The following is a 48,541-nucleotide window of genomic DNA, read 5'->3' on the forward strand; positions in this document are numbered from 1 at the left end:
TACACATTTCACAAAAGAATTTACTATGATAAACAATACAGTAAAGATAGTTAATCGTATTAAAAATACTTCACACAAATCTAAATTAAATTTTGTTATACAACAAGCCCTCAAAGATCTACAACAATCAATGAGAACAGCTTTTGGTAATGGTACACATCCTTTAGATACTATTAAACAAAACTTTCAAAATGTTAATTTTCACAAATTTGAAGAAATAAAAACTAAAGTACTCCAAATTTACAGAGAGGAAAATTTACAGATTAAAAAATAGACAACTTCTTAGGCAAAAGTAAATTTAAATAAAAAACAATCATTTATTTACAAACTTATAAATAAATGACTTTTATTTAAAAATAATAATAATATTGTTATATATTCGTAATTGTGATATATCATAAACCATATTAAAAAAATTAACGATATTTATAATGGAGAATATTTATGCAAAAAACATTAAAAATATTTATGGCTTTATGCTTTTTAATAAGCTGTAAAACGCAAACAAGTCCAAAAATTACTAGTACCGAGATTAAGAAACATTTAATGTCAACTCTAACAGAATTCGAAGAAACTCCACAAGAGAGAAGAACGATTATAAAACCTAGTGCTATTATAAACACTAATACCAGAGGACCTCAAGACATTGAGGAGGCATTAAATTTTATAAAAGAAGCTTTAAATCAAGCTACAAGTCAAGATCGCAAAATTGATGCAGATGCAAAAATTAATGGATTGACCAAAGACTTAAACCAACAACAAATTAGCACAATGCTTAAAAATATAATAACAATATTAAAAATCAAAAAAAACATAGACAATCTACTTACTCAAAATAAAAAGATAAAAGAGAATTGTTATCAAATAAAGTATTGGACAGAGGAAATAACAAAAAATCTCGAAACACAATTAACAATCACAATAAATAATTACCATAAAGAAATTGCAAAAGCTATTGTTGAAAATTCATCTAATGATGCCATAAGACATGATATTAAAAAAATATCAAATAATAGTATCAAAGAAATACAAGACCAATTATACCTTCTTACAACTATTGTAAAAGACATAATACAACATCTAACTCTCCAGGAAAAAAAGGCACTCTCATTATTACAATCCCTTTTAAAAGCGATGGCTTATTATACACATGAGGATTTTATGAAATTTATAATAAATATAAAGCTACAGGGAACTAGAGAAATGATAAAAAATCTTGCACAAGCAATGCAACTTAAAGAAGAGATAGATATACTCATAACACAAATCCAAGATAAGAAAAAAGTAAAACAAATACAAGCTCAAGTACAAACTGCTTATATTAAAAATTATTTAGCTACATTTGACAAACCTATTATTACTCTGCACGATTTTGATGAGACACAAAAATACATTACAAACACCAACCCTAATAACGAATTGCAAAAAATTAAAGCTCAAGCAAAAAAGATTAAAGATGAACAATCTGCAACACAAAATCCACAGGATAAAAAAGATGATACAACTAATCCATAAGTTTAAATATAAAACAAAACTACTAACAATTTGCTCTTAGCAACTTTTATAAGCTTCAATAAATAATACAAAAATAAAATCTCCATTTAGTTATATAAGATGGAGATTCTCATTTAATTTTAAATAAAATAGAATAAATAAAATAAGAACCTACCTAATATTCAAATCTCAGGCAAGTCCTTATTTATATTACAGGGTAAATTTTTATTATATGCTTATCAATTATAATGATATACAATTTTAAATATTAATTCACAATTTGTGTCCTAGACTCAATTACAGACTTTAATTCTCTAACATTTTTTCCTTTAGGAGAACTATCAGAAAATGCATCTTTTAAATCTTCAAATATCTGTAATTCAGATTTATAATTATCCCTAACACTATCATAAAGAGTATCGGCTAGTGCCTGAAACAACAAACTCACAATAGTTCCTCTATATTTATCAGATCTAAGAGTATTGCTTATTAAAACGTCAATCTCATCGTTATTTAACTGATCTTCAATATTAATATCAAAAATAATATTTCTAGCTCTCATATCCCAAATAATATTTTCAGCCCAATTTCGAAGCTCAAAAGAATAAGAACTTCTCTCTCTAATAAACTGATATATTCCCTCAATAGCTCGTACCAATTCTTTTCGCTTTACAAAATCAGAATCATTTTTCTTTAACCAATCAAATAACTTTTTATGACCAGCTTCCAATTTACTCTGATCCTCTGCTCTTCCATTAACTTTAATAGCACTCTTTAAATATCCCTCTAAACGAGCAAATGCCTGTGATTCACTAGAAGTCAAACCTAAATACATGCCGTTTCCTGAATTTGAAACATAAGAAGTAGGATCAATGCCAACAAGTATACTAGAACCCATATTTTGCAGAGTATCTATAACAAAAGTTCCAGCATCGTGAATAACACCAATAGCAGCTTCTGCACCTTGTACAGCAGCTGTCACTAAAGTATCTGCTTTATTAATAACAGCTTCAACTCCATCGCCAATTCCATGAACAATTCCATCAACAACATTATCAACAATTTTATTTCCTGATACTGAAACAGATTTACCCAAAGATTTATCTGCAGACTTAAAGTTACTATTGGATTTGACATTACTTTGTGTTTTTACATTTTGTGTTTTTACATTTTGTGTTTTTACATTTTGTGTTTGAGAAGTTGATGATTTAGAAGTTGATGATTTAGAAGTTGAAACTTGTCCTCCTTTAACTTCTATATCTTGCACCTTAGAAGCTGATGTTTCTTTCAATGACACAACAGGCTTATTTTCCTTAGCAACAGGAATATTAGAAGTAGGATTAGAAGTAGGAACATTAATCTTTCTCTCTTCTTCAACCACATTACTATCAAGCATATTAGACTGAGAAACCAAATTAGGATATAAACTCTCACCAGATACAATACCTTCTGTCACTCTATTATCTAGCAAAGAAGAATCCAAGTTAACACCTTTTACATCTCTATGCTCATCCTTATCAATAGATTCAGTAGATATAGAATTATCTTTAAGACCTAAATTAGATGTAACTTCAGGCATACTTACAGATAATACTTTTCTAGACTCATCTTCTACACCACTTAAACTTAATTTCTCTAAAGAATTAGTTCCCAAATTAGTAGTTCCCAAATCAACAGTTAAATCATTCTGACTTTGAGTCTGAGGTTGAATTTGTTCTTGCACCTGATTTTGCTGCTGTTCACTAGAAACAACATCTAAACCTTGCACATCAACACTTCCCTCAGCAGCACTTCCCAACAAAGTACCAGAACCAACATCACCACCAGATCCACCATTAGAACTGCCACTACCCGAACTATCAACAGAACTATCATTACTATTATTAGGTTGTAATTCTTCTTTACTATTTTCTACTTGCTTACCATCTTTTACTCGTTCAGCACCATCTAAATTTTGACCTTCACTACTTAAACTTTCACTACTTAATGCTTCTTTACCTTCCTCTCCAGCTTCTACACCTTGACTATCATCTTGTATTTTCTCAACATTCACTTTTTGCTGTTCACCAACTGATGCTACTTGCTCCTTATCACCCTTTTGTTCATCTCTTTTTTGATCATCTTTTTGTTGACCATTAGCTACTGGTGATGCATCTTGCTTACCAGCCTCTCTTCCTGCTGCATCTCCATCTACCTTTTCCTTCTTATCATCCCCTTTACTTTTTCCAACAACTCCATTAAGAGAATCTTGCAACTTGCCTATATCACCTTTATTTGCCCTCTTATTATCAAATTTCATACCAACAATATCACTACTCATTTTGCCAACATCAGAAGAAAAGAAATCCTTAACATCTTGAGCACGCCCAGTATTATCATTCCATAATGATTTTTGATCTCCAACATCATAAAACTTACAACAAAGTATAGAGATACTTAAACATAAAACAATAATACCAAAATACCTCATATCTAACCTCCTTAAAAGATTTATAGACATTGAAATAAAAATATACAGCAATAAATGAAATTTACAAATCAATTCTCTCCAAAATCATTAGATACCTTAAAACAAGGAAAATAAATAATAAAAGGGTTATCTTTAAAATCTCTATAATCTTAAAGATAACCCTTTAAATGACAAATATCAATTTTTGAAATCATAAATTAACACTATATAATCAACCTAAGTATCAAAAGCAGTATTTAAAATATAACCACATCAATAATCTCATTTTTTAAAAGAATCTTTTAATGCACTCTCTAAAATACTTCCTTCAAAAAAAGTTTTCAAATGTTCATAAATCTTATCATAATTATTACCAAATGCAGTTAATGCAAATAAAAATTCTCTTGCAAAAAATCTAATGCAAGCCCAACTCCAATCACTAGAATTTTCTTCAGAATAATCATCTAAAAAGATTTTAATATTATCGCCTTTCATATCTACAACATAAGTATCACAAAGATGTACTGTACCTTTATTTTGATCTACAAAAAAAGGCTCTCTTAAATGCCAACCTGCCATTTTTTTTCTAATCTCTTGTCTTTTTTTATTATAAAATTTTTGCATCAATGTTATCAGCTCTTTCCACTTAACAGAATCATCTCTCATCCAACCCAAAAATTTATCAACTCTACTACTAAATTTAACAATATTATCAGATATATTCCCAAAACTCTCATCAGTATCATTTGCATCATCACCTAAATTCTTATTATTCTGCTTTTCCTTAACAAGTTTAGGCTTAATAATATTAGAATTTTGTATTACATCAGAATTACTCTTCTCACTAGTAACTTCATCAATATCTATTCCATAATCTTTAAAATTAAAAGCACCATTTTCATCTTGCATACCTACAACACCAGAACCAACAACTTCTCCAACAACTTCTCTATTTGTATTAACATCAATATCTGAAATTACTTCTGCAACATCATCACTACCCAAATAATAAATTGCCCCTTTAATTTTAAAGCCAAAATTCACAACAGAAGACATTACCATCCTATCTGCACCAGTAATTGTTGCACTTTTAAAAACAGAACCAATTAAATTACAGATTTTATTATTAGGGGAAAAATCACCCAATACCATAGCACCACAAAACTGATAACTAAATGGTAAAACACTCAAAAATATAAAAAAAATATTTAAAACACCAATTTTATTAATAAATCCCATTTTTACCTCCAAATAAATTTGTAATTTCACATTTTTCTATAATCCAAAGTTAAAAATTAGCTTATAAATAAAAAAAGTGTATAACAATAAAATAAAAATAAAATAAAAAACTTATAAAAACTAAAGTAAATAATATATCAACAGCTATTTTGTGATTTGACCAAAATTAAAAGTTAAACATATTTTAAATATAAATTATAAAATAACATAAATTAAAATAAATCTAAAACGCATCTATACCTATATCTTCAACTTTATCTTCATCTTTATTGAATACACTAAAATCATCAGAAGATAAAAAGTTAGTAACTGAAATGTTATATTTTGCATCATCAGCAGATATCAAAGTAATTGTTAATGTTTTTTGCTTAAGTAACAATTTAAATAAAGCCTCATTAATTGAAATAGAAAAATAATTAATTACATTAACAGGATATTCTCCCACAATTTTACTATCTAAGTCATTACTTTTATTAAACTTAAAATACGGAACATCAGATGATTTAAAATCTACATCTAATTTGTTGTCATACATAAAAACTCTATCACCATCAAGCCAACTAAAAAAAACATCTTTAAAATCCATCAAATATCCATTATCAGCTACAGCAAAATGAAACTCAAAATATGGATAGGGAGCTAGTATTTTTTCTCTCTCTTCGTTTTGCAAAGACTTAAATTCATCAGAATCTTCATTAATATAATAAGCAGCAAACGAAAACTTCTGTACTCTATTTAAATTAAGATTTTCATAATAAGTAATCTTTCTCACCATATCCCTATCAGAACCACTATGATAATAACGTCCGCTCTTTTTTTTCAAAACTTCATTTAACATTTTACTTCTAATAAAAATTCCAAAAAAAAACAAAAATGCTATAAAAAAACATATAACTATAACAACATATACTTTAAATATAATTACCTTAACCTTACTCATTATATTTCCTCACTAAATATTTACCTAAAAATATAAAACAAAATTTCTAATTGACTAAAAACTTATCAAAAAGATCAAAAAATTGCTTAGAACTATCAACACTAAAATTAAAACTAAAGTCAACCTTATTCTTTCCATGACTACCACGTTCAACACACTCAACATTAAATTTAAGACCTTGAGTTCTTGACATGTCCCCAAGTTGTAAATGCTCTCCCAATGCAGGATCAAAATAAATATAAAATCCTGTAAGCTCTATTGAATCATCAAAAGGCAACAAATACTCTTTACCGGTTAATTCTAATGGAGCATCATAAAATCTCCACAAATTTTTGGTAGCAACTTCAATGCCATTAAAAGAAACCCTTAAAAGATCAAGAGCTTTTTTAGTCTTAATGTCAAAATTAAAAAGAATATAATTACCCTTATATTTATCACTTACATAAGGATATACAACATGAACACCACCTAAATCATTCCCTAAAACCATCTCTACCTTAACAGTGCTATCATCAACATTATGATGAATAGTAATTTTCTCTGAAGCGGATAAACGTGAACAACTAAAAACAAATGTTGTTAACATCAAAATAATATTTAATATCATAAATTATCTGCCCTCCATTATAAAATAGCGATTAAACTTTTACAATATTTTTAAATCCCAAAAAATAAATAGATAATATATAAAATAGATAGGATTATTATACGTATTAACTTATTATACTATGACTAATAGTACGTCATAATTAACATTATAACAATCAAGATGATAAAATTTTAAACTTATGCGATAATAAACACTTATGAAAAACAAATCAATTTAATAAAGGAAATACTTTATGCATACAAAAACATTATTACCAATAATTACCACTATGTTCTTCATTCAATGCAATAACGCAACAGATGAACAAATACAATATAAAATAAAAATACCAAAAGAGTCTAATACTATACATGATGAACTTTTAAGCAACATTAACAATCTCACTTCAAACACAAGCAATAAACAAATAAACTCTAAATCAATATTAACACAACTTATTCAAGAACCATATGAAACATTGGAAGGAAATAAATTAATTACAATTTCTCTTCTCTTCTTAAGTACAAAAAAACTCACAGTAACATGGATTAAAAATAAAGCCATAAGTATTAAAGGAGAAGATGGGCAACCTTTAAATGAACTTATCAATAAAATAAAATATTCCTATTCAATATCACCTATTCAAGAAGATGGAAAATTAAGTAGTAATATTATGCCTATTGTTCTATTTGAAACAACACAAAATGGTCAGGATCTAGAAGTTACAAGTTTTACTTTAACAGATGAACCAAATTTAGACTTTAATAAAAGACAATATTCAGCACTAACTTCTCTTTTCTACACGCCACCAAAAACTGAAACATCACAAGAGAGTGGATATGTTAATGCACATCCATTCTGGATAGCAAATAAAAATAACGAAGTAATAAAAGCACTAACAAAAAATCAATCAATCAAAGCTAAAATAAAAGTTTACAATAAAAATAGTAAAGTCACTACAGAATACAATATAATGCTAGAAAGCCATTATCTGTCTCAATTAATAAAAGATACACTTCAAAAATATCCAGAAATAAATACTATTGCTCCGAAATTTAAACTTTTATAAAGTTTTAAAAAATTTTCAAAAAACAAATATTATATAAAATGATTACATAAATAATATTGAACGTATAAATAATAATATTATTTATACGTATTAATTTTTATCTACTATTACATAATTACCAATATCATAATAAATTACAACATTAATAATTACTAAGGTGATAAAATTTTAAACTTATGCGATAATGAAAACTCATGAAAAATCAATTCGTTTGATGGATGACATGAAGTAATTTATAAATAAAAACTAAGGAGAAAAACCTTATGAACACAAAAATTTTATTATCAATACCTACAGTTGTAATTTGCACTCAATGCAATAATACAACAAATGAAAAATTACAATATGAGGAGAATTTATCAAGAGAAATTATTAGTAGACGTAAAGAATACATTGAAAAATTTGAAGACCTTCAAAGTAGAACAACAAATCCCACAGAAGAATTAAATAAAACTCTCAAAGAACCATATGAAACAATTGAGGGAAATAAATCAATTACAATTCCTATCCTTTTCATGCATAAAACAATAAATATAACGTGGATTAAAAACAAAGCATTAACTATTAACGGACTAGACAGCAAACCCATAAGCGAACTTCAAAATAAAATAAGATATTCTTATTCAATATCACCTATTTACGAAAATGGAGCATTAAGTAATAAAATTATGCCTATTGTTCTATTTGAAACAACACAAAATGGGCAAGATTTTGAGGTTACAAGCTTCACTTTAATAGATGCACCAAATTTAGACTTTAATACAAGAAAATATTCAGCAGTATCTTCTCTTTTCTACACGCCACCAAAAACTGAAAAATCACAAGAGAGTGGATATGTTAATGCATATCCATTCTGGATAGCAAATAAAAATAATGAAGTAATAAAAGCACTAACACAAAATAGATTAATTAGAGCTAAAATAAAAGTTAAAAATCCTAAAACTAGATTTGCTGAGGAATACGATATAGAACTAGACACACAGTATCTGATATTACTAATAACAGACGTACTACAAAAGAATCCAGGGTTAAGCAAAGTAGCGCCTAGTTTTAACCTTAAGTGAATTAAAAAGTCAATCATTAAATTAATTATTTAAAAACAAGATTCTACACTACAGCTTAAGCAAACAATAGTGTAGGATCTTGTATCATAATAACGTTATAGCATTAACTTAATCATAAAACAAAGTTACCTTTCGCTTAAATCATTATAATTTAAGAACAAAGCAAAATCTTTTAAACCCTTCAAACATCCTTAATTAATTTATAAGTCTACAACAAACACAACAAACAAAAATCTTAAATAAGATATATGCATCTACCTCAACACAAGTCAAGAAGTTAATTCTCAAAATGTCCAAGATTAACATCATAGTCCCTACTCCCTTAAGTACTTAGGTTTTTTCACATAATGTGAAAAGGAAATAAAAGATTAGATTATACCTGCACATTTCTTAACCCATGCATTATCTTATTTTCTCTAAAGAAGCATATAGCAATATTCAAATAAAACAAGTATTACTGAAAATAAAAACAATAAAAATTAAACAAATATACCTAACCAACTATATCAAATATCAATGGCTTGTACTTTTTAGTCAAAAATGATAACATGAATTATAAAATAACATTACCGTCAAAATCGGTAAAAGGAGAATGTTTAATGAAAAAAATTATTTTAAGCGCCTTCGTGGCATTATTCACTTTTATAAGTTGTGGTGACAAAAAAGTAGACCCATCAAAATACGGCACAGGAACAGGTACTAATTATGTTAAGTTTATACAAGATCCAGACAAAGTAGTAGCTCTTGCTAAAAACTTTAATGATATTAAAGATGCATTGCCTAAAGAAACAACAGGTAAACCTTACAAAGAAGCAAACTTAACTGCAGCATTTACTGCTATTTCTACACATGAAACTAAATTCTTAAAAGCATTAGCTCTAGAAAAAGCAAGGAAAAGTGCAAAAGAAAATGAAAATGCAAACTCAACAGAAATAGACAAAGAATTTGAAACATACTTGACAGAGAATTTAAAGTTTGCGAAAGGTGGTGAGACTGTAGATGGAAGTTACGCAAGTATCATGAAAAAATTTACAGATGAATTAGTAAAATAAAATTCTAAGCAAAGTTTTTGCTTTACAAATAAATTAATAATTTATTTGTAACAAAATATAATCTATAACACTTCAGATAGATTAATAACAGATGTACTACCAGTAGTACATCTGATTTATTTTAAACTCTATTGACACACTTAAATATATTAATAATATTCATAAAACTTAAACAATTATTAACAATTAAAAATATAATAAAAATATAGAAATCTTAAAAAGACTGAACTATAATGTTATAGGTTGTGTTCACAATGGTTATTCCATTAAATTACTTTAAATAATAAAAGCTAAAGTCATTGTACTCTAGCTTTTATTTTAATGTTTTTACATTGCTTCACATAATACTTAATTGTATATAACATATAATACAAATATTAAATATATCTGCTCATACTAAAATGCTTAATTTTATCATGATATTTAAGACTTAAGAGCAAATAACAAGCACTAAGTGCATCAAGAGCATCATCTCTGCATCTAGAGAGGCCATTATAACTATAAATATCATTTATTACATTTTTATCTGTTATTTTTAAAAACTCGATACTACGGGCATTAAATAAGGGTATGAGAGTACATATTCTTACAAATTTATTACTTAAAGGTTTAACGGCTGATATTTTAAAATAATGATTCATATTTCGTCTTAAAGACGTCATAATTTTTGTTAAAAATCCATACCCATCAGTATTATCCCTATCTTCAATATAAAGGGTATTGATATTAAAATCCTCTGCAAACACACTAATTGCATGAAGAATTGATTCATCACTTATTGGCTTTTTATCTTGATAAATATAAGCATAATATTTATCACCCATCTTCTCAAACACACAAATAGCAGTATTATCCATACCAACAGAAAATGCAGGATCAATATACATAATTGGACTTTTAAATGTATATTCACAATTTAAAATTACTTCATTAAAACATGAATCAATACTGGCAGTCCATTCCCCAAGAAGCACACGAGCCTTATATGCGGACAAATTTTTATAAATTGCCTCTTGTGTTTTAATAAAATCTTTTGAATTTAAAGGATTATCATAAATATTAAAATTATATGTCCTATACACATCTCTATTATCAATATAATCAACCTTAAAGTAATGCGCAGGATGATCTGGATTTGTATCAAAAATAATTATACCTGGTTTTTGTCTTAGTCTTTTCATAATCTCAAGCAAAGTTTCTTTATGCATTAAAGTTGCTTCATTAACATAAACCAAAGCAGAATTACTACCCCTAATTTTTGTAAAAGAATCAATATTTTTACCACCATAAATATTAAGTGTAAGACCTGCAATAGTACATGTAACTTGTCTTGAATCTTTTAAAAGATATTCTATATTTAAAAGACTACATATTTTTTCTATCTGTTTTAATGTATTTGCAAGTAAAGTACCAATTGAACTTCCAACAATAAAATTATTAGTATCTTTGTGATAATGATCTCTATTAATAATTAAAAGTTTAATAAGCAAATATGATGCCAAGAATGTCTTACCACTAGATATTCCTCCATTAAAGATTATTTTGGAACAAAAATTATTATCAATATCTCTAAGCACTTCTTTTTGTTTTAAGGTTAAATATTTATTTTCAAACAACTTAAAATCAATTTTATTATCTTTATTTTGTAAAAAAGAACTAATATCAATATTAAATTTTTGCTTAAATTTTTTTTGTAATTTAATAAAAACAGGCAAATTATTTAATTGCACAACTACTCCAACTTTAATCCCTTGGAATTAAAGATTTTCTTTAATTTAAGTAAACATCCATAATCTTCTTTCATTTCATTTAAGATAATCTTTTTAGATAGTCGATTTTTTTTATAAATTTTATATCTTAAATCTAACTTCACTTTTTTACATAAGTCTTTATCATTATTATTGATATCTTTAGTTAATTTTAAAATCTCTTCATCAAGATTAATAAGCCTTTTTAAATCAGAATTAATAATAATTTGCTTATATTTAAAATGAGAATTTATATAAGAATTTGCAACTTTATAAAATGATTTATAAAAACTATCACGTTCCTTCTCAAGCATATAAGCTTGACATGTTGCATCACGAGCAAGAGCATCTAAATCAAAATTCAAGCAAGCATTAGTATCAAAATTATTTAAATCACTTGCAACTTCACCCAAAATATTAATCTTAGCTTTTAAAACAGTAGATTCTCTAACCCCTAAAACCTTTGCTATATCAGATATACTTAAATTTGATTTAAACAAAATACTATATTTTAATTCTTTATTTTTAAATACCATTTAAATAAATTGTAAACAAATTTTTACAAAAAAACAAGAGTAATTTAATTCTACTATATCAAAACACTAACTTTATCAAAAAAAATAAAACCACAAAATAGATATTGGACTAATCCAATATCTTAAGAAAAGGAGAAAAGCATAGTTAAAAATCATTCTAATGCCAAGCTTCATCATTAACAAACAACTCAACTTTAAATACAGTCTAACATAAAAAACAATTTAAATAAACAAAATTTAATATTTTTTGATATATTAATATAATAATGTATTAAATTATAAAGTCAAAAAACATACAAAAACATTAATCACAATCCTCTCACGTCAAGAATTTTTGTCTTGACGTGAGAGAACTCACAAAAATATTCCTAACAACTCTTAAATATTAAAGGGTTTATTGGAAACTCTGGCCTCAAAGTACCCCAATAAACCCTTTAAGGTAACAGGTCCTTATATTAAGAGTGACACATTGCATGTCAATCTGTACTAACTATAATATATAACAATTTAAAACATTTTGCAAACATTTTTTTAAAATTTTTTCATTTTTTTTAAAAAACATCAAAAAAAAGCAAAATAATCTAATTTATTGATAAATAATACAAAAAAATCTAATTTATTACAAAAAATATAAATTCCATCTTAATAATTTTCATAATTTATTAGATTTATTTCTAAAATCTCTGCTCTATCCATATAATAAATATGTAATAAATTTATTTATATAAAATTCAAAGACTTTTAAAAATAAATCTAAATATAATCCCATCAAAATACAATCAATTAATTTTTCACTCTTTTTGAAGATTCAAACTGAGTCACTATTTTTGCTAAAAATTCTTTTTCATCTGAGAAAACTCTCTCTAAAAGAAAACTCGTAAGTTTGGCATTTTTTTTATAAAATGCATAAGCATCAGGACATTTAAGCTGAAATCTTAAAGGTCGCAATGGATTCTGCTTAGATCGTTTTATATTAACGCCCTCTTTATTTCTTAGCAAAAACATAGTCCCATTAATACCATTGTTAATAACATACTTCTCTTCAACAATTCCTTCTTCAATAGCAGTGGCTATTTTTAAATATTTATATGTCTGAGTTCTAGCAAGTCTATAATCTTTTGCAAAATCATCAAAACTGGCATAATTATCAAGTTTATAATATTCATTATCTTTAATTTCTTTTAATACTTTCATCGCTTCAATTTTACAAAAAATTTCTTTTTGAAAGTTAATTTTCAATCTCTCTTTAAGCTTATTATAGTGAATAGATACTTGTTCTTCTGGCGAAATATTTTGAGTTAAATTCCTCTTATTAACCTCTATTCCCATTTCCAACCCTCCTTTGCTTTTACGTACACTAAGTGTACGTAAGTTATAATGTAAGCTTAAACAACAAAATTCTTAATCTTGTCCATCAAAACTGAGAGTGTGTTTTGATACTCTCTTATATAATCTTTATTTAAATCAAAAACATCATTCCTAGCTATTTTTCTATTTAAATCTTCCCTCTCTGATATTGTACCCAAAAAATTGTCATTTTCCTTTAAAATATTTAATAACTCTTTATGCGTATTATTTCTTTTGAATTTAGTATTAATCAAATAAATAGGAGCTTTGATGGATAACTTGTCTATAAAAAAATTAAACAAATCCAAACTTTCAACTGCCCACTTTTCTGCTGTAATTGGCACTATAATGTAACTGCTACATACTAAAGCATTAGTTAGCGTAAAATCTAAACTAGGATTAGTATCAAGTATTATATAATCGTATTCAAATTCTAATAATTTTAATTGTTCTTTTAATCTAAATTCTTTATACGGAATAGATTCAGAATTAAATTTATGCAAAGTTAAATAACTTGGTATCAAATCCAAATTGCTATTAACATTTACAACAGCATTATCAATATGCAAATTAGATATTAAAACCTCATATATATTTCGATTAAATAAATCTACTCCTCTTTCCTTTATTATCTTAAAATAATAACTAGTGGTCGATGCTTGGGTATCTATATCAATAATTAATACCTTAAAAGATTGAGATAGGAGAGTAGCAAATATTAAACTAGTTGTGCTCTTGCCTACTCCACCCTTAATTGATGCCACTGTAATTACTTTTGTCTCTTTTCTATCCATCTCGGAACAATACCCCCTTCCGGTAATTTTTTTCCATAAAACGCATAAAGTTCCCTCTCTAATTCTAGGAGTATACTCAGTAAAGTCTGATAATAGGAACTTCCAATCTTACCCTTTTTTAATAAATTATGTAGCCCACTTAGATAACAAAAAACACCACCTTTCTTAAATCTGAATTCAATATATTCACACTTTCTTAAAGTATAAGTTTCTCTTTTATTGAAGTTTTTTACCAAAAATGCTTTGTCTAATTTTTTAATCCCATAGTAAATACCCAAAAAATTATCATCATCTCGTATGGAAAATAAATGAAACATACTGATATCTTCTATGTTAAAAATTCCCCTAAGGGATATAAAAAATTTAGTAGGTTCGTTCTTGCTTATTCCAAACGCATAAAAATCATTAAATATTTTAGTATGATATATCTTACGATTATTAATCTCTTCTACTTTAGAAAAGATATTTTTACCCTTTTTTTGATTCTTGGGATCTATTTCCTTTTTCTTCTGCTTCAATAACTCTAGTAAAGCCACCATCCTTCCTTTTCCTTGGTATAATAAATTTTACTTTATTGTATCAAGCAGTTCGTAATAATACGTATTATCAACTACTTTACTATATTTCAATTCGTCTTGAGCATTAATAAATTTCTTTAAAGTTGGTACCAATATGCCAATATCAAATTTATGCCTCAACTGTTCTAATAATATACTAAAAATATTGTTTTTTATATCATCTCTTTCTTTTGTTTTTGATTTGCATTTTTCAGTGTTCTTTTTTATTTTTTGAATTAACAAATCTAGATCCCTATATTTGTCTTGTTCTATAATAAAATGGGGCTTGTTTTTGTATCTTTCATATATTTTGTTTATTTCTTGATTTAGGACATCTTCTTTATAATTTTGACTTTCCAGCTCCTTTCGTTTTAAGTCCAATATTTCTTTAAGTTCCTTCTGCTTAATCTCCTGTTTTTGAATTTTGCTTTCAGTATTTTTCAAATATCCCATCCCTTCTAAAAAGCCCTTAACACAGTTGGGAGTACCCTCTATTAACTTTCCTTTGAGTAAATTTATTTCGTCTAAAGATAGGACTTCTATGGCTCTTTCATGCTTTTTGATTTCCTTTATAAGTTCTATCTTTAAATCTTTTTCTATTTTTGAATTTAATAAAACAAGAGGAAGATCAATTTTAAAGTGGCATTTACTTATATACTTTTTTATTATTCTCTCTTCTATCTTTTTATTATTATTTATATTATTAATACACTCCCATTTTGGACTCCCATTTTCTTGAATATAAGTTTCTATCCTCTTTGTGAATTTGTCTATCTTTTCTTTTTTTATGTTTCGGAAATATTGATTTATCTTGGTATGACATGTTTTTTTTGGATATTTTAGCTTATAATAAATTTCGCTGCCGCATTGCTTACCTAGATGTTTGCAATAGTTGAGTGTGATTTTGTATTTTTTCTCAAGTTCATATAGATAATTTTGTAGTGTTTTTATCTTGACTTTCTGTTGTTTGTTTCTAGTTAAGTTTCCATTAAAAAAATATAAAATGTTTGTTTGTGTATATTGCTTTAATTTTAAATTCATAAAATTAAGTGTTGATATAAGTACAATCAAGTTGTATTGGTATCTGTTGGTTTTGCCTTTTATTTTTTTGATTTCCATTGTTTACTCCTAATATAAGTATTTATAAGTCTTAAGTTAATTAATAATACAATTTATCTTAAAAGTAAATACTTGTTTTAGCAAATATGAAAATAAATTAATATTTATTTTTTTATAAGATTAAATATTGTTTATATTTTTTTAATTGTGCTTTATTTCTTTAAAAAATGCTTTACAAACTTGTGTTTTTGCTATATTATAGAATTAAACACTTGTATTAAGAGCAAATAAGTACTAATAATTTTTTATTTAAAATTAATGAGAAATGGACGAGCCTTGTTAAGGCAAGTCATGTAAAAAAATTTCATGGATGAAATTATCAATTTTGTGTTTGAGTGAACTGTTATTTCTAAATCAAAGATTATAGAAATAGCTTCTTGTTTCATCCCATGATAGCTTTTTAGGTTCTATAAGAACGGTCATCCACTAGAGCATGGTCCACAAGCTTTACTTCAGGCAGTTCCTGCCTTAGTTTTTATTTCCTTATAATAATAAGCTTTAAGATTTAGAGCTGCATTTATATCTCTATCGTGCAAAGTGTTACAACTCCTACAACTCCACCTAATATCACTTAATTTTAGAGTTGTATTTTTAATACCGCAATTGTTGCATAGCTTGCTTGATGGAAAATATCTATCAACTTTATGCAAATAAGATTTAGACCACTCTGATTTATATGATAATTGTCTTACAAACTCATGCCATCCCAAATCATTAACACTTTTGCCAAACATTCCTTTTTGCATACTTTTAATTGATAGGCTTTCTATTACTATATTTTTATAATTAACTACAAAATAATAAGATAATTTATGTAAAAAATCTTTTCTTTGATTTGAAATTTTCCTATGCAATTTGGCAACTCTTAATCTAGATTTAGCTCTATTTCTAGAGCCCTTTTGTTTTTTTGATAGTTTTATTTGGCATTTCTTGAGTTTACATTCATTTTTTAGTAAACATTTGGGATGATTGATTTTCTCACCCCCACTACTTACTAAAAAATGCCTCATACTCATATCAATACCAACTATCTCTTTTTTATTGCATTTAGTTTTATCGTTATTTTTAACATCTAAGCACTCAACCGCTACTGAAATGTAATATTTATCATCAGTATCTTTTTCTACTACTACATTTTTAATAAGTTCATTGCTTTTAATTTTCCTATGTAGAGCTAATTTTACAAATCCTATTTTAGGTAGCTTTATATAATCATTTTCTATTCTTATTGAGTTTTTTTGATTATTAGTTCTAAAGGTTTGTCTATTTTTCTTACTTTTATATTTAGGAAATCCTTGTGTTCTATTTCCTTTTTTAATTTCTCTAAAAAAATTACTATACGCAGAATTTAAGTCAAGTTGGGCATTGCAAAGAGCCAAACTATCAACTTCCTTTAAGAATAGAAATTCTTCTTTATATTTGCTTGGATAAGTAATAAGACTTTGTTTATTTTTTTCATAATAATCTTTCTTATCACTTAACATTTTGTTATACAAAAATCTTACGCACCCAAATACTTTTGAAAAATATTTCTTTTGATTAGCGTCAGGATATATTCTGTACTTATAAGCTTTATTAGCACTCATATGTTTTATTATTTTATAATATTTTATACTTAAGTGTATATGTCACACAAGCTAACTTTTAATAATCACTGCGTATATTCTATTAATTATCACCTAGTATTAGTTACTAAATATAGGCATAAATGCATAAATGCCGAGCTTTCATCTTCTCTTTACCAAATAATACTTAATATATGTTCTTTATGGAAAATAACCCTTAATGAATTCAACCATGATAAGGATCATATTCATTTATTACTAGAATTTACCCCCAATATTCAACTTTCTACATTTATCAATAATCTAAAAACAGTATCTTCAAGGCTTATAAGGAAAAAATATTCTACTCATTTAGATAAATATTATTGGAAACCTTATTTTTGGTCTAGAAGTTATTGTCTTATTTCTACTGGAGGAGCCTCTATTGATATCATCAAAAAATATATTCAAAATCAAAATAAATCCATTTATTAACAAAGAATTCTCCACCTATAATTTCTATGAAGTTTAGGTGGAGAATTCTTTGTTATTATTTGTTAAATTTTGAATTAACCTTTATCCTTCAGTATTTAAATTAATTATATTATTTGCAATAAAGCTTAGAAATATAATTAATTTAATTTAAAGTCCCACATTGGGACTTTAAAAAAAGAGTAAGAAGGATATTAGTGTATTTTTAAATTTACTTTTTTAACTTGCTACATTTTTTATATACATCAATAGCTATGGGTTTTGTTGTGTTGATATAATGCTTTAAATGTTTGATATTTTCTTTTATTGTTTGCAATGTATGTTCTTCTTTTAAATTTTTCGGATCAAATAGTGTAAATGGTGGGAAATTATAATTTGGAAATTTTTGTCTAGCTCTAATTAAAAAAGTTTCAAGATATAATACATAACTTGTTAGTTGTGTTTCATATATGCTTAAGTTTTTAAGTGTAGGTTCAATAGGTGGCTCAGGTTCATTTGTAAGCGATGCTATTGATTTGCAACTAAATGTAATAAATTGTAATAAAATGATTAGGCTTACTATTGATTTCTTATTCATTTTTGCCCTCCTTTTTTATTTTTACTGTTTATTTTGTCCAATTCTTCTTGTAGCAATTTTGTTTTAATTTCAATAAGATTATTGCGTTCAAATCGCAAGTCTTCAATCAAAGTTGTATCAGCATTGGTGTTAATTGCATCTATGAGTTTTGCTATTTTGCTTAATATAGTTTCAAGCTCTAGTACAATTTGTTTACTTTCTTTCATTTCCATTTTTTGTAGCGATCTCGTGTAAATATTATTCATATATTTGTAAATATCGATTACTTTTTTGATACCAGTTTGAAAAAGTTCGTCATCTTGTGTATCACTGTATACAAAAAATTCTATTAGGTTTTTTAAGACAATTAGTCCAAGTTCGGTATTAGTTTTATTTAACATAAATATTCCTTAAATCTCCTTATTTAAATAAATTTTTTACTTTTTATTTTTACTTTGTTTATCAATTAAATACTTGAGTAAATGCTTAATAATTTTAACTATTTCAGCTAATACAGGTTTTAAGAATAAAGCCAAAGGGATTAGTATAAATAACGTAATGATTCCAATAATTATGAGTTTTGTCTCGGCAATATTTGATAAAAAGTCAAATACTGTATTCATATTTTCCTCCATTTTAAATTTAAGTTAGATGTATTTTTTTTTAGAAAGAGTAAACCATCAATTTTGTTATGTTTATATGTTAACATATTTTTAACAAAAATTAAATATATGCAAAAATTATAATTTAAGAAGATGAGGAACATCTTGATTTTCATCGTTGTTATATATATAGCTCTTTAGTTTGTACCATCCGTCAAGAAGAGTGATAGTTGTGTTATGTTGTTTCCCGGTGTAGGAATATATAATATTGTATTGTGATGCATTACTATTCTCTGAAAATCTCAAGTAAATTATTTTAGTCATGGTATTATTTGGATATTTATCCCTTGTAAGGGCAAGCATTATTTGAAGATATATATTTTGTTCTTTATAATTTCTCGGAAACCTTAACTCTACTTTTTCGCCTGTTATCTCTATTTTTAATAATTTGTCATAAAATTCTTTTAAAGTATAATAAGCATCGTGTGTAGGTTGTATGTTCCAATATTGAAAATCATTAGGAATTCCTTTTAAATAACGATATTCTATTCCTAATCTATATAGTTGTTTGTTTGTAGGATGAAAAGCAAGAAATTCTAATTCCATGTTAGGATATTTGTATTCTGGCATTTCTGGTATTATAGATTTTAATTTTGACTCTAGTTCGTGATTTTTGAGATAAGAAGTATTGATATTGTTAGTAATGCTTGTAATTTGTTTTATTTGTTCAAGAATTTTGTCTGTCTGGTTTTTTAGGTTGTTTAAATTAGTGATTTCTGCAAAAATTTGTTTTAATTTGTCTATAAATGTTTGAAATCCAATTAATTCAAAATCCTGTCTTTGTGGATTGTAGATTGATATTTTGCTTGAATTTATGTTATCTCCAGCTTGATTTATATTTTGAATCAATATTTCCTTGATTTTTTTTAAAACATCATCAAGTGTAATTTTGTTTGTTTCGTTCTTAAGGCCTATTAGTTTAGATATTGTTTTTATATACATTTCGTCTACATGAGATTCGTATTCAAGTAATTCTTTAGATATTATTTCTCTAATTACTTGTTTAAAATATTCAATACCTCTATAAAAGGTATCTTCTTGAATTTGTGTAAGTAAATTTTTATATGTAATTGCATAAGTCTCTTCAACAATATCGTCAATGGGAATTAAATCATTTTCATTGACTGTGATTTTTCTGTTAAAATCTTTTATTTGTATGCTTTCTTCTGTATTGTCTTGTTCATTTTCCATATACCCTCCTTGTTATTTTGTTTTTTATGATATGAATTTATTTTATTTCTTTGTTATTAATATCAAAAATTTTAATGGTTCTCCCTGCAGGAATTAGAGATTTTATAAATCCATAAGTTGAATTTTGAAAATCCTTTGGAATGTAGTTGGATACAAGTTTTTTAAGTTTGCCTTTATGTTTAATCATAATAGTTTTTAATTTTCCTTTAATTTTACCGGCTATTTTAAATTTAATTGGTGATCTTATATGTTCAAGTAATTTTATGATAATCTCGCCAGGTATATTTGGATTAACATTAATTTCGATTCTTGCATGTAAAAATGCTTTAAATATTAAATGAAAACTTTCATCTGTGCCTATTGATTTTATTGCAAATGTTAATGCTTTGATATAATTGATTAGATCTTTTTTAAGTCCTTTTTTTAAATGAGATGCATTAAATAGTGATAGCATTAGTAATGCAATGTATCTTGAATTGATACTTTCATCTACATTAATAGAAGCAAAATTCTCAAGTAATTGATTAAGCTCTTTTAATAATTGTTTTTTAAAATCAAGTTCGCTTTGTATAATTTTTGCAATCTGTGTATTTTGTAAAAAGTGTGGAATTGTTTTCATTTCTTATTCTCTTTCTATTATGAGCCTTGAATTTTCATCAAAAGAAATAAGTTCGTTTGCTTTAATTTCAATGTCATTGTTGAATTGAAATTCACTTTCTTTGATTTCTGTTATTTTGGTATTTAAATTTTCTTTTGTATGAATACCAATTTTCATTTTTCTAATTCCTTGTAGTAAACTTACAGGACCTAACAAGTCTTGATAGCAAAAAGAGATACCCATATCTTTGTATTTGTTTTGAAATATTTTTTTATAAATTTCTCTTATGTTTTCATCTATTTCTTTGTGGATAGATTCTGTTTCGGTTTTATATAATACTTTTAAATATGCATATTTAATTATTCCCAAGCTAAACTTATATGTTTTTTGTTGTCCGTTTTTATTGAAAAATTCAAGTTTTATTTTTCCTCTAAATGCTGTTCCACATGGAGCAGTATTATATATTGCTTTCCAAATTTGTATTTTTATATCTTGTGTAATGGCTGATAGTGTTCTATATTCTTTCGTAAATATTATGTAAATTTGTATTGTTCCTGCAGAACTTATAATATTTGCGTATTCTATTTGTGGAATTGCTAGTAATGTTTGTTTGACTGCCTCGTAAGTTGAGCTTTTGTGTATACTTAGGGAATGTTGTAGTTTTTTGAAATATTTTCCTCCTTCTTTGAGTGTTTCAAATAATTCATTTAATGCTTGAATTATTTCCATGTCAATGGCAGAACTTGGGTAATTGATTATGTCAAAAATGGAATTGTCTTTGATAAGAATATTATATTCTCTCTTTAGTATTTCTTTTTTTATATTTTGTATTTCTTCTATTGATTTTGTAATGATTCCAGTTTCTTTGTCAAATACTATTCTCATAAGTTATATTCCATATTTACAGTATCTCCAGCTAAAAAAAATTGTAATATTATTTTTTTATTCTTTTTTTTTATCTTGATATTTAATATGTCTATGTCTAGGGTTTTTAGTGCATTTGCAAAAAAGATTTTAATTTCTTCTTCTTTTTGGTTCTTTAAAAGTTTTATGAAGAAATTAAAATCAAGACCATAATTTTTGTCATAAAGACTGCCAATAGGTGTTTTTAGATATAAAAGCAGTCTTTGTTTTCGCTCATCAAGGCCATCTACTATTTTTAAATCGTTATTAAAAATTATTTTAAATTCATTATCTATTTTAATATCCATTTTTAATTACCTTAGGTTACTGCCTAGGTAATAATTATAACATTTTTAGCAAAAATAATATATTTTTTTATTAAAAAAATCAATTTATTTAAACATTTTATTTAAACAAATTTAAATATTAATTTAGATTTGGTATAAAAAAGAGACTCTTTACTTTAAAGAGTCTCCAAGGTGAGAAGAATATAAAAATGAGATTCGTTGATATTTTAAATAAAATTTAATTTTCTTGCTTTAATTTCTTCATTTAGAGCACACAATCTTTAAATAAGAAATAATTCTTTTTCTTGTGATGTAAATTGATATCTGTAGTTGTTGACATTTTTTAGTTGAAATTTTCTGTAGTACTTTTCTTTTGTAAGTGCATCACAGAAAAATTTTAAGAGAATAAACGAAGATAATATTATTTCATACACTTTATAACACTTTAACCTTATATAATTGTTTTTATTATATGTCTTGTATTATACATTTTTAATTAATGATCTTCAATAAGAAAAATATAAAAATTGATGGTTTTTTTATATTTTTTATTATTTGGTTTAACTTATAAAGTATAAATTATTTTGATTGAAAACTTATTAATTTTTATATAAAACCAAATTAATGATTTTAATCTAATTGTTAATAATTGATAGTGAGATTTGCTTGTCATAAATTTTAAAAATCATTGGAGCATATCATTGGCACTTTAATTTTCATAATTGCAATTTTGAGTATTTATAGTTAAATAGAATTATAATTTCTTTTAGCAATATGTATAAAAATACATATTGCTAATATAATCACTAGCAAATAGCTAGTGATATTGTTAATATATAAGTTCTAAAAAGAAGTTGCAAAAACTTTAAAAAGGTTGCTAATGATTATAATTTTTAATTTTATTATTGCTTTCACATATTGATTATAAAGCTTACCATTCCTCTTCTCTATTATACTCATCTTGGTAATATTCATTGTTGCTGGAATCTTCTTCATCTAAAGATGAACATGAAAGCATAGTGAGTAACAACATAAATAAACATTTTTTCATCTTTTATCCTCTATTTTGAATTTATACCAAATATCAAGATATATTTAGTACAATTTAAATGCTATCAAAATGTATTATGAAAGTCTAGAGTTTAAAGTTTTTTGTTTAAATATTTATGCCCAACATTTATATGCTGAGATAAGAAGCAGTATTAAAAAGCATTTTTGTTTTATTATTTATTTTTTTGTGATGTTTAGATTTTGTTTTGTTGACATTGTGGTTTTAAAATAGAAATTATAAATTAACATTGTAAATAATAAAATTAGTGATATGTTTGTAGTATTCTTGTTGGGAAAAATGCGAGGTGAAGAATGCAGAGAAATAATATATTATTAGCTGTTATTTTAATGCTATTTATAGGTTGTGATTTAGATTCTGGTATTGGTTTGTTAAGAGGTGTTCTTGATAAATTGGATGGAAAGTCTATAAGTAGTGATGGAATGATTGATTTTAAGAATGATGATATTAATGGAATTAATGGAAAAGATAAAGGAAATTTAGTAAAAAGAGAAGAGCTTGTACCTAATGTTGAAGGGCTTGTACCTAATGTTGCTGAGAAACAATATTTGGAGCCAGGTGATATTGATATTAATGATATTGATATTAATGATATTGATAATATTGATGTTGATAAAATTAATGATTATACCTACCCTTGGGATAGTAGTCCTAAATCTTTTCGTATTTTGCTTAAAAAATTAGAAAAGGCACAGCAAAGATTGCAGTATGTATATGATATTTGGGATAAAGCTTGTTCTGAAAGAAATATTGCTTATGAACTTTGTAGTAAGGCTCTTGCTGCATTGAATGAATTTGTTAAGGCTAAAGGTGGAAATAGCATTGATTATTCCGATAATAAATATTTTGAACTTACAAAGGAAGTTGATAGGAAATGGGATGATTATCAAAAAGCTGCTGAAGAGGAAAAAAGAACTCGTGAGGATGTAAGGAAAGCCGATGATTATTGTTTGAAATTGGAAGCAACTATAGAGGTTTTAATGTCGCCTTTTATGCCTGAAAAACAGAAATCTCAAGATTCTTCTCCAGAACTTCAAAGTGAGCAAAGTGAAGAGTTGAGCAAAGAACAGCTTGAAAGTTAACATTTGTTTAGATATGCTGGTTGATTTTTGGGAATGGTAATCTGTATAGATTATCTATTAGATTATTTATTACTATTCATTGTAAATTTTATAAGTGAATTACCAGAAAATGTTTATTTCCTGGTAATTTGTTATTTGTTAAAAGTAATTTCTCTAAAGATAAGGTCAAAGTTTAAAATTTAGTTTATATGTGTATCAATTTAATATAAATGTTTTATTTATTTAAATTTAATAATATTAATTTAAAAAGATAATTGTAATCTTTTAAAGATAGGTATACAATGATAAAAATCAATTTTAAGGGAGTTAAACTTGTGAAATGCAAGTAATTCTATGATTATAAAATCAATATTAATTAGTGTTGATATATTGAGTACTTTAGAGTAAATGATTTGTGGGTTAAATTGTTTTTATATAGAATGTTAATTATACTCTATATTGTGTGGTAATATTGGCATGTGGTAGTGGATTAATTTTAATCTAGAAGGAGATATATTTATGGAAAAGGATTTTTATAATTCAGTTTTGTTTTTATTGTTACTTACAGATATGAGTTGTGGGTTAAGTACTTCTACAAGTAGTTCTAAATTCCCCGATGAAAAATTGCCTTTAAAAAAGTTTACTAGTGAGAATGTAGATGTTGCGAAACCAGGTTTTGAGAGTCAAGATTTAGAATCAAAATTTGATTTAAAAGAAAGAAGAGTGGAAGCAGGGGGAAGTCAAGGAGGGATACGAGAAGAGAAACCAGAAGAGATTGAGTCAATTAAAAATTTTTATTCAGCTCTTATGTATAATGATAAGGTAGTATTTCATTCTGTGCAAAAAATGGCCAGTGGTTTTGAGGGTTATAGTGATAGTGAGGAATATAAAGATGATCAACCTAGATTTTATCGTGTATGGGGTAATTTGGGTATTAATAAACTTTCACATATTATGTCAGAATATTCTCGTCTTAATAAGAAAAGAAGTGACATTCAATGGATGATGATGAATTTTGATATTAGAAAGATAAAAGAACATTTTAATAATAAGTTAAATGATTGCGATCGTAATTATGCATTAGAATTTAGAGGTGCTTTTCAAAAAGATGATTTTAATACAATCTATGATGGTATTGTTTCTGTGATGAAGGCTTATGAGGAGAATTTAGATGTTTTTGAGAGTGATTATGAACGTCTTAGAATTTTTAGACGTATACATTCTGGTTTTTCTGTAAAATTACGTTCATCTTTTGATTATATAAGCAATGAGTTAACTGACTTTAATGTTGAAGATGAGTCACAATCTAAGATGTATTTTTATTATGACTTTTGTGTTTTGTTTGGAGATGAGACTGGTAATAATCGCTATTTGCAATTTGTTGAAAAATGTGAGCCGATTTTTGAATTAATGTCGTCACTTCGAGAAGAAATTAAGTTTGAGATTGAAGATGATGCTGTAGCAAGTCAATTTACTGAAGTTTTTAATGGGCTTGAAGATAGGTTTAAATTATATTTAAAAGAAGTGTTTCCTAGGATTGTTTCTGATGATATGTCTTTTGAAGGTTTGGATAGTTATGAAACCGATTTTGAAAATTTGAAAGCAAGGGTAATGGACTATTGAGTTGTAACATTAATATTTAGATATTAATGGATTTTGGATATTAAATTATCATGCAATAAAAGATAGTTTAAAATATTCAATAAGAAAATTTGAGGATTGTTTAATTTTGTCAAAAAATTAAAAAGAATACTCCACCTATAATTTCTATGAAATTTAGGTGGAGATGAATTTGTAACGTAAGTTAAAATATAATATAATAATTTTAAAAAATAATGAGTGTTAATAAAGCTTATAAGTACAGAATATATCCCAACGCCAATCAAAAGAAATATTTTTCAAAAGTATTTGCATGTGTAAGATTTTTGTATAACAAAATGTTAAGTGATAAGAAAGATTATTATGAAAAAAATAAGAAAAGTCTTAGTGTTAATCCAAGTAATTATAAAAATGAATTTCCATTCTTAAAGGAAGTTGATAGTTTGGCTCTTTGCAATGCCCAACTTGACTTAAATTCTGCATATAGTAATTTTTTTAGAGAAATTAAAAAAGTAAATAGAACGCAAGGATTTCCTAAATATAAAAGTAAGAAAAATAGGCAAACCTTTAGAACTAATAATCAAAAAAACTCAATAAGAATAGAAAATGATTATATAAAGCTACCTAAAATAGGATTTGTAAAGTTGGCTCTACATAGGAAAATTAAAAGCAATGAAGTTATTAAAAATGTAGTAGTAGAAAAAGATACTGATGATAAATATTACATTTCAGTAGCAGTTGAGTGCTTAGATGTTAAAAATAACGATAAAACTAAATGCAATAAAAAAGAGATAGTTAGTATTGATATGAGCATGAGGCATTTTTTAGTAAGTAGTGGGGGTGAGAAAATCAATCATCCCAAATGTTTACTAAAAAATGAACGTAAACTTAAGAAATGCCAAAGAAAACTATCAAAAAAACAAAAGGGCTCTAGAAATAGAGCTAAGTCTAGATTAAGAGTTGCCAAGTTGCATAGGAAAATTTCAAATCAAAGAAAAGATTTTCTACATAAATTATCTTATTATTTTGTAGCTAATTATAAAAATATAGTAATAGAAAGCCTATCAATTAAAAGTATGCAAAAAGGAATGTTTGGCAAAAGTGTTAATGATTTGGGATGGCATGAGTTTGTAAGACAATTATCATATAAATCAGAGTGGTGCGGAGCCTATTTACATAAAGTTGATAGATATTTTCCATCAAGCAAGCTATGCAACAATTGTGGTATTAAAAATACAACTCTAAAATTAAGTGATATTAGGTGGAGTTGTAGGAGTTGTAACACTTTGCACGATAGAGATATAAATGCAGCTCTCAATCTTAAAGCTTGTTATTATAAGGAAATAAAAACTAAGGCAGGAACTGCCTGAAGTAAAGCTTGTGGACCATGCTCTAGTGGATGACCGTTCTTATAGAACCTAAAAAGCTATCATGGGATGAAACAAGAAGCTATTTCTATAATCTTTGATTTAGAAATAGCAGTTCACAGAGGAATATTTAGTGGTTAAAGAAAGAGGTTTTATTTTATTATTATTTTTAATATTAATAATAGGTTGTAATTTTAAATCTATCAAAAATGGTGAAATGTATAAACAAGGTTTGTCCAAGAAGATTTCTTTTGAAGATAGAATAGGTTTTGTAAATTTTATTTTTGATGATTTAAATGAATTTAAAATATCTAGTGAAAATCAGGAATTTGTTATGTGTTTGGAGAGAGTTGTAGGAGATCCTGATATAATGGTTTCTAAGACAGATAGAACATATACAAAAGATGAATTTTATCATTTATTAAAAAATATGAATAGAGATGATATTGACAAAATTATGGAATTTAATGTGATTTATAAGGATTTAAAGAAAGTTGAAAAAATGATTTTTGATCTTAAATGGTATAAGTTAAGAGATAATTTGAATTTTAATTTTCAAAATTATAAAAATATTTATTTTTTATCTTTAAAGAGAATCTTTGGCATGTTTAGTGCTGGTAAAAATATAATTCATCCTAATGATACGCTTGAGCATCATTCTTTGATTTTGAATAAATTTGTTAAAGATGTAGAGAATATTAAATTTTTTGATTCTTGTTTTGTAGAGTTGTGTGATAATGAGAAAAGAGTTATTTATTATATGTGTAATGTTATGAGCAATATGAGTCTTGCTTTTGATAAGCCTGTTTTACATTGTGGTTATGAGTTTTATTCAATGTTAGGAAACTTTGGTAGTAATGGGATTAAAAATATAATAAAAATCCATTTAGATATTATTGACAAGATATTTGAAATTGAAAAATTATATTCTGATTATCTTTATGATAACATTATGGATCAAAAAGAGACATTTGCTTTTCGAAATGCAAAATATTCTTTGCGTAGAACATTTAATACCATGAAAACTACATATGATTTATCTTTAAAGATTATTTTTAATAATAAAGACATTAATGCCATATATAATAGTCTTGTAAATTTTAATATTGTTGCTTTCAGTCATTTAGATCAACTTAAAGCTGATATTTTTGTTTTTATTGATAATTTTAAATTACAGTTTGATGTAAAATAGATCAAAATTAATTTGAGGATTCAATTTTGGGCTGTAGCTTTTTATTTAAGCTCTTTATTTATTTTGAAGTATTGGTTATAAATGTATTAATATTAATAGCTTATTTAAGTTAATATTATGTTATTTGAAAAGGAGATATTTAGTGTTTAGAGTAAGAAAAGGTTTCTTGTTGTTTTTTTTATTTATCGTTGTTATAAGTTGTGATTTAGAATCCACAAAAAGTATTGATAAATCAAAACATTTTGGCAAAATGAAAAGTGTTAAAAGAGTGGAAACTATTGATAAAGTAAAACATTTTGCTAGAGTGGGACGTTTTGATAATGTAGAACATTTTGATAAAGTAAAACAAGATATTGAGTCAAGTGTGTCTTTTGTAGAACTTTCTGCTAATGGCAAAGTTGATGTTTTAGATTGGAATTTGCCACTTGTTAAGCTTTTAAGTGAATTTGGAATGTCTTCAGGTGATAAAGAGTTCATAAAGTTTATTTTGCATCTAGAGAGTATTATGACTTCTCCTAATATAGAGATTTCTGAATATAATGAGACATATACAAAAGATGAATTTTATAATCTCTTAAAAAATTTGGGTGCTGATAATATTCGCAAATTGTCAGTATTTATTGAAGTTTGGAAAGCTTACAACGAAATGATATCTTATTTTAGAGTTGTTAATCCAAAGATTAAGTTTGATGATGTACTGTTTGAATTAAAATCCAATTTTTGTGTTGCAGTTTTTAGTTATTTTCAATTTTTAAAGAGAAGTTTCAATGAATTTGTTGTTGTTAAAGATAAAGATAAGGTTTTTAGTCCTAATTTAATTGTAGCGTATATTTATGAACTGAGTAGTGTTTCAGTAGAGATTTTGTATATGAGAGCTTTTGATCGTTGTTATGACAAACTGTGCGAAGATGATAGAGATGCAATTCTTTGTGTTAGAGATTTACTGCTACAAGATATGCTAATGGATCCTAGTGTTTTTAATTTTAAAGATTATAAGATATATGATGATTATGAATTTTATCGTATATTAGGTAAGCTTGGTGCTGATAGGATGGTGAAAGTGGCAGGGATTTTTGCAGATTTAAATAAAAAAATGGACTTGCTATTTGATTCAATTAATGCTTTTGATGGTTATATAGCCGCAGAGAAAGATGATAAGAGGAAAGAGAATTTTCGAAATGCTAAAAGTGAGTTTTTGTATTCATTTCATCGTGATGTAAAATTAGTATATTTTTTTAATATTAAAAGTGTGTTTAATTCTGATGATATTGATGATATATATTCTAGTATTATGAAACTTTCTACCTCTTTTAGTACTTATATGGAAGGACTTGAAGATAGGATATGGTATTTTCTTAAAGATATGGGTATTGTATAGAGAATATTTATATTTGACTTAATTTAATTTGGATTTAAGTTGTTATTCAAGATAGAGATTAAGTATTTAATTTTTATTATGAGAGGAGATATTTAATGTTTAGAGTTGGTAAATGTATTTTTTATTTGTAGTTGTTATAGGTTGTAATATTAAAATTTACAAAAGATAGTGGTTTGGTACTAAATCGGAATTTGATTAGTTAGGTAAAATAGATTTTAGTTGATTTTAGTTAATAAAAATGATAATTAAGCCTTAGATTATTATGATTTAAGGCTTAATTTTTATTTATCGATAAATTATTTGTAATAAATAATTGTAAATTATATTGTTTGATTAGAATAGTTGTTGCTAATTATGTATAAATTTTAATGAATTAGCGTTATATTCAGTATAATACAATATAATAATAATTCACCAGTGCTTTTTATTATACTTTATTTTCTTTATATTTCATTAGTTATTTACCTTAAAATGTAATAAATAATTTCAATCTAAAATAGATATTAAGTTGTATTAAATTTAAAATTATATAATAATAATATTGTTATTATATAATTTTAATTATCATATAATATTTAAAATGATATAATAATTTATCATAAATTAAATAGTAATTGTACTAAATTTAAATAAATATATTTGAGGAGATATTTTGATGGTTAAAGGAAAGAAATTTAATTTATTATTGATATTGTTTGTTAATGCCATGATTATATTGATATTAATAATAGGTTGTAATTTAAAATCTCCACGACATGATGTTGTGCTTTACAAAAAATCACTTGAAGAAGTATTTGTGGACAAAGAGCTTGAAGAAGTAGACATTCCTTTGGAAACAGGTGTTGATTTTGCTTTGTATGATAAGCAACTCAATGAGCTCTTAAATACGTTTGAAATGGATGAATCGGAAAAGGAATTTGTTTTTTTGATAAAAGAAGCTGTAACTAATTCTGATATGACTTCTGACACTAACAAGACATGGAGTCAAGATGATTTTCGTGATATTTTAAAAAATTTGGGAGTAGCAAGTGTGCGCAAATTAATAGGACCCAAGTCAAATTTTAGTGCTTTCTCTAGAGTTAGAGCAGCTATTAAGTCTGTAAAGAGTGTTTATGCTTTAGAAAAATTACGATCTCAGTTGGATAATTATAAGCTTCCCTATTTTATTGATTTGAGAAAAGCTTTTAATGCATTTGTTAATGATAATGAAATATACAATGGTAGTATAGTTGGTGATCATACTTTTAATTTTGATACCCTTTATAATGAAGCCAGATATATTTTAATTTTTGAATCTTGTTATGAGAAATTGCCTAGTGAGAGGCAAAGAATGATTGATGATATGCGTAAAATACTAACTGATGCTGATATTGGTCGTACTGAGGGTTATAGGACATATGATAATTATGAATTTGATGTTTTATTTGGAAAATTGGGTAGCACTACAATTAAAGATATTGTAGAAATATTTTTGAAAAATTTACAAATAATTGAAACTGCTCAAATTAACATTGACCTTATTCATATGTCAGATAGAAGAGGTATTTTACAACAAAAGTTGAATGCTTATAAATCTAATTGTCATTTAACTATTAAAAAGGTATTTAATTCGGATATTGTTGATGATATTTATTCTAAATTTAAATCTATGTCTATTACTGAGTCTAATTCTAATTCTAATGTTGCAGTATATGATTTGTTTAATTCACTTAGTAACTATGCTGTTTATATTAATGCCTATAGGTTTGTGTATCGTATGTGTAAACCTCAGTATCGTAATGCCATTGATTATCTGAAAGGTATATTAACTCAGTCAAATGGTGTTGATTCTTATAAAAGATATGAAGTTTATGAGTTTGAAGCTTTATTTGGTAATGCAAACTTTGATTTTCAATCTTTTTTAGATGCTCATATTGATACTTTGAAAGAGAGAGATGAAATTAGTGACTTTGTTGAGGGTATTAGAGATGTATCTAAAAAAGAGGCAGTACAGAAAGATTTTGATGTTCTTGTGAGAAATTATCCAAAATACTTGCGAGAGTTATTTCATAACTTTGATCCTGTCTTTATTCTTGTTAAGAATATAAATCATAACTATGCAGAACGTTTTGTTAACTTTAAATTTAATATTACTCATTTGGAATTTGTAAAAAAAGTGCAAGAAAAATTATCAGTAAAGGAACATGAAATGTTTATGGAAATTTCAGCTATAATTACTAATCCTCATATTGGTGTTGCTGAAGGTTATAAAACATATAAAGATTATGAGGTTTATAGTTTATTTGGTGATGATCGTTTTGAGATTGTTAAATCTATAAATATGCATTTGCAGTTTAGTGATTTACAAAAAGAAGTTGAAATAGAAATTAATAAAATTGATAATGAAGATCAAAAGCAGTATTTTAAAGGGCAGTTTGATAAGCTTGTATTAGAGTATAAAGTTCATTTAAAGGGGTTGTTTCATATGATTAATGCTGATAATATACCCCCTGTACTTAAAATTGATAATTCATTTGTAAGTAGACTTAATAATATGCTAGATAGAATTAAAAGGATGTTTCCCTCCAAATTAATATAAAGTTATTCATTTTTAGATGGTATTAAGCCTCGGATTAGTATAATCCAAGGCTTTTTTTAAATTAATTTCTTAAAAAATTTAATTATTAGAGCTTATAAATTTTGTTTTGGCTATAAATGATTTATATTGGTTAATTAATATTATTTATTATTTGATATTTTTTTATTAATTTAATTTTTATTGCTTTAATTTTTAAGAAAAAGGAGATTTGAATAATGAATGAGAAGAAAAGTTGTGATGTATTGTTTTTATTATTATTATTTTTTTTAATATTTGGGGGTTGTGGAGTAGATACTCAAAAAAAGCAAGGTTTGGCAACTGATAGTGGGGTATATATTCCTAGTAAAGTTGTTGCAAAACAACCGGATACTAATTTTACATCCTTAACTAGATTTGAGCAATCAGTAGCTTCCCCGACAACAGAAAATAGGGAGCACAAACCTGTGAATTATGAAGGAAGAGAAGAAGATTTGAAACCCGATGATTCTGAGGCTTTTGGAATAACATGTGACGATAGTTCAATTTCTACATTAAAAGATAAAGTTGTGGAAGTTAAAGAATCTCCAGAAAAAGAGGAAGCAAGGTTTTTTTCTTTGATCAATAGATTTGGTTTGTCTGATGATGAGAAAATGTTTATTGGAATTATAAAAAAATTTGTAACCGATGTTAATGTTGGATTAAATATGGGTTATAAGACATATAGCAATAGTGAATTTTATAATTTGTTAGAAAAGCTGGGTGCAACTTTTGTGAAAAGGATTGTTAAATCCTTAAAACCAACTTTTATTGTATTAAATAATGCTCAGATTGCTTTTGATAAGCTTAAAGAGAGTAATAAAAATCATTTTCAAATGACTTTTAATATGGCATATAATGGATTTGCAAGGGATTTGAAGAGTATGTTTAATAAGCCTTGTTTTGCAGATATATATAATAGTTCTTTGCAGTATAATAATCCTTATAGTGTTCAATTTATTTCTCTTAAAAGGCATTTTGATTATATGAATGGTGATGAGAAATGATAAGATGATATTTATAATTATGATGCATAGCATAAATTAAAATATTGAAGATACATTATTGTATTATGATATAATAAAGTTTGAATTTAACTTGGAGATGTTTAATGGTTAGGGGAAAAGATTTTTTTTTATTGTTATTACTAGTGTTAATGGTAATAGATTGTAATTTAAAATCTCCAAAAGTTTTGAATTCTGAAATACCATCAAATATGGGCTTTGTGTCTAGAAAATCATTGGAACAAAATAGTTTATTTAATACGTTTGAAGACTTTTTGGAAAATAGTGTTGAGATTAGAGATATTGATGTTAATAAGTTACTTGATAAATTTAAAATTTCGGATGAAGGCAAAGAATTAGTTTCGTATATAAAAAAAATATTGTGTGATCCTGATGTTGTAGATAATAAAAGTGATTATAAGATATATACAAAATCTGAATTTTGTAATTTGTTAAATAATTTGGGGTCTGATGGGGTTTATGAATTAAGGAAGCATTTATGGTGGTCTTATAGTTTGTTAAAAAAAGCAGAGGCAGCTGTTAAAGGTATTAATAACAATGTAAAAAGAGCAGAATTACAATTGAAATTAGATCTTAACAAAAATTCTTATCATTTAGATTTAGGAAAAATATTTAGTGAATCAAATATTGGCGATATATATGACAACATTGTCAATTATGAAAATCGTTTTGTCAAGAGTTTTGTTGATATTCAACAAAGTGCATTGGGGATGATTGATTCCGAAAATCCTGATGTAAATCCTGATGTAAAATCTTTTGTAAAACTTGCAGAGGGGCTTTCTGTTGATGAACAGAAGGCAATTAAGTATATCAAACAAATAATAGTTGATTCTAATACTAGTGCATGTCAATTTTGTATTGAATATAGTGATGATGGTTTTGATGCTTTGCTAGGCAATTGGACTTTCAGTCAAATTCAGAGACTTGCAAGAATGTGTTTAAAATATCTTGAAATGAGAGATGATATTGAATATAAAATTAATAATCTTGATAAGATAGAAGAAATAGAAGCTACTAAAGAGGTTCAAAATGGAATAAAATCGGTTTTAACTTTATTAAAGGATTTTTTTATTTTTTCTTGGTCTATTTTTAAGGATAAGTATCCACAATATTTACAAAGTTTATTTAGTAAGTCTACTGCTGCTGAAGTTTATGAGAGTATTCCATCTCTCGATTTTCTTTTTGATCCTAAGTTTACAAAAGATTTTTTGATTTTTAATTATGTAATGAATTATTATTATAATGCTATGCAGGATTTTCCAGTTATATATAATAAGTTGTCTGATTCAGAAAAAAAAGAAGTTGAGGATATGAGATTAAAAGTAGTTGATTCTTCTGTTAATAATTTATCATCTGAAAATACTGTTGTTGATTATGAATTTTATTCTTTATTAGGTGATGGTAGATTTTTTCTTCCAGCACTTTCTGCTCATATTAAAGTTATGAAGATCATCAAAGAGAAAGATGATTTTGTAGATATGATTCACATTGAGCTTAAAGATTCTGATATGTTATCAATAATAAGTGATGATTTTGATAAGTTTGTACTTAATTATCCTGCATATTTGAAACAATTGTTTTTGCGATTAAAAAAAGATAGTAAAAATTTTTTTGACTTTACTGATAGTAATTTGTATCAACATGATTATAAGAATGAATTTGAGAAAATTATGAATAAAATTGGGGAAATTTATAATATTAAAAAGGCTGAGGAATTGAAAAAATCTGGATCATGATTTGTAGTGAACAATAAAAATTAGTTAATATTTGATATAAATGTAAAAGGAGATATTTATGTTTGGGGAAAAAATTTGTGTTTTATTAGTATCATTGGTATTAATAATAAGTTGTAATTTAAAATCTTCGGATCTTGCTAAAGATGGTAAGGGATTGGAAAATTCTTTTGGTAAATCTGTTGTTGTTGGTCCTTTATATGAAGTTAATAGGTTTGTAGATGAGCCTTTTAGTCCAAGAGTGGAATATGATACACCAGCTGTAAGAAAGGGTGTTGAAGAAATGGGTATGGGTATAGATATTGGTGATATGGATGTTGAGCTTGATAATTTGCTTACTAGACTTAATATACAAAAAGAAGATAGAGATGTATTTGTTTATCTAAAAAAAGTATTATGTGATCCTACTATTACGGATGATCAAGGTGTTTATAAGACATATACAGTTTCTGAGTTTCATGATTTGTTGGATAGTTGGGGAGCAGGGCAAGTTTCAGTTATTAGGTCAAAGTTAATTAGAGTTTTTACTTCATTAAAAGCATCACGGGTATTGATTGGTGATTGTAGGAACAATATTCTTAAGCAAGGTTTATTGAATAGATTGATGTTTGTAAAGAAAGAGTATGAACGTTATCTTAAGAAAGTATTTGATAGTTCTGATTTTTCGATTATTAAAGTTTCTCTTGAGTATCACAATCCTTATTATGGAAAATTCGAACTTATTGAAATCGATGCATCAAATTTTAAAGATTTAACAGATGTGAGAGATCGTTATTCGGCATTTGTTGATGATGACCAAAAAGGAATTCAAGAGATAAGAAACATATTAACTTCTGCTAATATTGCTAGAGGTCAAAATTTGAAGACATATAGTGATGATGAGTTTGATATTTTATTTAGTAGTTGGAGTAATTATCAACTTAAAAGAGTTGTTAGAATGCATTTGGGATATATGAGAAGGGCAAGAGATGTTAAAGTTCAAATTGGTTATTTTGATAATATGAAAAATATAGATGCCACCACAGAGTTAAAAGATAGACTAGTTACGAGTTTGACAACATGGAAGCTAAAATTAGAAGATACATTGTCTCAAAAAGACAGCGGTTATCCAGAGTATTTAAAACAAATATTTAACAAGTCTACTGCTGTTGAAATTTATGACAATATTCCATTTTCTTCAAAGTATGATATTAATGATTATAACTTTTATTTTCCTTTTAATGATGCATATTTTTTGGATATTGATAGATATTATTCTATTCGTAACGAATTTATTTCCAAGTATAATAAATTATCTTATGCAGAAAAAGTAGCAGTTGAATTTATAAGAAACATAGTATTTAATGCTAATATTGCTGCCGATAAGGGTTATAAAACATATACAGATGATTATAAATTTTATCTTATCTTTGCAAGCAGTGATTATTATTTTTCAGAACTAGTACAGCGTCAAATGAACTTTGCTACTTGTCAATCTTATATTGAAGAGTATATTAATGAGATTAAGGAAAACCCTGTTAGAAAGAACAAACTTTTACAAAAGAGAGATGAGCTAGTAAAAAAATATCATGTTAGTTTGAAAAAATTCTTTCATGGTGTTAATGAGGCTACTTTTGAATTTGATGATTCTTCACGGAAAAATTATAGTGAAGTATGGGACATTCAACTTGATTTTGAAAGCTTTTTTGATAATATTGATGTTGAAGGTTTGTAATTGAGAGATATTTTATAGTTTCCATTTGATAAATCAGAATGATTAAATAAAGCTTTCAAGGTGTTCTTGAGGCTTTATTTTTTATTATACATTATTTGTAATTTGTATAAAAATATATTTACTTTATAAGTAAAGAGTTTAATTATTATTAAACTCTTTTTTAATTAATTGATATTAATAATGGTTATTAATATAATTTCTGTTATAATATGGTTTGTACTATATTTATAATATTGTTAATTTAACAAGAATTTAGGTGTAGGTAACAACTATTAAGTAAAAAATATAAAAAATATATTTAAATTGTAAGAGGAGATATTTAGTGATTAGGCAAGTATTTTATGCTTTATTGTTATTATTAGTATTGATAATGAATTGTAACTTAACATCTAAAGATGTTTCTGATTTTGATGGTACTTCACTTGTTGTGAATTCTTTGATTGATCAAACATTAGACAAAGGAAGTAGATTATTAGAAAAGTATGAAGAGGGTGGTATTGATTCTATAGACCTTGAACTTTATGAGTTACTTGATTTATTTGGGGTGTCAGAAAATGGCAAAATGTTAATTTTTTATATAAAAGAAGCATTGTGTGATTCTGATATTGTAGATGCGCAGGGTCAGTGTGAGATATATGACTATATTGAGTTTTATGAGTTATTAAATAATTTGGGAGCAGATAAAATCATTGAAATTGTGAACCATTTGCTTGGAACTTTTAATGCATTGAGAGAAGCCGAACTTGCTATTAGTAAAGTTAGTGATGGAGATTTAAAGAGAGAAATGCAAATTAGATTTGATCTTAAAAATAAAGCTTATAAATTAGATCTAAAAAAAGTATTTAGTGCATCTGTTCTTGATGAGCTATATAATCAAATTATCAGTTATGATAGTTCTTATATTGATGATTTTATTAATATGAAAATTGATGCATTAAGCAAGTATTCTAGGAACTGAGCATTCAATAAATTATTATTTAACCCTTTCTGATAATGTGTAGAAAGGGTTTGATTATATAAAATCCGTAGTAACTGATCCTGAAATTGTTAAGACTTAAGGTTGTAAGACATATAGTGATGATGAATTTGATGTTCTTTTTATTATTATATTGATTTTAAGGACTTCGTATATAGGATTATGCGAAACTGTTAAAAACATTTATTATAACTTGTTATATATAATAACTATCATTAGATGAATTTGTTTCTTGATAAGTTGTGTATTTTATCTGTTTATGTATTTGAATTTTTAATTCAAGTGATATGTCAAATATAAGATAAGTACAATTGACATTTGAGCTTAGTAGTTTAATTTATATTTGATATTGAGTGATCTTGATGATATGATTTATAAAAAGGGAGAATTTATGATGAAATTAGGTATGAGGATATGTGCAACATATTGTGTATTGAGTGTATTGTTTTTTAGTTGCAGGCAATCACGTTTTACAGAAAGTGGTATTCGAACATTATCAAAATTAAAATATAATCAAAAACCAAGAGTTATTATAGGTAAAACATCACCAGCTTTATTGGGTGCTACTTTACCATTAGGTGGTTCTTCTGAGGTAATCTCTAGACCATCGGGTAGTTTAGAAGAAGGTGTTTTAGACACAAGAAATAAACCACAAGATTTGTTGGGTGTTATTCAACCAGAAGTTCCTGCAGCAGAAGAAGTTGTTATTCAACCAGCAGTTCCTGAGGTAGCAGAAGGTATTATTCAACCAGAAGTTCCTGCAGCAGAAGAAGTTGTTATTCAACCAGAAGAGACACATGTAAAAAAACGTGTAAAAAAATATTATGAACAAGACGGGAAATATGAGAATAAATTTGATTTTACTATTGTTGATCGGGAGGAATTTGTATATGAGGAATTAAAAACACGGGAAGATGCTTTGAAAAAATTTAAAGACATAAAATCGCTTTTTCATGAATTTTATTACAATAAAGATTTTGATTCTAAACCTTATAATTATGGCATGTCTTTTCCCAATTTAGTTTTTTCTGAGATTTTTTCTTATAACCCTAATCTGTTTAATCTTCGTCATCCAATTAGATATGTTTATTTGGCTTTGTGGTATAATGGTGATAGGATGTATTGGTTGGCATTGGCGGCACATAAAATATATAGTGTTTATAAAGAATCAAGGTATCATAAATATTATGAATATAAAGAAGCTTGTAAAAAATTTGTAGATAGATTATCGGATATGACAACCGGTAGTTATTATTATTTAAATTTTAATCATGATTTGCCTTATAGCAATGGTAGTAAGATAGATAAAAAAAATTTTGAAACTAAAGCAACACTTGAGGATTTGAGCGAATTAAATAAGCATTTTGTGCAATATATGAACAAAATGAAGAATGTTGTAAGTGTTGTGACGTATAATGTGTATGAGGTAATTCAGAGTATACATGAGGGAGATGAAATTACAGCAGAAGATTTTTATAAGATTTTTGATAAAATGAATAATGATGCAGATATTCAAAAGGGAATAGATATTGTGATAAAAGATAAAGAGAAAATGATGGCAATATTTAGGGAAATAGTTAATAGAGTGAGGCTTGATTAGTAAATAAAAAATTTTATTGTAAATATATTTTAGGATATTTAAATAATTAACTTTGATAACAAAATTTAAATTTTAATTATATGATATACTTATTTAATGAAAAGTACATTCTTTCATTTAGTTTTGAATAATTCTGCATTGATACTTGTAGATATTCAAAATGATTTTTTGCAATCAGGAGCACTTCCTGTTCCTGATGGTAGGGATATTATTCCTTTAGTAAATAAACTTCAAAATTGTTTTAAGCATGTTATTGCAACTAAGGATTGGCATCCTGAGAATCATATAAGTTTTTTAAGTGAAACTAATGTTGATGGTTGGCCTAAACATTGTGTTCAAAATACATGGGGAGCAGCATTTCCAGAAGATTTAGACGTTGAAAAAATCAAAGCTATTTTTTTAAAAGGACAGGATCAAAATTATGATAGTTATAGTGGATTTTATGATGATTGTAATAAAAAGAATCCTACGGGGCTTTTAAGACATCTTAAGAACAATGAAATTTGTGTGGTGTTTATAGCTGGTTTGGCATTGGATTTTTGTGTAAAGGAAACTCTTATTGACGCTCATAATTTGGGATTTAAAACTTATTTGATAATTGATGCTACAAAAAGCATTTCTGATTTTCCTGAATTGATAATTATAGAGCTTAAGAAGCTTGGAATATTGACCTGTTTTTCAAAAGATATTTTGATTAATTGTGATTTATGATGATTTTAAAGAATAGTATTTTTACATTTTATTTTTATGTTTAAATTTAGTTTTTTGCAATCTTATAAATTCAATTATGGGTAACAGATTTTTATTTTGAGTTTTATATGTTAAATGCTATATCATTGATACTAATGATTATAAAAGTTGATTAGTGTTGAGGTTTTAAAAATTAGAATTTTGTAGTAAAATAGAAAGCTGTTATTTATGAGTGTAATGATAAATATTATGAGTATTATTATTTGCTCGGTCATTACTTTTACTAGTTGTAGTGTAGACGAGAAAAATAATCTAAGTATCCAATTTCCTGAGGATGATTTGGATGAGGTGCTTCATGATGATGATTCTGAGCAAAATCAAATTCAGCAAGACGGTGATATTTGGAAACATCTTAATGATTCTCAGGAACAAGTGGAGAAAGGGAGTGTTGCTCAAAGAAATGATTATGAAATAATTAAAGAAAAGGTTTTAGAGGGATCCGCAAATGGACAACAATTTATAATAGAAAATGTTTTGGAAGTTGAAAAATTAGATGATTATTTATTGAATAATTCATTTTATTCTGTGCAAGGTATTGTAGATCATATAGCTGAGAGAATTGTTGTTGAGAAAATGTCTGAGCATGGTGATATATTGTCAACAATATCTCAAAAAGATCTATTAAAAGTTTATAAAATAATATTTAAAACCAATTTAAATGATGGACAAAAAGAAGCATTAGAATTTTTGGAAAAAGCTTTAGATAGTAAGATTGATAAGTTAGATAAAATTTTTGTTTTAGATGAAGATGAAATTAAAAATATGCTTGATATAATAAGTAATAATTTAAATATTATAAGGGAATTTGAATCTTCCAATGAGTTTATCTTTGATTCTGATGTTTTAGATGTTGTAGAAGTAGTAGAATTTAAGAGTGATGATGTAAGGGTAGAGTATGCGGAAGTAAAGAGTGATTTGAAAGGAGAAATTGAGCCTTCACTGGATGATTATTTATTTGTTATAAATGCTTATTTTAATGATTATGATGATATTAAAGTTATTGTAGATAATGTCAATTCTATTAAAATTTTATCACCTTAGTTTTGTTTTTATGTTAAAAATATTTGTATATGTGTTTTGAAATTTTTAGTATGAAAGCAAATTAGTTTTATGATTTATATATTTTGTATTAAGATGTATAATATTTATGTATGATATATTAGTAAATTAATCATTTGTTTTATTCTTACTTGTTGAAAGGTTAGATTATATGAAAGAAGTTAAAGAAATTAAATTTCCTAAGAGAAAAAACTTGAAGGCCGAAGAGATGGATATTGAAGATTTTATTGCTCAAGTTGACTATACTACTATGCAGTTAGATAGAGAGTTTCGAGAGTTTCAAAGACAATATGGTTCAGATAAAAGTCTTGATGATTGGATGGTGCATATGGAGCAGGAAAATCAGATTCAAAATAAAAAAATTCAAGAAACATCTGAGACTTTAAGTTCACGTTTTGCAAAAAAACTTAATGGTGTTATTGGTAAAGATTAGGAATTTTCTTTATTGTTATCTAATTTATTTAGATTTTAAGTACCATACAGATTTTGTAAAATTTGGTTTGAATTTGTGATATAAAGATTTAATGTTGGAGTGTTGTAAGTCATGTTAAGATATGATTTACAGCATTTCAGCATTAAAGGTAATTTAGTAAGCCATTGTATACCTTATTTAAATTAAGGGAGTAGGTTTTACGTTTGATTATGAAATTTTTGTTAGTTTGTATTATTATTGATGATATGTTTTTAGTTTTTTAATTCAGATGGGAGGTTTGTTGTGAGAATTATTATAAAAAATGTTATTTTGATTTGTTTATTTGTTATATTTGGTTGTAGTCATAATTTATTTATAAAACCAAAATCTGGGCTTGTGAAAGATTATGCTTCAGTGATGGTGGGTGATAAAAAGTATTATTATATGGAAGAATTTCCTATTAATTTTGATTTGGTATTTAAGTTTGTGGATAATGAGCATAAATCTACATCCAATTCTTATAGTAGGCCACTTCCAGGAGGTTTTGAAGAGAGAAGTCATTTTTCTAGCACTAGTTTAGAGAAAAGTCAATCTTCACATCTTGGAAAAATTAGTGTATTAGTTAATTCAAAAGATGTAGAACGTTTGAGTATTAAGTCTTTAAAAGAACTTAATGAATATTTAAAGAAAGATGATTTGGGCTCTTTGGATATTAAATTTGCTTTTGTGATTGATCTTACTAAATCATTGTTAAAAAAGAGTTTGGTTGGTAATGAACTTTTTATGTTTGATTATAAAGGACTTGTTGCTTTCAAAGATAGCATAAAAAATACTAATACTACCACCAGTAACGATAATCTAAGCGTAACTGTACATTATGCTTATAAAGGTCTTAAGGATAGTATTCATAAGATATATTCTAGAACATATAATCAATATGACAGTTCGTTAAAGAAATTTACTGATAAGGATAAGCATAAAGATGGTAATGAGTTTTATTTTGAAGTTAAAGGTAATATAGGTAGTTTTTCAAATTTATTAGATAATGCTGTTCAAAAAATTAAGACAGGATTGCAATAAATTTTTTACTAAATGAGAAAATGTTTTCACTTGGAGTTTGATATATGTTTTGATGTATGTAAAATTGTAGGCTAATAATTCTTATAGAATTGTTGCCTACAATGATAAATATTGATTTTTTTGTTAAAAATAGCATAAATAACAATACCTGATTTTTTGTTAATGTAATAAAATTATTTTTATGAAAATTGTAGGCTAAATGATTATTAAAGGAATTTTATAGTGAGTAATAATGCATTAGTTATCTTGGATTTTGGTTCTCAGTATAGTCAACTTATTGCAAGAAAAATTAGAGAGATGGGTGTATATACAATAATAGTTACATATTCTCTTTCTGCTAAAGAAATTAAGGATATGAATCCTGTAGGGTTAATTTTAAGTGGCGGTCCTGCTTCTGTATATTTGGATGAAGCACCTGGTGTTGATATTGAGATTTTTGATTTGGGTATTCCTATTTTGGGGATATGTTATGGTATGCAATTGATTATTAAGGTATTTGGAGGTGTGATTTCTAAGTGTGATAAGCAGGAATTTGGACATACTGAATTATTTATTGATGATAATAAAGCCGATTTATTTTTAGAGCTTCCAAGTAAATTTGAAGTGATGATGAGTCATGGAGATAATATAGAAAAAATACCAGAGGGTTTTAAGCAAATTGCTTATACTAAGGTTTGTGTTGGAGCTGTATTTAATTTAGAGAAAAGAATTTATGGTGTACAATTTCATCCGGAAGTAAGTTGTTGTGATATTGGTAATCAAATATTTATGAATTTTGTTTTTAAAATTTGTAAAGCACAGACAAATTGGGATTTAAGTAATAGTATAGAAGATTTAGTAAAAGGTATAAGACATGAGGTAGGTGATAGTAAGGTAATTTTGGGACTCTCTGGAGGAATAGATTCTTTGGTATGTGCTTTGCTGATTAATAAGGCAATAAAGGATAATTTGATATGTGTATTTGTTGATACTGGCTTTTTAAGGAAGAATGAAGCCAATGAGATATTGGAATTTAATAAGAAGTATAATTTGAATATAAAACATATTGATTCTTCTTTGTTGTTTTTAACTAATTTAAGGGATGTAGATGATCCTGAAGAGAAAAGAAAAATTATAGGGAAAACATTTGTAGAAATTTTTGAAAAGGTGGCATTAGAAGAGGATGATATAAAATATTTAGCTCAAGGAACTATTTATTCAGATGTTATTGAATCTGATGTTAAGAATAATGTTTGCTCTTCAAAAAATATTAAATCACATCATAATGTAGGAGGACTTCCCGATAAAATTAACCTAAATTTATTAGAACCGTTAAGGAATCTTTTTAAAGATGAGGTAATTCAATTGGGAGTGCAATTGGGTCTTGAAGAGGAAGTTCTCTATAGACATCCATTTCCAGGGCCAGGATTGGCAATAAGAATAATAGGGGAAATAACAAAAGATAAGATTGATATTTTGCAAGGAGCTGATCATATTTTTATAGAAGAGCTTTTGATAAATAATTTATATTATAAAGTAAGACAAGCATTTGTGGTGTTATTGCCTGTAAGAACTGTAGGTGTTATGGGAGATAACAGAACATATGAATATACAGCTGTCATTCGGTGTGTTAATACTCTAGATTTTATGACAGCTAGTTGGGTTGAGTTACCTTATAGTTTTTTAAGAAAAGTTTCATCACGAATAATTAATGAAATTAGGGGGATAAATAGAGTTTGTTATGATATTTCTTCTAAGCCTCCAGCGACGATAGAATGGGAATAATTATAAATTAGTGAATGAGGGAGAAATAATTGATGGATAAAATAGTAAAAGAAGCTTTGACTTTTGATGATGTTTCTTTAATTCCTAGGAAATCATCTATATTACCTAGTGATGTTAATTTGAAGACAAGATTAACAAGAAATATATATTTAAATATACCTTTTTTAAGTTCAGCTATGGATACAGTTACAGAAAGTAGAATGGCGATAGCGGTGGCAAAGGAAGGTGGGATAGGTGTTATACATAAGAACATTACTATTGAAAAGCAAAGGAAAGAGGTGGAAATAGTAAAATCTTATCATCGTAATGGGATTATAAGGAATCTTATTACGATTAATGAGGATACTAGTATTAAAGAGGCTAGAAGGTTGATTGTTAAACATAATATTTCTGCATTGCCAGTTACAGATCATGCAGGTAAAATATTAGGTTTAGTAACCAGTAGAGACATTAAGTATATTGCAGATGATAATACTCCTGTGATTAATGCAATGACTAAAAAATTAATTACTGCAAAAGAAGATATTACGTTGTCAGAAGCCAAAGAGATTTTATTTAAGCATAGGATAGAAAAGTTACTTATTGTTGATGAGTCAAATAGTTTGCGAGGATTAATAACTTGCAAGGATATAGATCATGTTGAACATCAAGAATATTTTCCAAATGCATGTAAAGATATGAATGATAGATTGAGGGTTGGGGCAGCTGTTTCTACTGATGTTGATACTTTAGAGCGTGTTGAAGAATTGGTTAAGGCAGATGTTGATGTTATTGTTGTTGATTCTGCACATGGACATTCTACTAAGGTAATTGAGATTGTAAGGAAAATTAAAAGTAAATATCCAAATTTGGATGTTATTGCAGGTAATATAGTAACTAAAGAAGCGGCTTTTGATTTAATTGATGCAGGTGCGGATTGTTTAAAAGTGGGAATAGGTCCTGGGAGTATATGTACAACAAGAATAGTTGCAGGAGTTGGTGTGCCACAGTTGACAGCAATTAATGATGTTTTTGAGGCTTGTAAAGATACAAATATTTGCATTATAGCAGATGGTGGTATTAGATTTTCAGGAGATATAGTTAAAGCAATTGCTGCAGGAGCTGATAGTGTGATGATAGGGAATCTTTTTGCTGGGGCTCATGAATCTCCCTCAGAGGAAGTAATGTATAATGGCAAGAAATTTAAGATTTATGTTGGTATGGGATCTCTTGCTGCTATGGCTAGGGGTTCTAAATCTAGGTATTTTCAATTTGAAAGTAAAGATTCTCCTGGGAAATTGGTTCCTGAGGGTATTGAGGGGATGGTTCCTTATGTTGGTAAGGTAAAAGACATTATCTTTCAATTAAAGGGAGGTTTAATGTCTGGGATGGGATATTTGGGAGTTGAGACAATATTAGAATTAAAGAGAGATTCTAAATTTGTCAAAATAAGTTCCGCATCATTAAGAGAATCTCATACTCATGATGTTTTGGAGAATTAAAAATTTATTGTTTGATTTTGTAGTGAAGTTTTATATTATTTATAATTTTGAATTTTCTTAAATAATTGTTTTATAGTTATCCATTTATATTTACCCTAAATTGAGGGTAAAAGTCTTAGTGTATATATGATGAAATTTAATTTCAAGATAAATATATTTATATAATTGATGTTCTATCTGTATATAATTTCAGTGTTTACTTTTTTTATGAATTTTAATCAGTAGTATATTCTTGATTATTGCTAATTTGGAAGTAAAATGTTGTACACAAGCTTTTGATTTTAAAAAGGAGGAGAAAAATGACCAGATATAATGATGTATTTATATTATTGATGCTAATATCTATAGTATCATGTAAAAATGCAGTTGACGGAACTAAAACTGTCAAGGATATAAATGGTAATGCAAGAAATGGTTCTAGAGCCAAGAGTGATTTTGTTGTAGCTAATGGTTTTGATATGAGGAATGGTCCTGCTCTAGAGAATAATTCTGGTATTGATAATGCTAATATTAGAAATGATGTTGATCGATTAAGCAAAGATGATATTGTTCAACTTAAGACTTTTATTACAAAGTCTGTTAAATATGCAAGATCGTTATGTCTTCTTATACAAGAGTATCATACAATTTATAGTTTTCTTAAAAATTATGTGTATTGTGTAAATGGTTCTGGTAATTGTGATAATGCTAAATTAACCAAGGAATCTATAGATGTCATAATAAAAATGAAGGTTGATAATATTGTTGATAAACTTGAGAATATTTTAAATTATTTTAAAATACATAATCCTAAGATGAGTATAGATTCAATTGAACAACTTAAGAAAATTTTTAAATATCATGTTAATTCTGTCTTTGATAGTAACGAAATAAAAATGGATCAAGTTGTTGATGTTGTTAAATTGATAATTAATGCTTATGAAAATGTTATTGATACTGCTGTAAATATGTATGCTGATATGTTTTATTTTATAGTGTCTCAGTATTCTTCAAAAAAATTAGCGGAAATTTCTAAAAATTTTGTTCGAAGTATCAGATTGTGTATGAAAGAAAATGATAGTAATAATATTTTATTGGTTCAAATTATGATTTCTGTTTTTGAATCTATTTTTTTAAATCAGGGAGATATTAGAGATGTTAAAGAAAATGCCAGAAAGTTATTTTTTTATAGGAGAGGAAAAGAATTATCAAATTCTATTGATGAACTTTATGTTGTTTATCATATAGCCAGACTGAATTAGGTTTTATTTGATTTTTGTTTTTATTAATGGTCTTAATATTCATTAAAATGGCAAAAAATGACAATAGGTTATTAAATTGTCAACAAACTTAGCTATATTTATCTCATATAGTTAAAATAAATCTTGACAAGGGACTATTTCTAATATTAATTTTTAATTACTATCTATATTAATATTTAATAGAATCGAATTTATTTTGTAATGCTTTTTTTATAAGTTTTTTCATAGGATTAATATGTCTTTGAAGTTTCTTCAATGCTTTTATTTTAATAAATCTATTGAATTAGTAATGATAAATAAATTGAGGTCCAGATATTATTACTTGTATTAAATTATTAATTATAGGAGAGGAATAATATGTCTAAAAGTATTGATGAAGTGTATTGTACTTCTTGTGGCAAGGCTGTTAAAAAGAGGTTGCTATGTGTGTTAATTGTGGAGTTTCAAATAAGTTAAACTGTTATGAAATGAATTCTAGTGTACTTTGTTATAATGAAAAAAAGTTAATTTTATTTATATTGTGCTTTTTTTTAGGATATCTTGGTATTTATCGATTTTATTCGAGGAGAGTTGGTACTGGATTGCTATATATGTTTACTTTTGGTTTGTTTGGAATTGGCATTATTATTGACCTAATAAGAATTTTGTGCGGTTTTTTTTATGTAAAAAATAAACGTTAATTATTTTTCAATGAATCCTTTGTTTGTAAGTAACTCATTCTATATCTTTGATTGGTTATAAGCAAAAATAAAGAGTGGTGTTTAATAATATTGATGGTAATTAACAAAATTATTGCTTTAATTTTGTTAATTACCATCAATATTATATATAAAAAATTAAAAATGCTATCTCATATATATAACAATGGTGTTTTTAAATTTGATTCTTCAATTTAATAGGCTAAAATTTCAATGTTTTTGAAAATTTATGTTTATAAAGATCAATACTTCATCTCAATTCTCATCAAGGAGATTTCAATAAAACTTCAATGTTTATGCTTTTAACATACTAAATTAAATATCAGAAGTGAACTTTAATATCTATATTAAAATTATTATTTATATTTACATGTAAAATCAAATGGACTTGTATTCCTACATTTATTATACTAATGATATTGATTTTATGAAGTTTATATTATTAATTTTATATGGGAATGTAAAAAAAAAGAAAAAATGTAAAGTTGGCTTCCAGCACACTGGCGGGCAGCTCGAGGA

Annotated in this window: 43 protein-coding genes (1 of these 43 running past the window's edge); 25 read left to right on the forward strand and 18 right to left on the reverse strand. The window is 26.2% G+C overall.

All coding sequences use genetic code 11. The features are described 5' to 3' along the window. Positions 1 to 274: the end of a BTA121 domain-containing protein surface lipoprotein gene (locus tag BDU_RS04940; RefSeq protein ID WP_318250810.1), read on the forward strand. 1,064 nt of this gene lie to the left of the window's left edge; only the last 274 of its 1,338 coding nucleotides appear in the window; its start codon lies beyond the left edge, outside the window; it ends in the stop codon at positions 272 to 274. 170 nt (positions 275 to 444) lie between these two features. Further along, on the forward strand, positions 445 to 1,515 hold the full coding sequence (locus BDU_RS04945) for a hypothetical protein (RefSeq protein ID WP_041177820.1): 1,071 nt from the start codon (positions 445 to 447) through the stop codon (positions 1,513 to 1,515). Positions 1,516 to 1,762: 247 nt separating this feature from the next. On the opposite strand, the gene BDU_RS04950 is transcribed toward BDU_RS04945, so the two are convergent. From BDU_RS04950 to BDU_RS08595, 4 genes are all read right to left on the reverse strand, one after another. Beyond that, on the reverse strand, positions 1,763 to 3,964 hold the full coding sequence (locus tag BDU_RS04950) for a hypothetical protein (RefSeq protein ID WP_318250811.1): 2,202 nt from the start codon (positions 3,962 to 3,964) through the stop codon (positions 1,763 to 1,765). A 261-nt stretch (positions 3,965 to 4,225) separates the two neighbouring features. Next, complete coding sequence (locus BDU_RS04955) at positions 4,226 to 5,182, reverse strand: hypothetical protein (RefSeq protein WP_318250812.1); 957 nt, start codon at positions 5,180 to 5,182, stop codon at positions 4,226 to 4,228. A gap of 223 nt (positions 5,183 to 5,405) precedes the next feature. Beyond that, the gene (locus tag BDU_RS04960) at positions 5,406 to 6,122 is read right to left on the reverse strand and encodes a hypothetical protein (RefSeq protein WP_012539438.1); all 717 of its coding nucleotides are present in this window, start codon (positions 6,120 to 6,122) and stop codon (positions 5,406 to 5,408) included. Positions 6,123 to 6,168: 46 nt separating this feature from the next. Beyond that, complete coding sequence (locus BDU_RS08595; protein ID WP_012539439.1) at positions 6,169 to 6,729, reverse strand: hypothetical protein; 561 nt, start codon at positions 6,727 to 6,729, stop codon at positions 6,169 to 6,171. A 235-nt stretch (positions 6,730 to 6,964) separates the two neighbouring features. Here BDU_RS08595 and BDU_RS04970 point away from each other — a divergent pair, with 235 nt between their 5' ends. From BDU_RS04970 to BDU_RS04980, 3 genes are all read left to right on the forward strand, one after another. Beyond that, the gene (locus BDU_RS04970) at positions 6,965 to 7,780 is read left to right on the forward strand and encodes a S2/P23 family protein (protein WP_012539440.1); all 816 of its coding nucleotides are present in this window, start codon (positions 6,965 to 6,967) and stop codon (positions 7,778 to 7,780) included. 263 nt (positions 7,781 to 8,043) lie between these two features. Beyond that, positions 8,044 to 8,844: a S2/P23 family protein gene (locus tag BDU_RS04975; protein WP_012539441.1), complete on the forward strand. Its 801-nt coding sequence runs from the start codon at positions 8,044 to 8,046 to the stop codon at positions 8,842 to 8,844. Positions 8,845 to 9,365: 521 nt separating this feature from the next. Further along, positions 9,366 to 9,896 carry a hypothetical protein gene (locus tag BDU_RS04980; protein WP_012539442.1) on the forward strand — a complete coding sequence of 177 codons (531 nt, stop codon included), beginning with the start codon at positions 9,366 to 9,368 and terminating at the stop codon, positions 9,894 to 9,896. Positions 9,897 to 10,273: 377 nt separating this feature from the next. Here the strand turns inward: BDU_RS04980 and BDU_RS04985 are convergent, their stop codons facing one another. The 7 genes from BDU_RS04985 to BDU_RS05015 all read right to left on the reverse strand — a co-directional run bounded on the left by BDU_RS04985 (position 10,274) and on the right by BDU_RS05015 (position 17,583). Then, positions 10,274 to 11,626: a PBSX family phage terminase large subunit gene (locus BDU_RS04985; RefSeq protein WP_012539443.1), complete on the reverse strand. Its 1,353-nt coding sequence runs from the start codon at positions 11,624 to 11,626 to the stop codon at positions 10,274 to 10,276. 2 nt (positions 11,627 to 11,628) lie between these two features. Continuing rightward, positions 11,629 to 12,144 carry a hypothetical protein gene (locus BDU_RS04990; RefSeq protein ID WP_318250813.1) on the reverse strand — a complete coding sequence of 172 codons (516 nt, stop codon included), beginning with the start codon at positions 12,142 to 12,144 and terminating at the stop codon, positions 11,629 to 11,631. An 819-nt stretch (positions 12,145 to 12,963) separates the two neighbouring features. Continuing rightward, positions 12,964 to 13,509, reverse strand: coding sequence for a chromosome replication/partitioning protein (locus BDU_RS04995; RefSeq protein WP_025401297.1), 546 nt, complete (start codon positions 13,507 to 13,509; stop codon positions 12,964 to 12,966). A gap of 56 nt (positions 13,510 to 13,565) precedes the next feature. Beyond that, positions 13,566 to 14,321: a ParA family protein gene (locus tag BDU_RS05000; RefSeq protein ID WP_012539325.1), complete on the reverse strand. Its 756-nt coding sequence runs from the start codon at positions 14,319 to 14,321 to the stop codon at positions 13,566 to 13,568. Further along, the gene (locus tag BDU_RS05005) at positions 14,297 to 14,860 is read right to left on the reverse strand and encodes a DUF226 domain-containing protein (protein ID WP_012539446.1); all 564 of its coding nucleotides are present in this window, start codon (positions 14,858 to 14,860) and stop codon (positions 14,297 to 14,299) included. The genes BDU_RS05000 and BDU_RS05005 overlap by 25 nt, the downstream gene beginning before the upstream one ends. Before the next feature lie 27 nt (positions 14,861 to 14,887). Then, positions 14,888 to 15,997 carry a plasmid maintenance protein gene (locus BDU_RS05010; RefSeq protein WP_012539447.1) on the reverse strand — a complete coding sequence of 370 codons (1,110 nt, stop codon included), beginning with the start codon at positions 15,995 to 15,997 and terminating at the stop codon, positions 14,888 to 14,890. Positions 15,998 to 16,449: 452 nt separating this feature from the next. After that, the gene (locus tag BDU_RS05015) at positions 16,450 to 17,583 is read right to left on the reverse strand and encodes an RNA-guided endonuclease TnpB family protein (protein ID WP_012539448.1); all 1,134 of its coding nucleotides are present in this window, start codon (positions 17,581 to 17,583) and stop codon (positions 16,450 to 16,452) included. A 39-nt stretch (positions 17,584 to 17,622) separates the two neighbouring features. Between BDU_RS05015 and tnpA the strand changes: the two genes are divergently transcribed. After that, entirely contained in the window at positions 17,623 to 18,036 is a 414-nt protein-coding gene (gene tnpA, locus BDU_RS07730) for an IS200/IS605 family transposase (RefSeq protein ID WP_081434523.1), read from the forward strand. A 208-nt stretch (positions 18,037 to 18,244) separates the two neighbouring features. On the opposite strand, the gene BDU_RS05020 is transcribed toward tnpA, so the two are convergent. The 7 genes from BDU_RS05020 to BDU_RS05050 all read right to left on the reverse strand — a co-directional run bounded on the left by BDU_RS05020 (position 18,245) and on the right by BDU_RS05050 (position 22,251). Then, complete coding sequence (locus BDU_RS05020) at positions 18,245 to 18,610, reverse strand: BBA14 family lipoprotein (RefSeq protein WP_012539450.1); 366 nt, start codon at positions 18,608 to 18,610, stop codon at positions 18,245 to 18,247. Beyond that, entirely contained in the window at positions 18,607 to 18,990 is a 384-nt protein-coding gene (locus tag BDU_RS05025) for a BlyB family putative holin accessory protein (RefSeq protein ID WP_012539451.1), read from the reverse strand. The genes BDU_RS05020 and BDU_RS05025 overlap by 4 nt, the downstream gene beginning before the upstream one ends. 36 nt (positions 18,991 to 19,026) lie before the next feature. After that, a complete protein-coding gene (locus BDU_RS05030) occupies positions 19,027 to 19,212 on the reverse strand; it encodes a BlyA family holin (RefSeq protein WP_041177821.1) in 186 nt (61 codons plus the stop codon). Positions 19,213 to 19,329: 117 nt separating this feature from the next. Further along, positions 19,330 to 20,442, reverse strand: a complete 1,113-nt coding sequence (locus tag BDU_RS05035) for a DUF685 domain-containing protein (RefSeq protein WP_012539452.1) — start codon at positions 20,440 to 20,442, stop codon at positions 19,330 to 19,332. Between the two features lie 37 nt (positions 20,443 to 20,479). Then, a complete protein-coding gene (locus BDU_RS05040) occupies positions 20,480 to 21,061 on the reverse strand; it encodes a DUF735 family protein (protein ID WP_012539453.1) in 582 nt (193 codons plus the stop codon). Positions 21,062 to 21,064: 3 nt separating this feature from the next. Next, a complete protein-coding gene (locus tag BDU_RS05045; RefSeq protein ID WP_012539454.1) occupies positions 21,065 to 21,925 on the reverse strand; it encodes a DUF276 domain-containing protein in 861 nt (286 codons plus the stop codon). Then, positions 21,922 to 22,251: a contractile injection system sheath initiator gene (locus tag BDU_RS05050; RefSeq protein WP_012539455.1), complete on the reverse strand. Its 330-nt coding sequence runs from the start codon at positions 22,249 to 22,251 to the stop codon at positions 21,922 to 21,924. The genes BDU_RS05045 and BDU_RS05050 overlap by 4 nt, the downstream gene beginning before the upstream one ends. A 1,341-nt stretch (positions 22,252 to 23,592) precedes the next feature. Between BDU_RS05050 and BDU_RS05055 the strand changes: the two genes are divergently transcribed. The 19 genes from BDU_RS05055 (at position 23,593) to BDU_RS05145 (ending at position 48,004) form a co-directional block, all read left to right on the forward strand. After that, on the forward strand, positions 23,593 to 24,381 hold the full coding sequence (locus BDU_RS05055; RefSeq protein WP_012539456.1) for a hypothetical protein: 789 nt from the start codon (positions 23,593 to 23,595) through the stop codon (positions 24,379 to 24,381). Positions 24,382 to 24,879: 498 nt separating this feature from the next. After that, positions 24,880 to 25,983, forward strand: coding sequence for a BTA121 domain-containing protein surface lipoprotein (locus BDU_RS05060; RefSeq protein ID WP_012539457.1), 1,104 nt, complete (start codon positions 24,880 to 24,882; stop codon positions 25,981 to 25,983). Between the two features lie 212 nt (positions 25,984 to 26,195). Next, on the forward strand, positions 26,196 to 27,329 hold the full coding sequence (locus tag BDU_RS05065; RefSeq protein ID WP_012539458.1) for an RNA-guided endonuclease InsQ/TnpB family protein: 1,134 nt from the start codon (positions 26,196 to 26,198) through the stop codon (positions 27,327 to 27,329). Positions 27,330 to 27,459: 130 nt separating this feature from the next. After that, positions 27,460 to 28,518 (forward strand): BTA121 domain-containing protein surface lipoprotein, encoded by a 1,059-nt coding sequence (locus tag BDU_RS05070; RefSeq protein ID WP_012539459.1) that lies wholly within the window; start codon positions 27,460 to 27,462, stop codon positions 28,516 to 28,518. Between the two features lie 142 nt (positions 28,519 to 28,660). After that, positions 28,661 to 29,896 carry a BTA121 domain-containing protein surface lipoprotein gene (locus BDU_RS05075; protein ID WP_041177822.1) on the forward strand — a complete coding sequence of 412 codons (1,236 nt, stop codon included), beginning with the start codon at positions 28,661 to 28,663 and terminating at the stop codon, positions 29,894 to 29,896. Between the two features lie 655 nt (positions 29,897 to 30,551). Further along, positions 30,552 to 32,474 (forward strand): BTA121 domain-containing protein surface lipoprotein, encoded by a 1,923-nt coding sequence (locus tag BDU_RS05080; protein WP_041177823.1) that lies wholly within the window; start codon positions 30,552 to 30,554, stop codon positions 32,472 to 32,474. 215 nt (positions 32,475 to 32,689) lie between these two features. Further along, positions 32,690 to 33,496 (forward strand): BTA121 domain-containing protein surface lipoprotein, encoded by an 807-nt coding sequence (locus BDU_RS05085; protein ID WP_012539462.1) that lies wholly within the window; start codon positions 32,690 to 32,692, stop codon positions 33,494 to 33,496. Positions 33,497 to 33,600: 104 nt separating this feature from the next. Continuing rightward, positions 33,601 to 35,250, forward strand: a complete 1,650-nt coding sequence (locus tag BDU_RS05090; RefSeq protein WP_041177824.1) for a BTA121 domain-containing protein surface lipoprotein — start codon at positions 33,601 to 33,603, stop codon at positions 35,248 to 35,250. Positions 35,251 to 35,308: 58 nt separating this feature from the next. Next, positions 35,309 to 36,961, forward strand: coding sequence for a BTA121 domain-containing protein surface lipoprotein (locus BDU_RS05095; protein ID WP_012539464.1), 1,653 nt, complete (start codon positions 35,309 to 35,311; stop codon positions 36,959 to 36,961). A 322-nt stretch (positions 36,962 to 37,283) separates the two neighbouring features. Further along, complete coding sequence (locus tag BDU_RS05100; protein WP_012539465.1) at positions 37,284 to 37,919, forward strand: BTA121 domain-containing protein surface lipoprotein; 636 nt, start codon at positions 37,284 to 37,286, stop codon at positions 37,917 to 37,919. 409 nt (positions 37,920 to 38,328) lie between these two features. Further along, positions 38,329 to 39,537, forward strand: a complete 1,209-nt coding sequence (locus BDU_RS05105; RefSeq protein WP_318250814.1) for a hypothetical protein — start codon at positions 38,329 to 38,331, stop codon at positions 39,535 to 39,537. Positions 39,538 to 39,633: 96 nt separating this feature from the next. Next, on the forward strand, positions 39,634 to 40,248 hold the full coding sequence (locus tag BDU_RS05110; protein WP_012539467.1) for a nicotinamidase: 615 nt from the start codon (positions 39,634 to 39,636) through the stop codon (positions 40,246 to 40,248). A gap of 207 nt (positions 40,249 to 40,455) precedes the next feature. After that, positions 40,456 to 41,328 carry a hypothetical protein gene (locus tag BDU_RS05115; RefSeq protein ID WP_012539468.1) on the forward strand — a complete coding sequence of 291 codons (873 nt, stop codon included), beginning with the start codon at positions 40,456 to 40,458 and terminating at the stop codon, positions 41,326 to 41,328. A 169-nt stretch (positions 41,329 to 41,497) separates the two neighbouring features. Beyond that, on the forward strand, positions 41,498 to 41,779 hold the full coding sequence (locus BDU_RS05120; protein WP_012539341.1) for a hypothetical protein: 282 nt from the start codon (positions 41,498 to 41,500) through the stop codon (positions 41,777 to 41,779). Positions 41,780 to 42,061: 282 nt separating this feature from the next. After that, positions 42,062 to 42,838 (forward strand): hypothetical protein, encoded by a 777-nt coding sequence (locus BDU_RS05125; protein WP_012539469.1) that lies wholly within the window; start codon positions 42,062 to 42,064, stop codon positions 42,836 to 42,838. Between the two features lie 222 nt (positions 42,839 to 43,060). After that, a complete protein-coding gene (gene guaA, locus BDU_RS05130) occupies positions 43,061 to 44,602 on the forward strand; it encodes a glutamine-hydrolyzing GMP synthase (RefSeq protein WP_012539470.1) in 1,542 nt (513 codons plus the stop codon). Between the two features lie 32 nt (positions 44,603 to 44,634). Beyond that, the gene (gene guaB / locus BDU_RS05135; RefSeq protein WP_041177825.1) at positions 44,635 to 46,083 is read left to right on the forward strand and encodes an IMP dehydrogenase; all 1,449 of its coding nucleotides are present in this window, start codon (positions 44,635 to 44,637) and stop codon (positions 46,081 to 46,083) included. Between the two features lie 299 nt (positions 46,084 to 46,382). Next, positions 46,383 to 47,324: a hypothetical protein gene (locus BDU_RS05140; RefSeq protein WP_318250815.1), complete on the forward strand. Its 942-nt coding sequence runs from the start codon at positions 46,383 to 46,385 to the stop codon at positions 47,322 to 47,324. 467 nt (positions 47,325 to 47,791) lie between these two features. Further along, positions 47,792 to 48,004 carry a TM2 domain-containing protein gene (locus BDU_RS05145; RefSeq protein WP_318250816.1) on the forward strand — a complete coding sequence of 71 codons (213 nt, stop codon included), beginning with the start codon at positions 47,792 to 47,794 and terminating at the stop codon, positions 48,002 to 48,004. Positions 48,005 to 48,541 lie beyond the last annotated feature (537 nt).

The sequence above is a fragment of the Borrelia duttonii Ly genome (assembly GCF_000019685.1).
Taxonomy (GTDB): Bacteria; Spirochaetota; Spirochaetia; order Borreliales; family Borreliaceae; genus Borrelia; species Borrelia duttonii.

Coding starts and splice junctions, on each gene's coding strand:
- BDU_RS04945 (WP_041177820.1), top strand. CDS start 445: ATGCAAAAAACATTAAAAATATTTATGGCTTTATGCTTTTTAATAAGC.
- BDU_RS04950 (WP_318250811.1), bottom strand. CDS start 3,964: ATGAGGTATTTTGGTATTATTGTTTTATGTTTAAGTATCTCTATACTT.
- BDU_RS04955 (WP_318250812.1), bottom strand. CDS start 5,182: ATGGGATTTATTAATAAAATTGGTGTTTTAAATATTTTTTTTATATTT.
- BDU_RS04960 (WP_012539438.1), bottom strand. CDS start 6,122: ATGAGTAAGGTTAAGGTAATTATATTTAAAGTATATGTTGTTATAGTT.
- BDU_RS08595 (WP_012539439.1), bottom strand. CDS start 6,729: ATGATATTAAATATTATTTTGATGTTAACAACATTTGTTTTTAGTTGT.
- BDU_RS04970 (WP_012539440.1), top strand. CDS start 6,965: ATGCATACAAAAACATTATTACCAATAATTACCACTATGTTCTTCATT.
- BDU_RS04975 (WP_012539441.1), top strand. CDS start 8,044: ATGAACACAAAAATTTTATTATCAATACCTACAGTTGTAATTTGCACT.
- BDU_RS04995 (WP_025401297.1), bottom strand. CDS start 13,509: ATGGGAATAGAGGTTAATAAGAGGAATTTAACTCAAAATATTTCGCCA.
- BDU_RS05000 (WP_012539325.1), bottom strand. CDS start 14,321: ATGGATAGAAAAGAGACAAAAGTAATTACAGTGGCATCAATTAAGGGT.
- BDU_RS05005 (WP_012539446.1), bottom strand. CDS start 14,860: ATGGTGGCTTTACTAGAGTTATTGAAGCAGAAGAAAAAGGAAATAGAT.
- BDU_RS05010 (WP_012539447.1), bottom strand. CDS start 15,997: ATGGAAATCAAAAAAATAAAAGGCAAAACCAACAGATACCAATACAAC.
- BDU_RS05015 (WP_012539448.1), bottom strand. CDS start 17,583: ATGAGTGCTAATAAAGCTTATAAGTACAGAATATATCCTGACGCTAAT.
- tnpA (WP_081434523.1), top strand. CDS start 17,623: ATGTCACACAAGCTAACTTTTAATAATCACTGCGTATATTCTATTAAT.
- BDU_RS05020 (WP_012539450.1), bottom strand. CDS start 18,610: ATGAATAAGAAATCAATAGTAAGCCTAATCATTTTATTACAATTTATT.
- BDU_RS05025 (WP_012539451.1), bottom strand. CDS start 18,990: ATGTTAAATAAAACTAATACCGAACTTGGACTAATTGTCTTAAAAAAC.
- BDU_RS05030 (WP_041177821.1), bottom strand. CDS start 19,212: ATGAATACAGTATTTGACTTTTTATCAAATATTGCCGAGACAAAACTC.
- BDU_RS05035 (WP_012539452.1), bottom strand. CDS start 20,442: ATGGAAAATGAACAAGACAATACAGAAGAAAGCATACAAATAAAAGAT.
- BDU_RS05040 (WP_012539453.1), bottom strand. CDS start 21,061: ATGAAAACAATTCCACACTTTTTACAAAATACACAGATTGCAAAAATT.
- BDU_RS05045 (WP_012539454.1), bottom strand. CDS start 21,925: ATGAGAATAGTATTTGACAAAGAAACTGGAATCATTACAAAATCAATA.
- BDU_RS05050 (WP_012539455.1), bottom strand. CDS start 22,251: ATGGATATTAAAATAGATAATGAATTTAAAATAATTTTTAATAACGAT.
- BDU_RS05055 (WP_012539456.1), top strand. CDS start 23,593: ATGCAGAGAAATAATATATTATTAGCTGTTATTTTAATGCTATTTATA.
- BDU_RS05060 (WP_012539457.1), top strand. CDS start 24,880: ATGGAAAAGGATTTTTATAATTCAGTTTTGTTTTTATTGTTACTTACA.
- BDU_RS05065 (WP_012539458.1), top strand. CDS start 26,196: ATGAGTGTTAATAAAGCTTATAAGTACAGAATATATCCCAACGCCAAT.
- BDU_RS05080 (WP_041177823.1), top strand. CDS start 30,552: ATGGTTAAAGGAAAGAAATTTAATTTATTATTGATATTGTTTGTTAAT.
- BDU_RS05085 (WP_012539462.1), top strand. CDS start 32,690: ATGAATGAGAAGAAAAGTTGTGATGTATTGTTTTTATTATTATTATTT.
- BDU_RS05090 (WP_041177824.1), top strand. CDS start 33,601: ATGGTTAGGGGAAAAGATTTTTTTTTATTGTTATTACTAGTGTTAATG.
- BDU_RS05095 (WP_012539464.1), top strand. CDS start 35,309: ATGTTTGGGGAAAAAATTTGTGTTTTATTAGTATCATTGGTATTAATA.
- BDU_RS05105 (WP_318250814.1), top strand. CDS start 38,329: ATGATGAAATTAGGTATGAGGATATGTGCAACATATTGTGTATTGAGT.
- BDU_RS05110 (WP_012539467.1), top strand. CDS start 39,634: ATGAAAAGTACATTCTTTCATTTAGTTTTGAATAATTCTGCATTGATA.
- BDU_RS05115 (WP_012539468.1), top strand. CDS start 40,456: ATGAGTGTAATGATAAATATTATGAGTATTATTATTTGCTCGGTCATT.
- BDU_RS05120 (WP_012539341.1), top strand. CDS start 41,498: ATGAAAGAAGTTAAAGAAATTAAATTTCCTAAGAGAAAAAACTTGAAG.
- guaB (WP_041177825.1), top strand. CDS start 44,635: ATGGATAAAATAGTAAAAGAAGCTTTGACTTTTGATGATGTTTCTTTA.
- BDU_RS05140 (WP_318250815.1), top strand. CDS start 46,383: ATGACCAGATATAATGATGTATTTATATTATTGATGCTAATATCTATA.
- BDU_RS05145 (WP_318250816.1), top strand. CDS start 47,792: ATGAATTCTAGTGTACTTTGTTATAATGAAAAAAAGTTAATTTTATTT.